This window comes from Pseudomonas typographi (assembly GCF_014694385.1).
Classification (GTDB): Bacteria; Pseudomonadota; Gammaproteobacteria; order Pseudomonadales; family Pseudomonadaceae; genus Aquipseudomonas; species Aquipseudomonas typographi.
This window is the reverse complement of record NZ_JAAOCA010000034.1, coordinates 1-55,792: the sequence shown is the minus strand read 5'-3', so window position 1 is coordinate 55,792 and position 55,792 is coordinate 1. Positions and strand designations below refer to the sequence as shown.

Below are 55,792 nucleotides of genomic sequence, written 5' to 3'. Positions count from 1 at the left end.
ACAGCGGCACATTGGCCAGCGACGGCCCCGGGGTGGTGTGGCTCAACGGCACCGAGGTCACCGGCAACATCCGCAACAACAGCGCTGGCCTGGTCCAATACACCGGCTATGACAAGACCGCCGCCGCCCTGCGCCTGGACGACAGCATTCTGCATGGCAGCATCGTCAACGCCGGGCGCATCGAAGGCGGCGGCACCACGGCCTTGGGGGTGGCGCTGGCCGGTAGCCACGTGACCGGTGACATCCGCAACAGCGGCACCCTCACTGGCAGGCCCGCGCTGTCCCTGAGCGAAAGCCAGGTCGATGGCAGCGTGATCAACACCGGCACCATCACGGGCGACACGGTCGCGGCGCTGCTCAGCGACCACAGCACCATCGGCGGCGACGTCATCAACCGCGGCCTGATCCAAGGCACCGAGTTCACGCAAAACGTTGCGCGCCTGACGTACACGCAGCTCGACGGCGACTTCATCAACCGCGGGGAAATCGACGGCGGCACCAGGGGCAGTGGCACGGGCCTGGTGATCAGCTTCGGGCAAATCAACGGCAACTTCGTCAACGACAACCTGATCCGCGACAACAACGGCCTTGCCATGGGTACCCAAACAATCCTGGGCGATTTCATCAACCGCGGGATCATCACCGGCACGTTCAACCCAGACGGTGGCGGCCAGGGTTTGAGCCTGAACAACGCGCATATCGGCGCAGACTTGAAAAACACCGGGACCATCGAAGGTTCGGCTGGCGGGCTGCGCTTGAACAACACCGTCATCGATGGCCGGCTAAACAACAGCGGGCGTATCAATGGCGCAAGCGGCGGGCAGGGCGCCTCCGCAGAGGTGATCGGCGTGGACCTCACCGGTAATACCGTCGTCACCGGCGGGTTGGTCAACAGTGGGCTGATCCAAGGCACTGATTACGCCTTGCGGGTGGGCGACGACGCGCAATTGGACGCCCTCAATATCGCTGGCAACGACACGGCGATTTTTGCCGGTGACGTATACGCGCCGCGCACCACTGTGTCGGTGAACAGCAACGCCACCTACACCCTGCAAGATGGCAACCTGTTCACGGTGGACCAGTTCATCAACCGCGGCGTGTTGGGCGTGGCGGCCACCAATATCGAGGGTAACGCGGCACAGGCGACCATCGCCGGCGACTACCGGCAAACGGCGGCCGGCACGCTGCGCACCCACGTGCAGGACGCGGACCACTTCGGCAAGCTGGCGGTCACCGGCACCGCCACCTTGCCCAGCCAGGCCAAGATCGACGTGGACGTGAGTGCACCGGCCCAGCCCTTTACCACTGACCGGCTGGCCGGCGTGCTCAGCGCCGGTACGCTGGTATCCGACGGTACGTTCGCGGTCACCAGCAACTCGGCGCTGTTCGACTTCGATGCGCAGAAAAACGCCAACGCCGTGGACCTGACCCTCACCGCCAAGGCTGGCGACAGCCTGCGCGCCGCCGTGGCCAGCGCGGGGCTTAGCCAAGCAGAAGGCGTGGCGCAGGTGCTCGATGGGCAATTCGCCCGCGGCAGCGCCAGCCCGTTGAGCGCGTACTTCGTATCCGCCACCTCGGCCGCCGAAGTCGCCCACGACCTGGCCCAGGTGCTGCCCAGCGGCGATGCCAGCCTGCGCGCCAGCCAAGCCGCGCTGGGGCAAATCAGCGACGCCCTGCAAACGCGCTTGGTGCCCGCCGGCCTACCGGCTACCGACCTGCGCCACAGCCTGGCGCCAAGCTTCTGGAGCCAGCCGTTCAACACCTTGGCCAGCGTCCCGGGCGGCAGCAGCGCCAGCAGCGGCCAAGTGCTGGGCTTCGATACCCGCACCTCGCCCAGCCAACGGGTGGGCATGGCCTTTGCCTATGCCCGCGGCGACAGCCAGGGCGACGCCTTCGGCCCGGCGCAGAACAGCCGCCTCGACCTGTGGCAGTTCACCGGCTACAGCGCCCACACGCTGGCACCCAATACCGAGTTGTTGGTGTATGCCGGCGCCGGCCACAACCGCGTGGCCAACCAGCGCGACCTGGCCCTGGGGGGCGCCAGCGGCGCGGCCAAGGCCCGCTATGGCAGCCTGTTCGCCACCGTCGGCGCCAGCGTCGGGCATGCCTACGCGTTGACCCCCAGCACCCGCCTGACCCCATCGCTGCGCCTGGACTACAGCCATATCCGCGACGATGGCTACCACGAAAACGGCGCTTCGAGCATCGCCCCGCTGTTGCTCGAGGTACAGGCGCGCCAAACCGACCAATTGATCGCCGGCCTGGACGGCCGTTTGGAACACGCCTTCAGTCCGAATGGCGCCACCCTGCGCCTGACACTCGGCGTGGGCTACGACCTGATCGACCAAGACCCGGCGGTAACCGCCAGCTTTGCCGGCGCACCGGGCCAGCGCTTCAACGTTCGCGGTAGCGAAGCCAGCCCCTGGCTGCTGCGCGGCGGCGTGGGCCTGGCGGCGCCGCTGTCACGCACAGCGACGCTCACGGTGAATTACTCGCTGCAGCAGCGCAGCGACTTCACAGACCAGGGCGGCAACGTTGGGGTGCAATGGGCGTTTTGACCGCCCACAGGTGCGTAGAAGATGAGCCGCTGCGCGGCGACTTGGATGAGCCCTTGCAGGCCGCTTAACCTTGCAAAAACGCCTCCAGCGCCTCCCGCCCTGGGCACGTCGCCGGCCCCCGCTGGGTGACCGCCAGGGCCGCGGCCGCGTTGGCGTGGCGGGCGGCCTCATACGGGGCCAGGCCGGCCGCCAAGCCGGCAAGCAGCACACCGGTATGGGCGTCGCCGGCGCCATTGCTGTCTACTGCCTGCACGCTAAAGCCCGGTACCTGCCAGCGTTCGCGTCCACGGGCCAGCCAACAACCGGCCGGACCATCGCGCACGATCACCCAGGCATTGGCGGGCAAGCGCCGCACCAGCTCAGCCAAAGCCGTGGCGAGTTCGGCGGTGGCGGTGAAGCGCAGCGCCTCCTCATAGTTGCTGCTCCACAGCCGCAGCCCAGGCAGCAGTTGGGCCACCTGGGGCGTACCGGGGGTGCTGGCCAGCGGCCCGGGGTCGAATGCCACGGCGCAGCGGCCGGCGTGCAGCGCCAGCCAGCCAAGCAAGCCTTCGGCCTTGCCCGGGTGCAGCAGGCTATAGCCACTGACCATGATCCAGTCGCCAGCGCTGGGCACCACGCCGGCCAGGTCCTCGGTGCTGAGCTGGCCCTCGGCACCCACATAAGAGATGAACGAGCGTTCCGCGCTGGCATCGACCAACGCCACCGACACGCCGGTGTCTTGCCCGGCAGTGGGTGGCAGGCACACCTGGATGCCTTCGGCCAGCATGGCCTGGCGTGCCAAGTCGCCGAAGCGGCCGGTGCCGTGGCGGCCCAGGTACCAGGTGGGTAAACCGTTGCGGGCCGCGGCGGCCATTACGTTGAACCCACCGCCCACCTCGAAGCCCGCGCTGTGCGCAAGCACCTCTTGGCCGGGGGCAGGTAAGGCCTCTACCGGCATGACCAAGTCGACCACCACCTGGCCGGTATAAAGCAACCGGGCAGGCATGCGCCCGAACGGCGGCGGCGCTATCCCCCCGGTTTCTGTTTGCCCCGCGGGGTTGGGCGTACTCATGGCAAAGCTCCGGCGATCACGTGCTGGGGCTAACCGGCACGCAGGTTGTCAGGGCCCGGCTGGCCGCTCAGGCGCTGCGCAGGGCAAGAAGTTGCTCGGTCAACCGGTCCAGGTCCAGGTGGTTCACTGCCTTGACCCGCGCCAGCGGCTCGTTCGGCCAGGCCGACAGGCTATGGGTAGCGCCGAGCATGGCGCCAAGCATGGCGGCGATAGTGTCGGTGTCGCCACCGAGGCTTGCGGCCATGCACAGCGCCGGGTAAGGCTGCAGTTGGCCGCCGGCGACGGCGCGGGCCAAGGCAAAGGCGGCGACCACCGACTCCTGTGAAGCCACCGAAGTGCCGATCACCTCGTAGATCAGGCCGGGCAGGCGCTGGTTGTCACAACCCTCGCAGAGCAACCGCGACCAACCGATGCGCGCCGCAATCGAGCCGCCGGCCACCCAATGGCCACGGCTCTGGCCCCATTGCGCCGCTTCGACGCCCTGCTCCAGCGCGGCTTTGAGGTCGTCGCCGTTGATGCCCGCCGACACCACCGCCGCCACCGCCGCCGCGCTGGCAATGCCAAGGCCGGTATTATGGGTCACCTGGCAGGCTTGCTCCACCTGTGCCATGAAGCGCTGCGGGTCGGCGATATCACTGGCGATGCCGACGGGCGTAATGCGCATCGCCGCACCATTGGTGGTGCCATAGCGCCCCGCCTGGTCCGGGCTGGCACCGGCCAGGATCAGCTCGATGGCGCGTTTGGTCGAAGGGCCGAGCAAGTCTTGCGAGCCCTTGGCACGCATGGCCGCTTCCCAGTCGATCAAGCGTTGAGCCAGGGCCGCCGGCTCGATACGGCCGCCGCCCACCACCAGCAATTCGGCCACCAGCACCGCTTGTTCGGTGTCGTCGGTGATGGAGCCTGCCGGCAGGTTCGGCGCGATCGGCTGGTCGGCATCGGCGGCCAGCAAGCCGGTGACTCGCCCATAGCGCGCATGCACCTGTTCGCGCGACAGCGACTGGGTGGGCATGCCCAGGGCATCGCCCAAGGCCAGGCCGTAGAATGCGCCCAGGGCACGGGCGCGGGTGTGGTCAGAGCTGATCATTGCGGCGCACCAAAACTCAAATGAAGTTGAAAGTGGGCCGGGTCCAACAGGCTCTCGACCTGCTCCATGAACCGCCCACGGCTGTCGAAGGTTTCCCGCACGGCCTTGAGAAACACCGTGCCGGCGGGCCGTTGCAACTGGGCAGCGGCCTGCTCGCCCAGGGGCTCGGCACCCACCCACTGGTTGCCCTGGCCGCCCTGGAAACCATGGGCGGCCAGGGTCGCCGCCAGCGAACCCTGCACCAGGCCCTGCTCGGGCAAGTGTTCAAGGCCGTCACGGGCTGGGACCAAGGCTCGCTCCAGCGACACGAGCGTGCCGTCTGCCGCCCGCCGGCGCCGCTCGACCAACACGAACTGCGCCGTACCGTACCGCACGGCCAATTCTGGCCGCTCGGCCCGGGCCAGGCTGAGCAATTCGGTGCGCACTTGGGTGGCGCCGGCGGCCAATGCCTGAGCCCACCCTGCGCCCTGGGGCAGCGGCACTCCGTCGTAAGTCACGATGGAGCCCACACCCATCTGGGTTGCAATGTAGTGACACCGCTTCAGCTCGGTCAGGGCCTCACGCAGCGTGCCACGGCTGACATCGAACTGCGCTGCCAGCTCATGCTCACCGGGCAGTCGCACGCCGGGGCCCAACTCGCCGCGTTCGATGCGTTGGGCCAAGGCGCGCACCACGCGGGTTTTCTTGTCAAACCGAACCTGTTTAGTCATGTACAGTTTGATACCCCTCAGGGCGGCTGCTTGGCAAGCCATTTTTACATGGCTGTGCATTGGCTATGCTTGGGCCAACCCCCAACGGACGGACCCTTCCATGCCTGCTTCTGTTGCCCGTTATGGCCACCCTGGTGCGGTGCTGTGGCTCACCGGTTTGTCCGGTGCTGGTAAAACCACCCTGGCCGATGCGTTGGCCGAGTGCCTCACGCCGTTGGGCTACGCCTGCTACCGGCTGGACGGTGACCGTTTACGCCAGGGCCTGAACGCCGGCCTGGGTTTCAGCCCCGAAGACCGTATGGAAAATGTGCGGCGCACTGGCGAGGTGGCGGCGCTGATGGCCGACGCTGGCCTTTTGTGTATTGTTTCGCTGATTTCGCCCTACGCCGCTGACCGCGCCCAGGCCCGCGCTGCCACGCCGCGGTTTCATGAAGTGCACGTGGCTGCGGATTTACCCACCTGTGAGCAACGCGACCCCAAGGGCCTGTACCGCCGCGCGCGGGCGGGCGAACTGCCGGGGTTTACCGGCATCGACGCCCCCTATGAAGCGCCACGCCAGCCGGAGTTACGCCTGGACACCGGCCACGAAGGGCTGGCGCAAAGCCTGGCGCGGCTGGTCGACTACGTATGCGTGCAACTGCCGTTGGCGCATACCGCCCAGCAAGCGGCGGCACTGCATGAGCAGGCCCTGGCAGCGCTCGCCGGCGGTGACCGGACCACCGCGCTGGGCACGATGCAGCAGGTGCTGGCGCTGGCCCCGGGCGAGGCGCTTTACCACAGCAATTATGGCGAAATGCAGCGCCAGGGCGGCCAGGCACTGCTGGCACTACACCATGGCCAGCGCGCCGTGGCGTTGGCACCTGAACGCGCGGCGGCACACAGCAACCTGGGCTTGGCCTGGTTCGACTTGCGCCAGTGGGCACAGGCCCGCGCCGCCCATGAACGGGCATTGACCCTGCAACCTCAGCTGTTGCAGTCGCTGAACAACCTCGCCAGCATCGCCCGCGCCGAAGGCGACCTGCCCCGCGCCATCGCCGGCTACCGCCAAGTGCTGCAACTGCAGCCAGGGTATCTGGAAGCGCAGTCCAATTTAGGCGCCGTGTTGGCCGAGGCCGAGCAACTGGCCGAAGCCGAACAGCAACTGCTGGCGGTGCTCGCCCTGCGGCCGCAGGCCCCCGAGGCACTGAGCAACCTCGCCCTGGTGCGGCTGCGCCAGGAGCGCCCCGACCAAGCCCGCGCCCTGCTCGAACAGGCCTTGCAGCGCCAGCCCGAGCATGCCCCCACCTTGCGCTTGCTGGGCCGTTGCCTGTTGGCCCAAGACCTCCCCGAACAAGCGTTGGCACCGTTGCAACGCGCCTGTGCGTTGCAACCTGGGGAGCCAGACAGCTGGTGCGCGCTGGCCGGGCTTTATCAAGACCGCGGCGCCGACACCCAGGCCGAACAGGCCTACCGCCAAGCGCTGGCGCTCAACCCCCAAGGCGCCGACGCCCTGGCGGGGCTGGCCGGCTTGCACCAGGAGCGGGGCCAGTTCGATGAAGCCCGCGGGCTGCTCGATCAGGCCCTGGCCGCGGACCCGAACCACCATGGCGCCTGGTTCCTTCGTAGCCAGGCGCGCAAGGGCAGCCCGGCCGACGCTGCGGCGTTGGCGCAGGCGCTGGCACAGAGCGAGCAGGCTAGCCCCGGGCGGCGTATTGCCCTGCACTATGCGCTGGGCAAGGTCGAAGCCGACCTTGGCCACCCAGCGCAGGCGTTTGCCCACTACAGCGCCGGGGCCACGCTCAAGCGCCAGCATGTGGCCTACGATGAAAGCGCCGAGCAGCAGCGGCTGGCGCGCATGCTCACGGTGTTCGATGAGCGTTGGCGGGCACGCCTGGAAGGGGCTGGCGACCCCAGCGAACAACCGCTGTTCATCCTCGGCATGCCACGCTCGGGCACCACCCTCACCGAACAAATACTGGCTTCGCACCCGGCGGTCAGCGGCGCCGGAGAGCTGCCCTATGCCTTGCACCTGCTGCAACAACCGCTGCCGGGTGTGCCCGAACGGGTGTTCCCGGATAACCTGGCGGGGCTACAGCCAGAACAATTGCGTGGGCTGGCCGGGCAATACCTGGCGCGCCTTCGCCAGCACGGCGGCGGTGCCGCGCGCATCACCGACAAAATGCCTGCCAACTACCTGATGCTCGGCCCCCTGGCGATGATGTTTCCGCGCGCGCGCATCGTGCATGTGAGCCGCGACCCGGTAGACACCTGCGTGTCGTGCTACACCCAGTTGTTCAACCGCCACCAGGAAGCGACCTACGACCTGGCTGAACTCGGCCGCCACTATGGCCGCTATGCGCGCTTGATGGCGCATTGGCAAGGGTTATTGCCCGGAAGGGTCATCGAGGTGCGCTACGAAGACATCGTCGCCGACCTGGAGGGCCAGGCCCGGCGCTTGCTGGCCGCCTGCGGCTTGCCTTGGGACGACGCCTGCCTGGCCTTTCACCACACCCAACGGCCCGTGCGCACCGCCAGCCTTACCCAAGTGCGCCAACCGCTGTACAGCAGCTCCGTGCAGCGCTGGCGCGCCTATGAAGCGTGGCTGGGGCCGCTGCTCGAAGCCCTAGAGCCATACCGCAGCGGCGCTTGAGTGGCCCAGTGACTCGAGCGGCCGGGCTGGGGCGCTGCATGCCCGGCGGGGCCCTCAGGGCTGGCCCTTGCCGCCCGAGGCGCCGAACACTTGCCCGGTCACGTAACTGGCCTCGGCCGAGGCCAACTGCACGTACAACGGCGCGATTTCCACAGGCTGCCCTGGGCGCTTGAGCGGCGTATCACTGCCAAAAGCCTTGAGCTTTTCCATGGTTTGCCCACCGGTGACCTGCAAGGGCGTCCAGAACGGCCCAGGCGCCACGGCATTCACGCGGATGCCGCGGTCGGCCACTTGCTTGGCCAGGCCCTTGCTGAAGTTGGCGATGCCGGCCTTGGTCAGCGCGTAATCAACGATGTTTTCCCCCGGGTCGTAAGCGTTCACCGAGGCGGTGTTGATGATGGCCGCGCCCTCGGGAAGGTGCGGCAACGCCGCCTTGGTGAGCCAAAACAACGCATAGAGGTTGGTTTTAAGTGTCCAATCGAATTGCTCATCGGTGATGTCGAGTATCGATTCATGGCTTTGCTGGCGGGCGGCATTATTGACGAGGATATCCAAGCCGCCCAGCCCGGCCACGGCCCGGGCCACCAGGTCACGGCAAAAGGCAGCTTCGCGCAGGTCGCCGGGAATGGCCAGCGCCTTGCGCCCCGCTTGCTGGATCAGCGCCACCACCTCGCGGGCATCGTCTTCTTCGGCAGGCAAATAGTTGATCGCCACATCGGCCCCTTCGCGGGCAAAGGCGATGGCGACCGCGCGGCCCAGCCCGGAATCACCGCCGGTGATCAATGCCTTGCGCCCCAGCAGCTTATTGCTGCCGCGGTAATGGGTTTCACCATGGTCGGGGCGTGGGTTCATTTTGCTGGCCAAACCGGGCCACGGCTGCGGCTGCGGGTTGAAAGGCGGCTTGGGAAAGCCTTTTTGCGGGCTTTGCAGGGGCGCGGGCATGGCGCCGTCGCTGCCGGCCTGGGCCATGGCCGGGGTGGCCAGGCCGGCGGCCGTGGCCAATGCGGCGCCTTGCAGCAAGCGGCGGCGGGTGGGGTCGTGTTCGTGGTCGGCCATGGCGGGGGCTCCTGGGCAGTAAAGGGGTACCCTCTGGCTGACGGCACGCTCTGCGCCTAGGTTCCACGGCGATGACCGCTGGCGAATCGAACCGAACCGGCACACCACCACGCAGTCAGCCGACTATGTTCGACACGGAGCCAAGCCCATGCCTTCGACCCTGCTTAGCCTGGGCAGCATCAATGCCGATTTCCAGGTGCGCGTGGCGCAGCCCCCCGGCAGCCAGGAAACATTGCTGGCCAGCGACTTCTGCCGGCTATCGGGCGGCAAGGCGGCCAACCGGGCTTACCTGGCCACCCTGTTTGGCCACCACAGCGTGCTGCTGGGCCGCGTGGGCGCCGATGAACTGGCCGACCAGGCCCTGGGCAACCTGCGCCAAGCCGGCGTGCTGCTCGACGGCGTGACCCACGCGCCGGGGCACAGCACGGCGGTGTCGATGATCACGGTGCCGGCCAGCGGCAAGAAGCAGATCATCCTGGCCAACAACGCCAACGACGCCTGGGACGGCATGGCCTGCGACCGCGTGCGCGCCGCGATCGCTGCCGCCCCGCCGCAGGCGGTGTTGGCGCTGGATCACGAAATTCCCGCAGCCGTGGTGCGCATGGCTATCGAGGCTGCGCAGCAGCGCAGCCTGCCGGTGGTGCTCGACCCATCGTTCCCCGAGCGGCTGGAGCCTGGGCTGTGGCCGCTGATCAGCGCCGTGACGCCCAACACCGAAGAAGCCGCGCACTTGCTGGGCCAACCGGTCACCGACAGCCCCAGCGCAGCCCGGGCCGCCGCGGCGTTCCGGCAACGGGGCGTGCCGATGGCTTGCGTCAAGCTTGCCGACGGCGGCTGCCTGCTCGCCTGCGCCGAAGGCGTGTACCACGTGCCCGCCGGCGGCATTGCGGCACGCGATGCCACCGGCGCTGGTGATGCCTTCACCGGCGTGTTCGCCATCGCCCTGCTCGAAGGCCAGCCAGCCTCCGAAGCGGCGCTGTGGGCCACCGCTGCCGCCCACCTTGCCGTCGCCGGGTATGGCTCCCAGCCTGCCTATGCTGGGCGGGAACAGGTACTGGCGATGGCCGAACAACTGCGGCCGCAACTCAGGCGTGTCGATGACTGACACGTTGCTGTTCGACCACTTCGACCCGGCCGACGAACGCCGCCGCGAAGCCTTGATGACCCTGAGTAACGGCGTACTCAGCTTGCGCGCCAGCGCCCCGGAACGGGCCGATGGGCCGGGTTATCCCGGGCTTTACCTGGCCGGTTGGTACGACAGCGCCGAACGGCAGGTCAATGGCAGCCGCTGCCATATTGGTGCATTGGTGAACCTGCCGGCGCCGCTGGGCTTGAGCCTGTCGCTCGACCGCCAGCAATGGCTTGAACCGGCGTACACCCATTACCGCCAATGCTACGACGCCGAGCGCTGCGAAGTGCGCCGCCGCTTCGGCGTTACCCTGGGTGAGCATGCCCTGGACATCGAAGAAACACGGCTGGTCAGCTACGCAGACCCTCGCCTGGTGGTGTTGCGTTGGGCAGTGACCTGTCCCCAGCCGCCGTCCCAACTGTGGCTGCGCAGCACCTTGCAGGCCAGCGGCAATACATTGATCGAGCGCAACCTTGCCTATGAAGGCCAGCGCCTGGCCATCGACCAGCACTGCTGCAGCGAACACGGCCACAGTGCCATTCAGGCCCACTTGGCGGGCGGTGCGCGGGTAGTAATGGCTTGCCACACCAGCCTGAACACCCCGGTGGCCTGGCACGGCCCGGCCGCGCAGCGTGAAGGCCAGTGCCCATGGCCGGCCGGTGGCGTACTGGTGATCGAAAAACGCATACTGGTCGAAGCCGACGACCGCGCAGCGCACGCCTTGGCCGCGGCGATACCCGGCGAACCGTTCGAGCAGCTGCGCGCCGCCCATTACGGGGCCTGGCGCCAGCCCTGGCAGGCGGCGCGTGTACGCCTCACGGGCGCCAGCTTGCAGCGCCCGCTGGATTTCGCCTTGGCCCATGTGCTGCAAACGGTCACCCCGCTGAGCCTGGGCCGCGACCTGGGTTTCCCCGCCAGGGGCTGGCAAGAAGGCTATATGGGGCAGATTTTTTGGGATGAGCTGTTTGCCTTCCCGTTTTTGGCCAGCCATTTTCCTGAGCGGGCCCGCAACCTGCTGGCCTACCGTTACCGGCGCCTCGGTGCGGCCCGCGCGCGGGCCCGGGCTGCCGGCTTCAAGGGCGCGTTGTATCCCTGGCGCAGCACCACAGGTGGCGAGGAGCAAACCCCGCCATGGTTGTACTACCCGCTGTCTGGGCACTGGGTCGAAGACGCCACCTGGCTGCAACGGCACATTGGCGCGGCGATCGCTTACGATGCCTGGTTGCTGTACCTGGCCACCGGTGACCAGGCTCTGCTCACCGGCATGGCCGGCGAAATCATCCTGGAGGTGGCCCGCTGCTGGGCCAGCATGGCGCGGTTCGATGCGAGCCGCGGCCGCTATGTGATCGAGCAGGTGATCGGCCCGGATGAATACCATAGCCGTTACCCCGGGGCCGAGGAACCTGGCGTGAACAACAACGCCTACACCAACCTGATGGCCGCCTGGACACTATGCCGTGCCTTGCAATTGTTGCAGCAATTGCCCGCCGCGGCGGCCGCCGAACTGTGCGGGCGCCTGGCACTGGAGGCCGCTGAGTTGGCCCTGTGGGAGCAGGTAAGCCGGCAGTTGTACCTGCCCTACGACGAGCCCGATGTATTGGGCCAGTTCGAAGGCTTCGACCAGTTGCAAACGCCCCCGCCGCAGTGGCTGCAGAAGCAGCGGCCGCGCCTGGATTGGATGCTCGAAGCCCAAGGCGACAGTACCGACCGTTATCAATTGACCAAGCAACCCGACGTGCTGACGCTGCTGCATTTGTTACCGCCCCACGAAATTCGCGAACTACTCGCCCACCTGGGTTACCCACCGCCCAGCGATGGCGGGCGGCGGGCGGTGCAGTACCACTTGGCGCGCATCACCCACGAATCGAGCTTGTCGTACGCGGTGTGTGCCGGGGCCATGGCCCATATCGACCTGGCGCGCTCATGGTGGTTTTTTGGCCACTGCCTGGGCACGGATATCGACGCCGGCAGCGACAGCGGCACGGTGGAGGGCGTGCACCTGGCGGCCATGGCCGGCACCCTGGACGTGCTACAGCGCCATTACCTGGGGCTGCGCCCGGCGTTGGATGGCTTGCACCTGTACCCCGCCGTGCCGGCCGAACTGGGTGAGGTCATGTTGCGGCTGCAGTACCGTGGGCAATGGCTAGAGGTGCGTTGGCGCAGCGGCGAACTGCGGGTGCAACTGGCCCCTGGCAGCACTGGCGAGGTGATGCTGGTCCACCGCGCCGGCCGGGACCTGCTGGTGCCCGGTGCCACGTGGCGAGGCCTGTACCCCTAGTGTGGTAATGGCCACAGCGCGCGGCGGCCGTTCAACGCCGCGCCAGCAACAGCCGCACGCCCAACCCTACAAAGGCCGTGCCAATCACCCGGTCGACCCAGCCACGCACCCGCGGCCGGCCACTGACAGCCCTCGATGCGCGTGCCGCGACCAAGGCCACCGTGGCATCCACCGCCAACCCCGACGCGACGAACACTAACCCCAACAGCAAGAACGCGGTGGTTTTGTCGGGGCTGCCAGCAGCCACGAACTGCGGGAAGAACGCCACATAGAACAGCAGCACCTTCGGGTTGGTCACGTTGGTAACGAACCCACGAAGCAGCAACGTGGTTTCACGCAGCCGTGGCACTGGCATTACGCTTCCGGCCGCAGGTTTGCGCGCAAAAAGGGTGCGCAGGCCCAGGTACACCAGGTACAGGCCGCCCGCGGTTTTGATCAGGGTAAAGGCAGACGGAGACGCGGCCAGCAGCGCGGTGAGCCCAAGGGCGCAAAACAAGGTGTGCACGCAGCCACCTATCGATACCCCGAGCGCCGACATCACGCCGGCGCGGCGGCCATGGACGATACTCTGCCCGGCGACATAGGCGATATCCGGCCCAGGCGTGACGTTTAGAATGAACACGGCGAGCAAGAACAACGGAAAATCGACGATACCGAACATGGCACGGCCCTTGGCGGCGAAAGCGGCGATTGTAGAGGTGCGCGGGCTTGCGCTGTCAATGGCATTGGTCCGCGCAAAGGCTGCTAACCTAGTCGCGTGTCTCAGAAATTCGCACAAGCAATGACGGCTGACTTTGATTGCCGGGCAAGCCGCCATAACGCGCGATAGCGGGGCCATGGCGAACGGCGGCAACGCCGCCCGGCAGTCAAAGGCACCGGCAACAGGGTGCGGCCAACAGCTGCGGCACCGTACTAAGGTGATGTTTTAAGAGGGAACGCCACATGCGTCGTTTCACCGCCCCAGCCCTGCTGGTGGCCTTGCTCTGCACCGGCCCCTTGGCCCAGGCCGCCGGCAGCCTGGTGTACTGTTCCGAAGCCAGCCCAGCCGGGTTCGACCCGGCCCAATACACCTCCGGCACCGAATTCGACGCCTCGGCCGAAACCGTGTTCAACCGGCTGGTACAGTTCCAACGCGGCGGCACCACCCTGGAGCCGGGGTTGGCCACGGCATGGGATATCAGCCCCGACGGCAAGGTGTACACCTTCCATTTGCGCCAAGGCGTGCACTTTCACACCACCGCATACTTCACCCCCAGCCGCGACTTCAATGCCGATGACGTGCTGTTCACCTTCGAACGCATGCTGGACAACGCGCAGCCGTTCCGTAAAGCGTACCCCGCCGAATTCCCCTATTTCACCGACATGGGGCTGGACCAGAACATCACCTCGGTCAGTAAAACCGACGCCTACACGGTAGTGTTCAGCCTCAAGCAGCCCGACGCGGCCTTCACCGCCGACCTCGCCATGAGCTTCGCCTCGGTGCAATCGGCCGAGTACGCGGCCCAACTGTTGGCGGCCGGGAAGCCCGAACAACTTAACCAGCAACCGGTGGGCACCGGGCCATTCGTGTTCAACCGCTACCAGAAAGACGCGGTCATCCGCTTCGACGGCAACCGCCACTATTGGAAGCCCGAAGACGTGCAACTCGATCACTTGATTTTCGCCATCACCCCAGACCCCGCCACACGCCTGCAAAAGCTGAAAGCCGGCGAGTGCCAGGTCAGCGGTTACGCCCGGCCGGTGGACCTGGCGGAAATCAAAAAGGACCCGGCCCTCAAAGTGCTGGAGCAACCGGGCTTCAACGTGGGCTTTTTGGCCTACAACATCCAGCACCCGCCGCTGGATAACCCGAGTGTGCGCCAGGCGCTGGACATGGCCATCAACAAGCAGGCGATCATCAGCACCGTGTTTCAAGGCGCCGGCCAGGTCGCGCAGAACGTGATCCCGCCGAACCAGTGGTCTTACGACGCGACGATTCAAGGCGCACCCTACGACCCGGAAAAAGCCAAGCAGTTGCTGGAGGCCGCTGGGGTGAAACCGGGCACCGAAATCAACCTGTGGGCGATGACCGTGCAGCGTGCTTCGAACCCCAACGCCAGGCTGTCGGCACAGATGATCCAGCAAGACTGGGCCAAGGTGGGCGTTAAGGCCAATATCGTAAGCTACGAATGGGGCGAATACATCAAACGGGCCAAGGCCGGTGAACACGACGTGCTCACCTATGGCTGGACCGGCGACAACGGCGACCCGGACAACTGGCTGGGCGTGCTCTACAGCTGCGCCTCCATAGGCGGCAGCAACTACGCCCGCTGGTGCGACAAGAACTATGACGCGCTGATCGAAAAAGCCAGGCTCAGCGCCGACCGCGGCGAACGCACCCGCCTCTACCAGCAGGCACAGAAGATCCTGCGCGAGCAAATGCCGGTCAGCCCGATGGCCCATTCAGTGGTGGCCCAGCCCATGCGCAAAAACGTCGAAGGCTTCAAGATCAACCCGTTCGGCGTCACCGGGTTTTATGGCGTGAGCCTGGGCACAAGCGACTGACCTTACGAACCTTCCACTGCCGCTCCGGACGCTTCAATGGCCCAACAACCGCTAAGCTACACCCTGCTGATCCAACTCGAACCGCTGGTGATCAACCCGCCCATTTGGCGGCGCTTGTGGGTCAGCGGCGATATCACCTTGCGCAAGCTGCACCACTACATCCAGGCCGCGATGGGCTGGGAAAGCCGCCACCTGCATGAGTTCAGTAACGGCGTGCGGCGTTACTTGCCACCGGAAGCCGAAATGGACATGGCCGCCGACGTGGTCGACGACCGCAAGGCCCGGCTGAGAGTGGTCGCCAAGCAGGGCGAACGGCTGCGCTATCTCTACGACTTTGGCGACAGTTGGCAACACGTGATCGCGGTGGAGGCGGTAGAGCCTTGCGAGCAAGGCGGTAACTGGTGCCACCTGCTCGACGGCGCCCGCGCCTGCCCGCCAGAAGACGCCGGCGGTGCCGACGGCTACCTGCAAATGCTACACACCCTGGCGCAGCCGCCGTGCGAAGCGCGCGACGAGCTATTGGCCTGGCTGCGTGGCGGCTACGACGCCGAGGCGTTCGACTGCCGCGCGGCGAACGCGGCGGTACAGCGGGTGCAGAATAATTTTTGGGGGTAATGGGTTTAGGCCGTGCTGCACTTAGGCCTCGCGCATCGCCAGCAACGACTGGCGCTGGCGCCCCTGCTCATCGAAATTCTCCGGAGCCAGCCAAGCCTGGAAACCGGCTTTGAGCGCGGGCCATTCCCGGTCGATGATCGAGTACCAGGCCGTATCGCGGCTGCGGCCCTTGTACACCACCGCCTGGCGGAAGATCCCTTCGAAGCTGAAGCCCAAGCGCAATGCGGCCTTGCGCGAGGGTGCATTGAGGCTGTCGCACTTCCACTCGTAGCGGCGGTAGCCGAGCGTATCGAATGCATAGGCCATAAGCAGGTACTGCGCCTCGGTGGAGAGCACCGATTGCTTGAGCTGCGGCGAAAAGGTCACGTTGCCCACTTCGATCACCCCGTGACCGGGGTCGATGCGCATCAGCGACAGCGTGCCGACCGCCCGGCCGCTCACTTGCTCGATGACCGCGTAATGGCGCGGGTCGGTGCTTTGCTCAGCGGCCTCGGCATAGTGGCGGTAGTGCTCGGCGCTGTCGAATGGGCCGACGAACAGGTAGGTCCAGTCGCGGCCATCGGCGGCTTGGCTGTAGGCGGCATACAGGGCATCGGCATGCTGCGCGGCATTGAGCGGCTCGAGCCGGCAGGTGCGGCCGGCCAACGTCACCGCGCCGGGCTGCGGGCGTGGCGACCAGCCGAGCATGGGCTCGCCGACGGGCTGGTCGAACGGGTTGGTGCGGGGCATGGCAGGCTTCCTGGCATTAAGGGTGGGGTTACTTTAACCGCTGGCGAGCCGCTGCGAAGCGCCATTTGAAGAGGTTTTGCCAGCGCCAATGGTCGGCAACCCCCAATCGCGCATGGCCTGCCCTTGCAGCCCACGCCTCAGCAATGTTAGCCTAAGAACATTGAAACATATTATGACAGATGGATAACGATTCAGGCCTAGAGCGCCGCGATGCCCCAGCCCAGTTTTTTCGACGCCCTTGAAGCGACCTTCGCCGACTTGACCCCCACCGGAAAGCGGGTAGCCGGTTACTTGCTGGCCAACCCCGGCAAGCTGCCGTTCGAAACCGCCGACAGCATTGCCCAGCAGGCGGGCACCACCGGTATTTCAGTGGGCCGGCTGCTGCGCTCGCTGGGCTACCGCAACCTTGACGATGTAAAGCACAGCCTGCGCGAGGACAGTTCCGGTGCCTGGCGCATCACCGACCGGCTCGGCGCCTTTCGCCAGCAAAGCGGGCGCGGCGACGCCCTGGACCGTTCGCTGGCGCAAGAGCTCGCCGCCATCGAGGCGGTTTACCAAATGGCCCGTGGGCCGGTGTTCGCCCAGGTGGTGGAGCAACTGTACAGCCGCGAGGCGGTGTTCATCGTTGGTATCCAGAGCACCCGCGGGCTGCTCAACAGCTTCCACAGCCTGCTCGAATACATTCGCCCCAAGGCGTTCTATGTCGATGGCCTGTCGGGCACTTATGCCGACATGCTCAACGCCGGCTTCGAGCGGCCTTATATCCTCTTGGCGGATTTTCGCGCCTATTCGAGCGTCACCCGCAAGCTCTGCGAGGCGGCGACCGATGCCAAGATACCGCTGGCGCTGATTACCGACTACCACTGCCCCTGGGCCCGGGACTTCGCCACCGACCTGCTGCCACTGAAGCTTGAGGTGGGCCAGTTCTGGGATTCGCTGGCACCGCTGGCGGCGTTGCTCAACCTGCTGGTGTCGGCCGTGGCCGACCGTTTGGGCGACCGGCTCGACCAGCGCCTGGCACGCAACCGCGCATTGCAACAGCGCTTTGGCCAGTTCGAGTGAACCGGCCATGCACACCCTGATGGATAAAGAGGTACCTGTGAACCACCCTGACCTGGTCGAGATCGACCCGCACACCGACGGCCTGGCCATCCACCTGGTCTACGCCACCGCCGACAACCTCGCCGGGCGCGTGATTTACCAAGACATGCGCTGCCTGCTGCACCGTGACGCTGCGGCCTGCCTGCTCAAGGCCAACCAACTGGCGCGCTTGGCTGGCTACCGCGTGCAGGTGCTCGATGCCTACCGCCCGCCCTATGCACAGCAGTTGCTGTGGCGCGCGCTGCCCAATGCCGAATACGTGCGCGACCCCGCGCTGGGTTCACACCACAGCCGTGGCGTGGCGGTCGACGTGACCCTGCTGGATGAGCACGATACACCCCTGGACATGGGCACCGGCTTCGACGACATGCGCACGCTGTCGCACCCCTTCAACCCCGACCTGCCAGCGCCGGTGCAACGTAACCGCCTGGTGTTGCTGGGCATCATGATGGGCGCAGGCTTTGCCCCTATCGCTAGCGAGTGGTGGCATTTCGAGCTGCCGGCGGCGGACCGTTATGCGCTGATCGACCATCACCACCTCAGTGCCGAACAGCTCCACGCCCTGCTCGCCTGAAGCTGACGCGCGACCGGGGCAACTGAACCCTGGCGCGAACACCCTTGTTGACTGTACCTGCCGTAGCACCCCACACACGACCCCACATCGAGGAACCGGCATGCTTCAGTTATCGCGCAAACTCACCCGTTCGCCCTACCGCACGCTGCTCTTGGCCAGTGCGCTCAGCCTGGGCGCCTGGCAGGCGGCCAACGCCGCGGTGCCGGCCGACACCCTGATGCTCGGCAAGGCCGCCGACCCGCAAACGCTGGACCCTGGCGTGACCTTCGATAACAACGACTGGACGGTCACCTACCCTGCCTACCAGCGCCTGATGCGCTACAAGGTCGAAAACGGCAAGGGCAGCACCGAGGTCGAAGGCGACCTGGCCGCCAGTTGGAGCGTCTCGCCCGACAACCTGGTGTGGACCTTCACCCTCAAGCCTGGCAACCATTTCGACGATGGCGCCGAGGTGAACGCCGAGGCGGTGAAGTTCTCGATCGAACGGCTGATCAAGCTCAAGCAAGGCCCATCGAGTATCTTCCCGGAAGACATGGTCACTGAAGTGGTGGGCCCGTTGACCGTGCGCTTCACCCTGAAAAAGCCCTTTGCGCCCTTCCTCTTCGCCCTGGCCCATAACGGCGCCAGCATCGTCAACCCGGATGTGAAAGACCCGGACGCCTACCTGGCCAGCCACACCGCCGGCTCCGGGGCCTACCGGCTGGCGGCCTGGCAAAAAGGCCAAGCCCTGACCCTGGAGCCCAACGCCCACTACGCCGGCGCCGCGCCGAGCCTTAAAAAGGTAGTGATCAAGATCATCGCCGAGCCGTCGGTGCGCCGCCTGCAACTGGAGCATGGCGATCTGGACATCATCGAAGACCTCCCCGAAGACCAGGTCCAAGCGCTGGCCAAGGCACCGGGCTTCGTGACTACGGCCTACCCGTCGCTGCGGGTGACCTACCTGTACCTGAACAACAAGCGGCCACCGCTTAACGACCCTAACGTGCGCAAAGCCATCGTCGAGGCACTGGACTACCAGGGCATCGTCGATGGCATCGCCATGGGCAAAGCCCAGTTGATGAACGGCCCGATACCGCAGGGCATGTGGGGCTACGACCCCAGTTTGCCGGTGCCCAAACAGGACATGGCCGCCGCCCAGGCAGCGCTTGCCAAGGCGCCGAAAAAGGTCAGCACGTTGCAGTTTTTGTACTCCGACAAAGACCCAGCCTGGGAGCCCATCGGCTTGACCCTGCAAGCGGGGCTCGCCAGCCTCGGGGTGAACCTGAACATGAATAAACTGGCCAACGCCACCTTCCGCGACCGCCTGGGCAGCGCAGACTTCGACATCGCCATCGGCAACTGGAGCCCGGACTTCGCCGACCCCTACATGTTCATGAACTTCTGGTTCGACACGGCCAATGCCGGGCTCTCGGGCAACCGCTCGTTCTATAGCAACCCCAAGGTCGATGAGTTGGTGCGTGAAGCCGCCAGCATCAGCGATGTGGAAAAACGCAAGGCGCTGTACCAACAGGCGCAAAAGATCGTGGTGGGCGACAGTGCCTACGCTTACCTGTACCAGAAAGCCTACACCGTACCCATGAGCAGCACGGTCAAGGGCTACGTGTTCAACCCGATGCTCGAACAAGTCTTCGACTTCGCCGCGATGTCCAAGTAACGGCACCTGGCGCCCTGCCCATAGGGCGCCCAGCTTTAGAGGTTTGCCATGGCCGTATTGCACCTGCTGCGCAAGCAGCTGCTGGACATTCTGATCGTGGTGGTCGGGGTGTCGCTGATCACTTTCGTGATTTCCCACCTGATACCCGGCGACCCCGCCCGGCTGATCGCCGGCGACCGCGCCAGCGACGACATCGTCGCCAGCATCCGCCACCAGTTGGGGCTGGACTTGCCGCTGTACCAACAATACCTGCACTACATGGGCGATTTGCTGCACGGCGACTTGGGCACGTCGATCCGCACGCACCGGCCGGTACTCGACGACCTGCGCAGGTTCTTTCCCGCCACCGTGGAACTGGCGCTGGCGGCGTTGCTGCTGTCGGTACTGGTGGGGGTGCCCCTGGGGGTTTTGTCCGCGGTATACCCCAACCGGTTGGTCGACCAGGTGGCCCGCACCGTGGCAGTGGCCGGTATCTCCACGCCCGCGTTCTGGCTGGGGCTGGGGCTGATCGTCGTGTTCTACGGGCACCTGGGCTGGCTGCCCGGTGGCGGCCGCTTGGGTGAAGGCACCGAGGCGCCGGCGCCGGTGACCGGGCTGTACCTGGTCGATAGCCTGCTGGCGGGAGATTGGGCGGCCTTTCGCAGTGCCGCCACGCACTTACTGTTGCCGGCAGTGACCCTGGCGTTCGTCAACCTGGGGGTGATCACCCGGCAGATCCGCGCGGCCATGCTCGAACAACTGGGCCAAGACTACATTCGCACCGCCCGGGCCTATGGGCTGTCCCACGCAACCGTGGTGATGCGCCATGCCCTGCCCAATGCGCTGATCCCGTCGATCACCGTGCTGGGCCTGGCCCTGGGCGACTTGCTCTATGGCGCGGTGCTGACCGAAACGGTCTTCGCCTGGCCCGGCATGGGCGCTTATGTGGTCCAGTCGATCCAGGCCCTGGATTTCCCGGCGGTGATGGGCTTCGCCATTTTGGTGTCGTTCATCTATGTGCTGCTCAACCGCTTTATCGACCTGCTGTACCGGCTGGTCGACCCACGCATCGCCAAGGTGAACTAACATGCCCGTGGCCACCATTACCGCCAGCCCCTGGCAGCAGAACCTGGCATGGTTCGCCTACCGGGTACGCCGCAGCCCGCTGATGCTCGCCGGCGTCGGCATCACCGCGCTGGTGCTGTTATGCATGGCCGCCGCCCCTTGGCTGGCGCCCTATGCACCCAATGCGCTAAAGCTCACCGAGCGGCTGCAAGCACCCAGCGCCTTGCACTGGTTCGGCACCGACGAAGTGGGCCGCGACCTGCTCAGCCGGGTGATCTACGGCAGCCGCCAGTCCGTCGGCGTCGGCTTGTTCGTGGCGTTTGCCTCCAGCCTGAGCGGCGGCCTGCTTGGCTGCCTGTCCGGGGTGATCGGCGGGCGCTTCGACCGCCTGACCATGCGGGCGATGGACATCATCCTTTCGGTGCCTTCCCTGGTGCTGATCATGGCCTTGGCCGCCGCCCTCGGGCCCAGCCTGTTCAACGCCATGCTGGCCATCACCCTGGTGCGCATCCCGTTCTACGTGCGCCTGGCCCGCGGCCAGGCCCTGAGTATCCGCCAAATGGCCTATGTGCAAGCGGCGCGAACCTTCGGTGCCGGGCGTTGGCACCTGGTGCAGTGGCACGTGGCGCGCAACGCGGCGCCACCGCTGTTGGTGCAATTCAGCCTCGACATCGGCAACGCCATCCTGATGGCCTCGGCGCTGGGCTTCATCGGCCTGGGCGCCCAGCAGCCCACCGCTGAATGGGGCGCGATGGTCGCCAGCGGGCGCAACTTCATCCTCGACCAGTGGTGGTACTCCACCTTCCCAGGCCTGGCCATTTTGCTCACGGCCATTGGCTTCAACCTGCTGGGCGACGGTGTACACGACCTACTCGACCCACGGCAAAGGGGGAACTGACATGCCCGATGCAGTATTGGCCATCGACAACCTGAGCCTGGAATTCCCGGGCTTTCGCAGCAGTGCCAAAGCGCTCAACGGGGTTACCCTGGCGGTGCGGCCCGGCGAGATCGTCGGGGTGGTGGGCGAGTCGGGCTCCGGCAAGTCGGTGACCGCCATGCTCAGCCTGGGGCTATTGCCCCACGGCCGCTACCGCGTCACCGAGGGCGCGGTACGCTTGCTCGGCCACGACATTCTGGCGCAAAGCGAGCGCCAACTGATGGCGCTGCGCGGGCGCCAGGCGGCGATGATCTTCCAAGAGCCGATGACCGCGCTCAACCCCACCCGGCGCATCGGCCGCCAACTGCTCGACGTGATTCAGCGCCACCAGCGGCTGGGCCATACCCAGGCGAGGGCCAAGGCCGTTGAACTGCTGCGCGACATGCACATCGCGGACCCGGAGCAGGTGCTTGAGCGCTACCCGTTCGAACTCTCCGGCGGCATGCGCCAGCGGATCATGATTGCCCTGGCGTTCTCGTGCGACCCCAAGCTGCTGATCGCCGACGAACCGACCACTGCGCTGGACGTGACCGTGCAGCGCCAGGTGCTGCTGCTGTTGCGCGAAAAGGCGCGGGCACGGGGCACGGCGATCTTGCTGATCACCCACGACATGGCCCTGGTCGGGCAGTTTTGTGACCGGGTGTATGTGATGTACGCCGGCGCCATCGTCGAACAGGGCGCCACCGCGCAGGTGCTGGCCACCCCGTGCCACCCCTATACCCGCGGGCTGCTGGCGTGCCTGCCGGAGCGCGCGCGGCCTGGCAGCGAGTTGCACAGCATCCCCGGCCAGGTCCCAAACCTGGCCGCCCTGCCCACCGGGTGCGCCTTCAAGGCGCGTTGCGCGCAGCGCATGCCCTGCTGTGAAACACGGCCTGGCTTGTTCGCCGCCGGGCCCGCCCACCACCGAAGCGCCTGCTGGCTGCAGGCCGAGGAGACGGTTGCATGAACGCCCTGGCCCCTACCCGCCCGGCCCTGTTAAGCCTTGAGAACATTCACGTTCGTTACCCCGCCGGCCGCGACTGGCTCGGCCGCTCCAAGGGCTACGCCCACGCCCTGAACGGCATCGACCTGGCCCTGGGCGAAGGGGAAACCCTGGGCATCGTGGGTGAATCCGGCTGTGGCAAAAGCACCCTGGCGCAGCTGCTGCTGGGCCTCATCGCGCCGGCCAGCGGCGAGGTGCGCCATGCCTACGAAAGCAACGCCGAACGCCAGCACGCTATCCAGATCGTCTTCCAAGACCCGCAATCTTCGCTGAACCCGCGCTTGCCGGTGTGGAAGATCATCACCGAACCGCTGGTGGTACACCGCCAGGGCCGGCACCGCGACCTTCGCGCGGTGGCCGAGGGCCTGGCGGCCCAGGTGGGTATCCGCGCCGAATACCTGGGGCGCTACCCCCACCAGTTCTCCGGGGGCCAGCGCCAACGCATTGCCATCGCCCGGGCATTATCCTCGGCGCCAGACGTCATCGTGCTGGATGAGCCAACCTCGGCCCTGGACATCTCGGTGCAGGCGCAGATTCTCAACCTGCTCAGCCGGCTGCAACGCGAACGCGGCCTCGCCTATGTGCTGATCTCGCACAACGTGTCGGTGGTGCGGCACTTGGCCGAGCGTGTGGCGGTGATGTACCTTGGGCAGGTTGTCGAAACCGGCGCCACGGCCACCGTGCTGGGCCGCCCGCAACACCCGTATACGCAACTATTGCTCGATGCCGTGCCACAACTGGGCAAGCCGCTGGCGGGCGACACCGCCGCACAGCGCACCGAACTGCCCGGCAACCGCACGCTACCGGCCGGCTGTTATTTTCGTGACCGCTGCCCCAAGGCCGCCGCCGGCTGCGAGCAACCCCAAGCCCTACGCAGGGTCGCGGGCGCCGAGGTGCGCTGCCATCGGGCATAACCGCCGCACAGACGCGGCGGCCGGCAGTCAGGGCGTTCACACCTGCTCATTTCATTCACCCACGAGGCCTGCAAGCATGCCCGACACCTACACCCCCCCTGCCGTTTGGACACCCCCGCAAAGCACCACTGGCCAGTTCGCCAGCATCAACCGGCCGGTGGCCGGTGCTACCCACGACAAAGCGCTGCCAGTGGGCGAGCACCCGTTCCAGTTGTACTCACTGGCCACGCCCAACGGCATCAAGGTGACCATCCTGTTCGAGGAACTGCTCGAACGTGGCCATACCGGCGCCGAGTACGATGCCTGGCCGGTGCGTATCAATGAGGGCGAGCAGTTCGGCAGCGGCTTCGTCGCCATCAACCCCAACTCGAAAATCCCCGCATTGGTCGACCGCCGTGGCAAGGAGCCGGTGCGGGTGTTCGAGTCGGGGGCCATTTTGCTGTACCTGGCCGACGCCTTTGCCGACCTGCTGCCGCAAGACCCCCTGGCCCGCACCGAAGCGCTGAACTGGTTGTTTTGGCAAATGGGCGCGGCGCCGTTCCTGGGCGGCGGCTTTGGCCATTTCTATGCCTATGCGCCAGAAAAACTCCAGTACCCGATCGACCGTTATGCCATGGAAACCAAACGCCAGCTCGACGTGCTCAACCGCCACTTGGAAGCACGCGCCTACATCGCCGGTGCCGAATACAGCATCGCCGACATCGCCATCTGGTCGTGGTACGGCAAGCTGGTGCGGGGCGAGTTGTACAACGCCGGGGAATTCCTGTCGGTGCAGGACTACACCCACGTTAAACGCTGGGCCGACACCATCGCGCAGCGGCCGGCGGTCGAACGTGGGCAACGGGTGAACCGCACCTGGGGCGATGAAGCCACGCAAGTGCCCGAGCGCCATGGCCCGGGGGATTTCGCTTAAGCGCCGGCAGCGGCCCAGCCCCCTCCCCGGGGGCTACTCGCTTGGGCTATAAAACGCTGGCCAGGAACTGCCGAGTCCGCGCCTCGGCTGGCTGGCTGAAAATCTGCGCCGGCGGGCCGGTTTCAACGATGCGCCCGCCGTCGAAGAACACCACCCGGTCCGCCACATCGCGGGCAAAGCCCATTTCATGGGTGACCACGACCATGGTCATGCCTTCGCTGGCCAGTGCCTTCATCACATTCAGGACCTCGTTCACCGTTTCCGGGTCCAGGGCAGACGTGGGCTCGTCGAACAATAACAATTTAGGCTTCATCGCCAGCGCGCGCACGATCGCCACCCGCTGCTGCTGCCCGCCCGAAAGCTGCGCCGGGTAGCCCTCGGCCTTGTGCCGCAGGCCTACGCGCTCGAGCAGCGCCAACGCGGTGTCGCGGGCCTGGGCCTTGTTCATGCGGCCGAGCTTGACCGGCGCGAGCATGATATTGGCCAGTACGCTCATGTGCGGGAACAGCGTGTAATCCTGGAACACCATACCCACCTCTTCGCGCAGTTTGGCCAGGGCCTTGCGGTCGCCAGCATGGGCGGCGCTACCGCCGTGAACCTGCACATCGCCGGCCGAAGGCGCTTCCAAGCTGTTCAGGCAGCGGATGAACGTCGATTTGCCCGAACCGCTCGGGCCGATGATCACCACCACCTCGCCGGCCTCCACATCCAGGTCCACGCCCTTGATCACCTCGTGCTCGCCGAAGTGCTTGCGCAGGCCGCGCACCTGCAACACGCGGCTCACTGCGCAGCCTGTGCTTGGGTGGCGCGCTGCAAACGCTGTTGCGCAGCGGCCAGGCGTTCACGGCGCGCCTGGTTCGCCTGGCGGGCGCTGGCCAGGTGCTGGCCGGCGCGTTGCAAGGCCGGCAGCAACGTGGCCTGGGCCGGGCCGCCGGCCGAGGCGCGGGCTTGCACGTTGGCGGCCGGGTCCAGGCATTGGCGCAGTTGCTGCGGGTCGAGGCCAAGCGGGTGGCCCAACTGCGCCATGGCGCAGGTATCGACCATGGCGCTGTCGATGCGATGGGCTGGCAGGCCAGCGTCCATGGCCATGCGCACGGCCGCACCGACCACATGGTGGGCCTCACGGAATGAAAGGTCCGCCTCGCGTACGATCAAATCAGCCAACCCGGTGGCGGTGGAAAAGTCTTCACCGGCCTTGGCCAGCGCCACGCCGGCGTTCGGCGTGGCGGTACGCAGCACCAGCGCCAGCAGCTTCAGGCAGCGCAGGGTTTCCTCGGCGGCTTCCCAAAAGCCCCGGGTGCCCTCGCGGTTGCCATCGCCGGTATGGGTGAAGTTCGTGCCCTTGACGGTCATGCTGGCGCCCATCAACAACCCTACGATGTGCCCACTGCGGCCCTTGAGGTATTCGAGTACGGTCAGGTTTTTCTTCTGCGGCATGATGCTGGAGGTGGCGGCGACGCTGTCTGGGAAGTCGATCAGCGCGAATTCGTGGGTGCTCCAGACGAAGTAGTCTTGCGCCACGCGGCTCCAGAACACCGCCAACAGGCTCAAGTGCGACAGGCTTTCGAGAATGAAGTCACGTGACCCCACCGCGTCCAGCGCATTGTCGACATAGCCATCGAAGCCCAGCAGCTCGGCGGTGCGCGCGCGGTCGATGGCGAACGGCGTACCGGCGAAAGCCGCCGCGCCCAGCGGGCTCTGGTTCATCGACACCAGGGCCTGCTCCAAGCGCTGGCAGTCCCGTGCCAGCGCTTGCTCCACCGCGGCCAGGTAATAACCGTACGTGATCGGCTGCGCCGGTTGCAGGTGGGTGTAACCGGGCATCACCGTGCTGGCGAAGCGCTCGGCGTTGCCCAGGGCGGCGCCGCGCACCTCATGCAGGGCGTCGAGCACGTCCATCAACACCTCGCGGCAGCGCAGCCGGTCGAGGGTGGCGAGGATGTCGTTGCGGCTACGCCCGGTGTGCAGGCGCCCGCCCACGTCGGCGCCGATCTGGGCGATCAAATGGGCCTCGTAATTGAAGTAGGCGTCTTCACGGGCCGGGTCCAGCGGCACCGCCGCCGGGCCGGCGGCCTCCATGGCGAGTACGCCGCGGGCCAATGTGGCCGCGTGTTCGCCTCGGATCAGGCCACATTCGGCGAGCATGATCAGGTGAGCCTTGTTGATGTCGCCGAGTGCGGCGAACCCGCCGGCAAAGCCTTCCAGCCGAGGGCGGTAGATAAACTCGTTGACCTCCGCGGCGGTGGTTTCCTTCAAGCGACGGCTGACTTTGGACTGTTGCACGATCAAACCCCTTTTGCGCGCATCGCCGGACGACCCAGGCGACGCTCCAGATAACGGCTGAGCCAGCTCAGCGCCGAACAAATTACGAAATACACCAGCAGCACCATGCCGTAGACGCTAAAGGCCGGGCTTACCCCGGTCATCACCGTGGCCCGCTCGATAATGATTTGGCCCACCTTGAGAAACTCCCCGACGCCTACCAGCGCACCCAGCGAGGTGGCCTGCACCAGCATGGTCAGCAAGCCGGTGAAGGCCGGCAGGATGGCCCGCAGCGACTGCGGCACGATCACGTGCAGGTAGATCTGCCAGGGCCGCAGCCCCAGCGCCCAGGCGCTCTTCCACTGGTGGCGCGGCACCGACTCCAGCCCGCCGCGCACAATTTCGATGCCGTTGGCGCTGCCCCATAAGGTCAGCCCGGTGGTGACGGCGGCGAACGGGGTGAAGTCAAGGCCGAGCATCGGCGCCCCGAAAAATATAAAGAACACATTGACGATCAGCGGGATCGAGCGAAACAGCTCCACGTAACCATGAATCGCCCAGCGCAGCGCACGCTGGCGAAAGGTCGCCAGTATTCCGAACAGCGCCGAAATCAAGGTGGTGAACAGCAGGATCACCAGCGCCAAGCGCACGGTCATCCATAGGCCCTTGGCCACGAAACTCCAGTTCTCGATCAAGAAATTCATCGCTACCTCACGGCCGGAACGGGCGTTGCAGGTGGGCCGCCAAGCGCCCGGCGGCCAACGCCAGCAGCGCGACCAACGCCAGGTACAGCACGCAGATGGCGCTGAACATCTCAAGGGCGCGAAAATCCGTGGCGATGCGATCCACCGCGACGAACGTCAACTCGGCCAAACCGATGGCTTGCAAGTACGAGGAGTTCTTCAGCAGTGAGATAGCGGTGTTGAGCATCGCCGGCAGGCTGGTGCGAAAGGCGATGGGCAGGGCGATCAGGCAAAAGTAATGCCATGGGCGCAGGCTGAGGGCAAACGCCGCTTCGTGCATGCCCCACTCCACCGTGGCCAGCCCGCCGCGCACGTTCTCCACCTGGTAGGCGCCGGCCCACAGCGACAGGCACAGCACCCCGGACCAGAACAGCGACAGTTCAAGGCCAATGGCAGGCAGGCCATAGAAGATGAAAAACAACTGCACCAGGATCGGCGTGTTGCGGATCACTTCAACGTACAGCGCCACCGCAGGCCCCAGCAGCGGAACGCGCAGCGCGCGCACGCCACCACCGAGAACGCCGATCAGCAGGGAAAAACCGATGGCCAACAGCGACACCCGCAGGGTCATCAGCAGGCCGGCGAACAACGCCGGCCACTGCGCCAGCAAGTAATTGACGTCGAAATCCATGGCCCGGCCCGCTTACAGTGCTTCAGCCGGTTTGGGCTGCTCGAACACGCTCAGGTAATAGCTTTGGATGTTCTGCGGCACGTAGGCCTGCACCCAACCGCGGAACAGTTTTTCTTCGTGCATGCGTGCCACCGCGGCACTGAGGTAGTCGCGCCAGGCGGCTTCGTTCTTGCGCACGCCGATGGCGGCATCGGAGATCTGAAACGGCTCGCCCAACAGGCGCACGTTGGCATCGTTGGCGGCTACCACCACCAGCGTGGCGGCGTCGTGAGTGTAGGCATCGGCGCGGCCCTGGCGGAACGTTTGCAGGGCATCGGCGGCGCTGTTCATGCGCAGGGTTGTCACATCGGGCATGTGGTCTTCGAACCACTTGGCCTGTACCGAACCCTTGAGCGTGGCCAAGGTTTTGCCCTTGAGGTCGGCGATTTTCTGGATGCTGCTGTCCTTGGCTACCATCACATCGCTGGCCCCCCAGCGGTACGCCGTGGTGAAGTCGATCACCCGTTGCCGCTCCGGGGTCACCCCCAGCGTAGCGATCAGCAGGTCGACCTTGTGGCCCAGCAGTTGCGGCACCCTGTTCTCGGCCGTGACGCAGGTGAAGGCCACCTTGTCTTTGGCGCCCAGCGCCCATTCGGCGATCTGCCGGGCCATCTCCACCTCGACCCCGGCAAATTCGCCGGTATCATCCTGGAAACCATAAGGCGGCTGGTCACAGCGCACACCGGCGCGCAATTGCCCGGCTTGCTTGATGTCGTCCGGCACCGCCGGCAATTCTGCGGCGCAGGCCAAGCCAAAACCCTGGGCGGCCATGGCCAGGGTGAATGCACTTGCGAGGTGTTTGAACGATAACTGCATGGTGCCTCCTGGTTGATTACCTGTGTGCCCCGATAGAAAACGGCGTATCGAACTACGTACGGCAGGCGAAAGGAGGTGAGGCGCGGGCGGCATCTGTGTGCTTTGCGTAGGCACCGTTATAAAGCCTCTGGCCCATGCCAACAAATCACAATACAGTAGCCATGCATACCATTTTGATATGGCCAAACCATGAACTTTAAGCAAGTCGAAGCGTTTCGTGCGGTGATGCTGAGCGGCTCGATGACCGCGGCCGCCGAAGCGCTACACACCTCCCAGCCCAATATCAGCCGGCTGATCGCGCAGTTGGAGCGCGCCAGCGGCTTTAAATTGTTCGAGCGCAGCGGCGGGCGTTTGCAAGCCACCGACGAAGGCGCGGCGTTGTTCGCGGATGTCGAGCGCGCGTTCATCGGGTTGCAAAGCATCGAAGACGCCGCACTGAACATCCGCCGCGGTGGCACCGGCCGGCTGCGTATCGCGGCGGTGCCGTCGCTGTCGCTCACGGTACTGCCGCATGTGATCCAGCGTTTTCGCCAAGAACACCCGGGCGTCGCGATTTCTATTCACACCCACGATTCGCCAGCCGTGGCGCGTTGGGCCGCTTCGCGATTCTGCGATGTGGGGTTGGCGTCCTATGTGGGGGAGCAAACACCGGGAGTGATTGCGAAGGTGCTGTGCGATGTGCCTGGGGTGTGCGTCTTCCCACGCGGGCACCGCCTGCAAACGCTGGCGAGCGTGACCCCCAACGACCTTGAGGGTGAAGAGTTCATCTCCTTGTTGCACAACGACGGCTCCCGCGCCCGCATCGACCGGCTATTCCCGGAAACCAAAGGGTTTCGCCGCATGAACCTGGAAACGCCTTACGCCGCCACCATTTGTTCGTTGGTGGGGCTGGGCTTGGGGGTGGGCATCGTCAGCCCGCTGGTGGCACAGGAATGCCGGCACCTGAGCATCGATACCCGGCCTTTTTTGCCGGATATTCGCTTCACCACCTACCTGCTGTTGCCCAGTGACCGGCCACACAGTGTGCTCGCGCAGCGTTTTGCCCGGTTGATCGGGCAAATGCTCAGCGACGCCACCCAGGCTTGGCGGTAAACCCCGCGGTTACCCGCAAGGGGCCTGCGCCGGCGAAGGCGCCACGAGCCTTGCGCCCTGCCGGCTGGCCCGAGGCTCCCGGGCCGGGGCGGTGCTGGCGCGGATACCCGTGACGGGGGCCTCGATGAACTTTTCAGCCGGTGGGTAGCGCTGGGTATACACCACGTAGAACTCTTGCTGCCCATGATGGCGGTTCTCGTAGATCATCAGCACGTTCATGCAGAACACCAACTCCCGGGCACGCCGGATGCTAGGGTGCTGGACCAACTTGAACCAGAGTTTGGGGCAATGAACGATGATCCTGACAGCAACCCGCCCTTCTTTGCGTGCCAGCGCCAACTCAGCGAATAAACGCTCCATTTTCTTCCATCCTAGGAAGGCATGCTGCGAGCTATCGCTTCGCGCGTGGCCCGGCCGGCACCTTCGGTATGCCCGGCAGTGAGATATCTTCGCCCGTATTCAGCCCTGCGCCGCCGCGGATAACCCTTTGAAAAACCAGCAACGGCTTACTGTTCCAAGGCGTTTGTAGGCCCGCTACGAGGGCCAAGGATCTCTGCGCCTCAGGCAGTAGAGGCCCGCGCCGGCCGTTCGTGCGGCGCATGCGACCAGCGGCCGGGGCCAGGCGCTTATTAAGAAGCGCGCGCCCTGAGTGCGTGCGGCGCAATTACCGCACGCTTGTCGAACGGCGCGTGAAAACAACGCTATGGTAAATAAGTGCGCCCTCAACGAGGCAAGAGCGATGAACGATGAAGTGCTGGCGATCTGCTTGTTTCTGGCCACCCGGCCCGCGTTATTGGCCGACCTTAGAGGCTTTTCGGCGGCCCCTGCCGAGTTCGGCGCCATGACCGTGGAAGATTTACGCTATGACACGGTGATCGATGCGATGCGTAGCGTCGCGTATGGCCAAGGCATAACCCTTGACGACTTGGTGGCGCAATTGCTGGACACCGAGCCGGCCGCCGCGTCGGTGATGCATTAGGCATGCACCTGCCGGCTTAGGGCGCGTTGGCTGCGCCGTAGCGGCTAACGATATGCCGCAGCCGCGCTTCTTCCTTGAGCTCGGCCACCAAGGCGGCGATGGCCCGGCTATTGGTAAGCTGCACGGTGGAGATACCACTGACCACCAGGGCCACCGCGCCGGTGTGCGGGTCGAGCAGTTGCACGTTCATGGTGCCGTCCATGCTCAACTGGCAATCGCAACGGTAGGGCAAAAAAGCGGTTTCCATGATGCGCCGCAGCTCTAACACCATCGCACCCTCCCAACACTGAACCTGTTACGCCAATGTTTAGCCTGCCGCCCTTATGTAAAGGCGCCCATGCAGTGTAGATGACCGCCGCTTCGCTTGCCGAACCTCTATGCCACCGGTCGCATGGGCAACAATAAATCTATCGTTGCAACGGCGGCGTGTTCCAAACAACTGCGGCCACACCCGGTCAATTGCAGGAGGCATCGTGGACACGCTCAAAAGTGCGCTTGCGCAGCTCAACCCGCCCGTGGAGCACCAACTGGAGTTCCGCGACCGCATCATGCATTTGGAGTTACGCGACCCCAGCGTACCGGCCCAGGTAGAGCGTGTGCTCAAGCCGTGGGAATACCAAAGCGCCGACCTGCTGTATGTGATCATCCTGCACGCGATCAACGAACTGCGCGGCAAGGGTTCCAATGCCCCGTTGCGAACCTTCCGGATCAACCACGAGCACCGGATCGACTGGAGCGAATGCTAAGGCGCGGCGGCTTGCGGGGCCGCCCGCTAAGCGCCTGCGCGGTCACTGATCACACGGTGTGAACTCTGCGCGTTTCCCCACCGTCATCCCCTTGAATGGCCGTAGAACGTTCGCCCGGCAAGCCGTGCAGTGTGCCCCGCGTTTATTCAAACAAAGGGAGAATCAGCATGAGCCAGAATGACCACGCAGCCCGGGAGGGTGGGCCTTCGGTGCCATCGCCGGAGCCTCTTCGCCATGTCGCCGAGGAAGCGGCCAGTGCGCTGGACGAGGCCAAAGAGCAAGGTGCAGAGCAGTATGAACGCTACCGTGATGTCGCCGCCCAACACATCGATTCATTGGTCGAAGGCGCCAAGCAAGCGGCGGGGGCACTGCAAGGCAACGATTCGTTGGGGCTTTCCCAGTACCTGACCCAATGGGCCACAGGGCTTAGCACATTCGCCGACCAGGTGCGCGAGCAAAGTGCCGAGGACTTACTGCACAAAGGTGCGCGATTGGCGCGGGATAACCCCGCCCTGTTCGTGGGTGCCAGCGTGGCCGTCGGTTTCGGTTTGTCGCGTTTTCTGCGCGCCAGCGGCACGCAGCCGGCACCGGCCGCTGCCGAGGCGCCCACCTTCAGCGCCGCCCCGGCGGATGAGCCGGCAGTGCCCGCACTGGCCAGCGCACCGGCCGAAACCGCGGGGGCTGCGCCACCGGCGTTGGGCGCCACCCCGGACCCACTGGGTGAACCGGCCAGTTACCCCGGCAGCGCCAGCCCGTACGACGAAAAAGGCAACTTCAAAGGGGACCTGACATGAGCGTTGACCCATTCGAAAAACCTGCGGCGCCCGTTGAACCCAGCCTGGACAGCGCCTCCATCGGCGGCCTGCTGCGCCAACTGGCCCGCGAGGTTCCGCAGCTGCTGAGCAAGGAACTGGCCCTGGCCAAGGCCGAGCTGCAGCAAAGCCTCAACAGTTTGAAGGCCGGTACCGCCGCCGTGGCCGGCGGTGCAGTGGTGGTGTTAGCTGGGTTAATCATCTTATTGCTGGCGGCCGTATATGGCTTAAGCCTTTACCTGGCGCCCTGGTTGGCCGCGCTGATCGTAGGCGCGGTGACGCTGATCGTAGGCGCGGTGATGCTTCAAAGCGGCAAGAAGCAATTCGAACCGTCACATTTCACCCCAGACAAAACCCTGCATGCGATGCAGCAAGACAAGGACACGTTGAAGAGGAAAACCCTATGAGCCCCTCGTTCGAGACCGAATCCCATAAAAGCCCGCAAACCCTGGAGCGGGAGATCGACGCCAAGCGCACCAGCATCAGCCATATCGTCGATTCGTTGGAAAGCCGGTTCACGCCGGGGCAGTTGTTCGACCAGGCGCTGGCCTACACCAAAGGCCATGGCGGCGAATTCTTCCAGAACCTTGGCACCACGGTGAAGAATAACCCCCTGCCCACGGTGTTGGCCGGCGTAGGCTTGGCGTGGCTGGCAATCAACCAGAACAAGCCGTTTCGCCCTGGCCCGCCTGCCACCGGCCCCGGCTTGGGCGAGCAACTGAGCCATGCGGCGCAGCACGTCAGTGATGCCTTGTCACAGGTGGGCGACCGGCTGCACAGTGCCTCGGACACCGCCAGAGACAAGGCTGGGGCCTTCAAAGGCAACGCCGCGCAGCTGTCTGATCGTGCAACCGATTCGCTGAACGCCTCGGCCGGCCAGGTGCGCCAAGCCGCCCACGACACCCGGGAGCGCGCCCACAGCCAAGCCGTTGAGCTAAAAAGCCAGTTCAACCGCTTGGCCCAGGAACAGCCGCTGGTGTTGGCAGCGGTCGGCATCGCCCTGGGCGCGGCCTTGGGCGCGTGCTTGCCCAGCACCGACAAGGAAAACGAGCTGCTGGGCGATGCGCGCGACGACCTGGCCGCCAAGGTCAAAAGCAAAGGCCAGCAAGCCTACGCCGAGGTCAAGGACAGCGTTAACCAGGCTGGCGAAGCCGCGGCCGCAGGGCCGCCCAGCGGTGCCCCCAAAGTGGCGCCGCCGGCCACCGACGGCACAGACTTGTCGGCAGGGTTGGGGATGAACCCCTGAGCGATGCCCGGTGCGCGATCCTGGGTGCCGGGCACCGCCCATTCAAACGCCGCCCGAGCCATTCTGGGTTGGGCCCAGGCGGGTGCCATCGTTTGCCTCGGCTCCCTGCACCGCTCGCACAGGGGGCTAAATAGCACATCTTTACCTGCAAAAAACCTCAAACAGCACTGTCACTTTCCCGCTGTCATTGCACATAGGTGATAACAGGCCGCCATTCGGTCAGCCACTGCAAGAGACTGCGCCATGAGCCGCCTGGATATTCGTTTGGGCAACCCTTTACCGTGCGGCGGCTGGATCGCCGAAACCCGCTGTGCTGCAGCCGAACCCCTCAGCCGGGACCGCGGCTGGCTTATTGGCGGTGCAGTGCTGGCGATTCATGTGCTGTTACTGCTGGGGCTGCTGCTCAAAGGCGCACCCAAGCAGCTCAGCGTGGTCAGCGCCCCCGCCGCGCCAGCGAGCGTTCGGGTAACCATGGTTGCCGCGCCCGCCATCGTGCCCGCCGAAGCGAACAGCCCCACACCAGTTGCGCCCGCCACGCCGGCGCCAGCGGTGATGACCAGCGCCAGCGCCGAGCGCACGGTGGTATCGCCACCACCAACATTACCCGCGCCGGCCAGGCCGCAACCGGCCAAACCGCGCACCCCACCGGTGCGGCGCCCGGTGCAGGCAACGCCGCCCATTAGCACCGAGCAGCCCCAGGACGCGCCGCCGGCGGCGGTTTCGGCGCCCCCGGCCGAGCATGTAGAGCCGGCCCTGCAACTGCCCGCTGCAGGCCCCAAAGACATCAATACGGTGGGTTGCCGCGTGCCCGCTCCCGAATATCCGCGCCAGGCCAAGCGGCTGAAAATTGAAGGCGAGGCCGTGATCCGCTTGGTGGTGAACGCGCAAGGCCGGGTCGACCAAGCCGACATCGCACACAGCTCTGGCGATGCCGCCCTGGACGCCGCCGCGCGCCAGGCCGTACTGGGCGCCGTCTGTACTCCTTACCTAGAGAACGGCCTGGCGGTGGCGGTACGCGCTCTGCAACCGATCAGTTTCCGTCTCACCCGTTAGGCCACTGTTTTTTTGAGGTAAGCGAACATGCAGGAATTAGCTATGAATGATGCCTGGGCCCAGGCTGACGTGGTGTCACGCAGCATTGCCGTGGCCTTGCTGACCATGTCGGTGCTGTCATGGAGTGTGATAGTAGCCAAGGCCTTGCAACTGCTGCGCTTGCGCAGCATGACCCTGCGGGCCAGAACACGTTTTTGGCACGCCAACAGCTTCCAGGAGGACGTCCAAGCGCTGGGCGCGGCGCGCGATAACCCCTATGTAGCGCTGTCGATCGCCGGCCATGCCGCCGACGCCCATCGCTACCAACGTAGCAGCGAGTTACACACGCAGTTCGACCTCAGCGACTGGCTGGCCCGTTGCCTGAAGGATGTGCTGGATGACCGAGTCGCCCACATGCAGCCTGGCTTGGCCATTCTCGCCTCGATCGGTAGCACCGCGCCCTTCGTAGGGCTGTTCGGTACGGTGTGGGGGATTTATCACGCGCTACAGGTGATCGGTATCAGCGGCGATGCCTCCCTGGCCCAGGTCGCCGGCCCCGTGGGTGAATCGCTGATCATGACCGCTTTTGGGCTGTTCGTGGCTATCCCCGCGGTGCTGGGCTATAACGCCGTGGCCCGGCGCAATAAAGCCGCGGTCCACCAGCTGAACCGCTTCGCGCACGACTTGCACGCCTTCTTCCTTACCGGTGCCCGGGTGAGCAGCGACCCTGCCCCGCTGGCCAAGCCCGCGGGCCAGCACAGCACGCCGTTTGGCGCAGTGGCCGCCGCCGGGGCAGGCAAGCCATGAGTATGTCCAACTCCTTATTCGAGGGCGGTGACGACTTGGTCACCGACATCAACATGACCCCGTTGATCGACGTGATGTTGGTGCTGCTGATCATTTTCATCATTACCCTGCCGGTGATGACCCACGCGGTAAAAGTGGACCTGCCACGAGGCGATGCCCCCGGCAGCGTGCAGGAAGACCACCCGGTGGACATTTCTATCACGGCCGATGGCGGCATCCTGTGGAACAAGCAAGCGGTAGACGATGGGCAACTGCAGCAGAAAGTCGCCGAAAGCGCCGCACAGGTGCCCGCGCCGACGCTGCGCGTATTCGCCGATGGGCAGGCGCGTTATGAACGCGTCGCTCACCTGCTGGCCGCCGCACAGAGCGGTGGTTTGTCTAAAATCGATTTTGTGACCCAGGCCACCACCGCCCCCTGAGCCCCCTGGCCACCCCGTACAGGTGGCAGGTCGCCAGCCCCGCCTGTGTCGGCGGCGTGCGCCATGCTATGCTTTTGCGCTGCCGCCCGCAGGCAATGCCCAGCCACCCGACATAACGACCGGTCATTACACGACGGAGTTTCCATGGCCGACGCCGCCGATTCCTACTACCCGCCCAGCGTGCCGTGGAGCCTGTTCCATGGTGACCCGCAACTGGCCGATTTTTTCTTCAAGCGTTGGCGTTGGCACGCCAAGGCAGGCCACATCGAAGTGTCCCGCCGGCCATTCTGGCGGGGCGGCAAAGGCACCGCCAGCGCCGCATTGGTGCACAATGCCGCCCCGCAGGTGTTCTGCGCGGTAGCTTCAACACCGGCCCGCTCAAGCACGATGTGCTGCTGGGCGTCGACTACTTGCACAGCAACAACACCCAATACGAATTGGGCGACGGGCAGTTGATCACCACCGGCAATGTGCTGGATTCAGATACGCTGGATTTCCCGCACATCCCCCGTGCCAGGGATAAAAGCTACGACAGCCGTAACATCCAGCGCGGGCTGATCCTGCAGGATCAAATAACCGTGCTGGAGAAGCTGCACTTGCTGTTTGCCGGCAAGGAATCTGTGTGGGAAAGCCAGACCAACATAGTGGGTGGCGCGTCCACGCCCTATCGCGAGACCAAATGGGTGCCCAACTACGGGATCGCTTATGACCTCACGCCGGAAATCACCGCGTACGCCAACGTACTGCATGGTTTTTCAGGCAGTGCCAACATCGACCGCAGCGGCAACGCACTGCCGCCGAGCAGCAGCACCGCCAAGGAAGTCGGCCTGAAATTCAGCCTGCTCGATGATCGTTTCACCCTGACCACCGCGCTGTTCGACATCAAGCAGACCAACGTGCCATTGGAGGACCAGATGGGCCAGTATATCGGTGCCGAAGGCCGCCACAGCAAAGGGTTCGACCTCGACCTCAACGGCCAGATCGTGCCGGGCTGGAACCTTACCGCCAGCTACACCTATTCGAAGTTCGAAGACCCCGGCGAGGTCAATGGCGAGGTGAACAAGGTCACCGGGCAACCCAAGCACTCCGCCAACGTGTGGACCACCTATGAGCTCCAGGACGGGCCGCTCAAAGGGTTCGGTGCTGGTATCGGTGTGACGGCCGCCAGCGATATGCTCAGCGGCTATCGCACCAGTACCTACTTCAATGTGGCAGGTTATGCCCAAACGGATATGTCGGTGTTCTACCATCAGAAGAATTGGTCGTTGAATCTGGGGGTCAAGAACCTCTTCGACCGGGATATTTATTCCTACAGCACCTCGGTTTATTATCTAGGTGTTAAAGATGGCCGCACAACACGCTTAACCGCAGAGTACCGCTTCTAACTATTATTGCTTGGCGACGGGCCATTATAGTAAATACTCTGCCCCCTGGGACGTCGCTTCGGCTTCAATGCTTTTATTGTAAGCGGATAGCGAAGTTAGCGTTTACGCATGCCTTAATTAGGACTACCTGTGAGCCAAACGGTATTATTGGCGGCCTTCGAGCCTTTTAATGGCGAGGCCCTCAATCCTTCTTGGGAGGCGATTAAAACGCTGCAGGGTTACACGGCCATACCCGGGCTGCGTATTGCCTGCCAGCCACTACCGTGCGTGTTTGAGCGCGCGTTGCAGGTGCTGGAACACGCCCTCGCCGCGCTGCGGCCCAGCGTGGTCATCGTTGTGGGCCAGGCGGGGGGCCGGCCAGATATCACCTTGGAACGGGTGGCAATTAACCTGGACGACGCACCCATGGTGGATAACGCCGGCCAACAACCGATCGACACGCCGGTGATCGACGGTGCACCGGCAGCGTATTTCACCACGCTACCGGTGAAAGCCATCGCCCAGGCACTGCACGAAAATGGCATCCCGGCCAGCCTCTCTTACAGCGCCGGCAGCTACGTTTGCAACCATGTTTTCTACGGCTTGATGCATGTGCTGCGCCACCGACCCAGGGTTCGCGCGGGCTTTGTGCACGTTCCTTATACGCCGGCGCAAGCGGCGTATTACCCCGGCGCACCGAGCATGGCCACCACGCAGGTGGCGGATGCCATGGTCATCACGGTGAAAGCTGCGCTGGATGACCTGCAGCACCTGCCCCTCCCAACCGGCGCTTCACATTGAGCGGCCTACCCGCTCGAACCTAAAGCCAACCCGCTGGATATCACTACTGCCCGCCTTCACCTCGAAACGTCGGCCGTTGCCGGCTGGTGATCGCGTTGTAAACCAGCGGTTTGCCGTCGCCGCCGGGGATGGCGAGACATTGCCCGCCACGCTGCACGGTTTGCAATTGCCCCCAGGCGGTGCCAGGCGCCAACCCCATGGCCGCCACATCGGCGCTGGCCTGCAACAGGCTTTGCCCCAGGCGCTCGGCCACCTTCGGCTTCTCCCAGGCGATGCCACGCGGGGCGTTTGGGGCGAAGGGCTGGCGCCAGGCGCCCCCGGCTTTTTGCAGCCACTGGATCCAAGCGCCATCCCGCGCGCCAGTACAGTGCGCACACTCCAAAAACGCGAATGATACGCACCAGCATAAGGCGAGACATCTTGAATATAACCTTTTCGTATTTGACAATGATAATCAACAACCATAATGTCGTCGCCGTCTTAAGGTTATCGCCACCTTGTCAACCTCGGCCGCAAAGGTATCGCCATGCAGGAATCAGGCACTACAGCCCACGCCGTCAATGAATTCGCTCCGCTGCTCCAAACCTTGATCGACCACCGCGCCGGCTTGGTCAAGACCGCCGCCAGAATCACCGGTTGCCCCAGCCGGGCTGAAGACGTGGTACAGGATGCATTTCTCAGGGTGTCGGGCATGACGCTCGATACCCTGCCCTTCAACACGCAACTCAATTATGTATTCCGGATCGTGCGTAATCTGGCGATCGACCACTATCGCAAGCAGTCAATGGAACAAAAGTACTTCGTCAACGATGAAAACGACTTGAACTCGGCGCCGCAGTTGGCCAACCCAGAGTCGATCAATGTCGACCGCCAAACATTGGGCAAGGTCGACAGCGCGCTGGCGCAACTGCCAGCGCGAACGCGCTATGCGTTCATCATGTATCGCGTGTACGGCGAGCAGCAAAAAGACATCGCTGCAGAGCTGGGCGTGTCGCCCACGCTGGTGAACTTCATGATTCGCGACGCGCTGGTGCACTGCAAAAATTCCGTGGTGCAAGCCCAAGGCCGCTGAGGTCGCCCCCCCCGGCCCGGCATTGGCCCCCGGCGTTTCACCCGGCGCGCCGCCGGGCAAAGCCGGCCGCTATGCGCCGGGGTATTTAGCTGTATAATTCGCGGACCATTCGGTACAAGAACTACCCCGCCCGGTAGCCCGCGATGTCCAGCCACGCCTCCCCCGACCCTTCCAGCGACCGCATCAGCGATGAAGCGGCGCGCTGGTGCATGCGCTTGCATGAGCAGGACTTGCCCGCGCAGGAGCGCGAGCGCTTCGAGCAATGGCTGAACAGCGACCCGGCCCATCGGCGTGAATTCGACGCCATGATGGAAATCTGGACCATCAGCGAATTCCTGCCCACGCCGCACCCAGCCGTCGGCACGCCCGCGCCACGGGCCAGGCGCGCGATTAAGCGGCCCTGGGTGGCGGCCGCGGTGCTGCTTGCCGGGCTACCGATATTAGGCCTGGTCGGCTGGGAGCAAGGCTGGGTACCCAACGATTATCAGCGTTATCAAAGCGGCGCGGCCACTCGCGACGTCACCCTGGCGGATGGCTCACATGTACAGTTGAACCTGGGCACGCAGCTGGCCTATGCCAACTACAAGGACCGGCGCAGCGTGACCTTGGGCAAAGGGGAAGCCTATTTCGAGGTGAAGCACGACGCCAGCCACCCCTTTATGGTGGATGCCGGGCCGGGGCAGGTGCGCGTCACGGGTACTAAATTCAATGTGTGGAGCTACCAGGACGAAGTGGTCGTGACCCTGACAGAAGGGTCGGTGAAAGTCCTCAGCGACCGGCGCAAGCCCGCGCAAGTGGCCTACCTTTCGCCCGACATGCAGGCGCGTTATAACCTGCACACCTTCAGCCCTGAGGTCAGTGCCGCATCGCCCAGCGATGCGCTGGCCTGGCGCGAGGGCAAGCTGGTGCTGCGCGATGTCCCCCTCGACCAAGCGCTGGCGCAGATCAATCGTTACTTGCCCACCCCTATTCACCTGGCCGACCGACCGACCGGGCAATTGCGCATTGGAGGTATCTACAACACCGCCAATATAGCCAGCCTTGTCGAGGCGCTGCCGAAGGTGTTGCCGGTGTACCTGAGCCATAATGATGAAGGTGAAACCGTGGTTCAGCGCAAGGGTGGGCTATAGCGGTTAACGCCCGTTCGCCAAGGGCACGGCCAGCCCAACCGTTCTACCGCTGCGCCGGCGCGGGCCCGCTAACGTTGCGCGCAGGGCCGGGAAGGTCAGCGTTGTTCCCACTCGCGCATTCTCACGCGGCAGTGCTTCATGGCATTGACGATGTGCTTTTCAACCATGGCCTTGGACAAGCCGAGGCGCTCGGCGATTTCCGGGTGCGACAGGCCATTGAGCTTGCGCAACAAAAAGCATTGCCGGCACGGCGCATTCAGTTCACCCAGCGCACGTTGGAGCAACGCCAGGCGTTCGTCGTGGGCCATGCTCGCCAGCGGGGGCGCCACCCAGGCGCCCTCTTCGGCCTCCAGCACCTCCAGCGGTTCGGCGCGGCGCACACTGTTACGGCGGTGGCCATCGATAATGAGGTTCTGCGCGGTGCGATACAAAAATGCCCGCGGGTGCTCGATCTGGACAGCGTCGCAGCGCTCGAGGATCCGCACGTAGGCGTCATGGGCAATATCCTCGGCCAAATGCCGGCTGCCGATGCGCAAGCTGACGTAGTTCACCAGCTCGCGGTAATAGTGTTCTAGCAGGGCACCGGGGCGGGACATCGACAACGCCTTCCTGGGCTGTTCATCTAGGGAAACCGGCATAAAGGCCAATGAGCGGCATGCCGAGGGCGTAAATTATAATAATTCTCATCAACTTAAAAGCCGCTTTTACAATTTAGACCACCGCTTGGCTAACATTGCTGGGCCGGGGCCGTCCATTCAGCGCCAGGCTGGCGTACATCTATTAGCGCGTGGCGCCCAAGGCAAACCACCCTGATCACATTGCTGCTAGGGCCGTACCCGCCACGGCAGGGGGAAATACGCCCAACCGGCGACGCCCATCGGCAGGTGTTCACCACCGCATTTGCTGACCAGTACCTGTTCGATGACCCGCACATGGGCGCCCAGCAGATTCTGGAAATGCCGAAATTTACCTGCAATGGCTGGACATCGCGCACAAAGCCAGCATCCACGACGGCGTATTCACCACCACAGGCCTCTCCACCGGGCAACACAAGCGCCGCGCCTTGATCAATGCCTGGCTCGAAGCGCGGCCGGTGCTGGTGTTCGACGAATGGGCCGCGGACCTGGCCCCCACCTTCCGCCGTGTGTTCTATCCCGAACGGCTCCCCGAACTTAAACGCTTGGGCAAAACCCTCATCGCCATCAGCCATGACGAACGCTATCCCGCGGGGCCGCCCAATAGGTACGCCTGGAAGCCGGGTGAGCGCGTGTGAAGCCGTACGCCGAATGAAAAATAGGGATAGGAATGATTTGTAATTCTGGTTTTTCACACATGGTGCGTCACAAGGTAGCCAGCATCGGGCGCGTGTTTTGGGCTACCTCAACACACCGCAGCACACCTATAAGCCACGAGCATCGAAATGCCAACACACTACACGCTGAATCACCTGACCAAAGCGTTTCGCATCCGCCATGTGTTCAACGCCCGCCTTCCGGCGCTGGGCCTGTTGATAGCACTGCCGCTCGCCGCTCAAGCGCAGCAGTGGACGCTGAATATCCCGGCACAATCGCTAGGCTCGGCCCTGCAGGCGCTTGCCCAACAAACCGGCGCCCAGGTGCTGTACAACTCGGCCGACGCCGACAACCTACAGACCCACGCCGTGAGTGGGCGCTATGGGCTGGGGGAGTCGGTGCGCCAATTGCTGCAGGGCACGGGGCTCAATTACCAGTTGGACGGCAATACCGTCACCGTGGTGAGGGCGAACGACGGCGCGCTGCAACTGGGCCCGATCAATGTCAATACCACCGGGCTGGGGGCTACGACTGAGGGGACGGGGTCTTACACCACAGGTTCGACCAATACCGCCACCAAGATGAACCTGTCATTGCGCGAGACGCCACAGTCGGTCAGCGTGATGACCCGCCAGCGAATCGACGACCAAAAGCTCAACCGCCTCACCGACGTATTGGAGCAAACCCCAGGCCTCAACGTCACCTACAGTGGCATGGAACGCTTCGATATTTATTCCCGTGGCAGCGCGATCACCAACTATCAAATCGACGGTATCACGACGATCACCGAAAGCCAGACCCGCACCATCCCGCAGACGTCCATGGACATGGCACTGTACGACCGGGTAGAAGTGCTGCGCGGCGCCAGCGGCCTGATGGTCGGCTCCGGCGACCCGGGCGGGCTGATCAACCTGGTGCGCAAACGCCCCACCAAGGATTTCCAGGCCTATGTTCAGGCCGGTGCCGGTTCCTGGGACCTATACCGTACCGAAGCCGATGTGTCCGGCCCCTTGACCGAAGATGGGCGCATTCGTGGGCGCCTGGTAGGCGCCAAACAGACGCAAAACAGCTTCATGGATTGGTACGGCACCCAGCGGGACATCCTCTATGGAGTCGTCGAAACCGACCTGAGCGACACCACTGTATTGAGAACAGGCATCGACTATCAAAAAATGGAAATCGACGGGGCCGCCGGGGTGCCGTTGATCTATAGCAACGGCCAGCGGGCCTATTATTCGCGCTCCACCAGTGTCGGCGCGCGCTGGGCCAAAGACGAGATCGAAACCTATAACTACATCGTCAACCTGGAACAACAGTTGCCCTATGACTGGTCGCTGAACGTTGCCGCCAATTACATGGACATCGACCGTTCGACGTTGATCGGCAACTACCTGTTCAAAGACGTGGGCACCCTGCCCTCGCTGAACCAACAAACCGGCAGCGCCCGGGCAGACCGGGGCAAGTCCAGCGCCGACCAGACGCAAAAAGGCCTGAACGTTACCCTGCAAGGGCCATACGACCTGTTCAACCGAACCCATCAACTGGTGCTGGGCTTCAACTACGGCAGCTACAAGAACGACCACATCGCTTACAGTGACGGGATATCCAACCTTTTCAATTTCAACACTTGGGACAATTACCTGCCGCGTGGCACTACGTTCACGCCCAGCTTCACCATGCAAACCAAGTACCTGCAACGCGGGGCCTTCGTCGCCAACCAATTCAAAGTCACAGACGCGGTCAGCGTTATCCTCGGTGCCCGCACCTCGGATTTCAGCTACGACTACAACCTGACGTACTTCTCCTCCGTCGCGCCCTCATCGTCGAAAAAGCGCGAGCATGGCCAGGTTTCGCCGTATGCAGCCGTGGTGTACGACCTCACACCCGAGCAGTCGGTGTATGTCAGTTACACTGACATCTTCCAACCCCAGAGTTATCAGGATCGCACCGGCGCGGTGCTTGAGCCTGTCACCGGCAGCAACTATGAGGCGGGCTGGAAAGGCGAGTTCCTCGACGGAAGGTTGAACGCCGCCGTTGCCGTTTACCGGGTCGAGCGCGACAACCTGGCCGACGTCGACACCGGCTACTACGTCCCCGGTACCACCACACAGGCCTACAAAAACATCGATGGGGCGACCACCAAGGGTTATGACGTCGAGGTAACAGGCCAAGTCGCGCCCGGCTGGAACGTGACCGGTAGCTTTACCCACTCCGTCACCAAAGATCAAGACGGTGATCGCGCGATGACCTCGCTGCCGGCCGACATGCTCAAGCTGTGGAGCACCTACAAACTGCGCGGTGACTGGGACAAACTGACTGTCGGCGGCGGCCTGAACTGGAATGGCCCGACCTACGCCAAGTTTGGCCAATACAAGGTGGGCGAAGGTGACTATACGGTGTTCAACAGCATGGCTCGCTATCAGGTCAGCAAACACCTGGCCACCACGCTTAACTTCAACAACATCTTCGATAAGAACTACCTGGCCAGCGTCAAGGGCGCCCAGGGGTTGTATGGGGAACCGCGCAATTTCATGGTGAACGTGCGGTACGACTTCTAACGCTCCCCAGCAAAGGCCAGGCGGTTCTCACTCACCGTGCTCGCTGTGGCTGTCCAGAAACCACAGGGCCGGTTCATCCGCCCGTAACGCGGCATGGCGCATCAAGGCGTGCGCCAGGGAAGTCGGGCGTTCGAAGAAATTGGCCAGCGCTGTAGCCGTCCTCATGTGCTGGCTGGGGAACGCCGCGCTGCGATCAGGCGGCCTCGTTTCATACAAGCGAAGACGGCTGGCGCCCAGTGGAAATGAGTGTTGGGCCCACGCTGCGCCGGCCCCCCTTCAACCCTATGCGCGGCAGCGGGCGGAACTCCCTCGCGCCGGTGCACCTCGAAACAACCAGTCAAGGCGGGTTTCGACCTTTCGCCATCAAGGCAATGGAGCCTTCGCCAGTGAAGCCACTGACACCCTTAAACGGCAGCACCGTGCTGGTGCGCCATGGCGTACTGTTAGCCCTGCTGCTGGCCAACAGCGGCTGTGGCATAGCCGGCCATGGGTTCGCCGCTGCCGCCGGAGCCAATGCGGCCAGTGAGTACCTGCTATGGCGGGCGATGGTCGCGCTGTGCTTGATCGTGGTGGTGCCGGTGATCGTGCTTACGCCATGGCTGCTGCGGCGCTACCGGCACGGCCGTGGCGCGGAGGTGGCCTACCGCCCGCGCTGGGAGCGCTCCTGGGCGCTGGAGGCACTGTGCTGGGGTGTGCCACTGTTGGTGGTGGCCGCCATGGCGATGATCACTGCCCGGCAAACGTTTCAACTCGACCCCTATCGCGCGCCCGACAGCTCGGCCGCCCTCGACATACAGGTGATCGCCCTGGATTGGAAATGGCTGTTCATCTACCCCGAGGCGCACCTGGCCACGCTCAACCAACTGGTGATTCCCCAGGGGCGCAGCGTGCACCTGCAACTGACCAGTGCGGCGGTGATGCAGTCGTTTCACGTGCCGCAACTGAGCGGGCAAATCTACGCGATGGCCGGCATGGCGACGCAGCTCTATGTTCGCGCCAGCCAGCCGGGCACCTACCAGGGCCGCAACAATCAATTCAACGGCGAGGGCTTTCAAGACCAGCGCTTTACGGTGCAAGTGCTGGATGAGCCGGCTTTTACTGCCTGGGCCAGCGCTGCCGGCCAACGACCGGCGCTGCTGGACTGCGCCGAGCTGGCCCGGCTACGCCTGCCAGGCGTCGAGCCGATGGCGCAGGTGTATGGGCGCAGTACACCAAGCCTGTTCGGCTGGTTGCTGGCCCAATATGGCCCACAACCGCCGGGCTGCCCCGGCCTGCCAGAGGCTGCACGCCCATGAGCGATCTACACGGCTGGCTACTGGGCAGGCTCAGTTGGGATGCGCTGCCGTTCTACAGCGCGATTGCCACCGTGGCCGCCGGCGTACTGGTAGCCGGTGTGCTGGCAGCGGTGCTGTTCATCGCCGCCACCCGGCGTTGGGGCTACTTATGGCGGGAATGGTTGACCAGCCTGGACCACAAGCGTATTGGCGTGATGTACGTGGTGCTGGCCCTGGTAATGCTGGTACGTGGGGTGATCGAAGGGGTGCTGCTGCGCACCCAACAAGCGGTGGCGATCAACAACCCAGGGTTCCTGCCGCCGGAGCATTTCAGCCAACTGTTCACCACCCACGGCACCATCATGATCTTCTTCATGGCCATGCCGTTCTTGACCGGGTTGATCAACATCGTCGTGCCGCTGCAAATCGGCGCCCGTGATGTACGCTTTGCACTGCTCAATGCGATCAGCCTGTGGCTGACCGTAGCCGGTGCGGGGCTGGTGATGATTTCGCTGGTGCTGGGGCGTTTTTCCACCGGCGGCTGGAGCGGCTACCCGCCCTACACCGAGCCGCCCTACCAAACCGGCGTGGGTCCGGATTACTGGATTTGGGCGCTGACCTTGAGTTCGATCGGCGCGACCCTCACTGGGATTAACTTTGCCACCACCCTCTACAAGGAACGGGCGCCGGGCATGGCCTTCATGCGCTTGCCGCTGTTCGCCTGGACGGCGCTGTGCACCAGCATCCTGATGATCTTCGCGATGCCGCCGCTCACGGTAGCCACCCTGTTGCTGGCCTTGGACCGTTACCTGGGCTTTCACTTTTTCAGCAATACCGACGGCGGCAACCTGATGAACTACATTAATTTGTTCTGGCTGTTCGGCCACCCAGAGGTATACATCCTGGTGTTGCCGTCGTTCGGGATTTTCTCGGAGGTGTTTCCGACCTTTTCCGCCAAAAGGCTGTACGGTTACACCTCGCTGGTGTTGGCGACACTGGCGATTACCGTGCTGTCGTTCACGGTGTGGCTGCACCATTTCTTTACCATGGGCCAATCGGCCGGGGTCAATGCGGCCTTCGGTATCGCCACCATGCTGATCGCCATTCCCACCGGGGTGAAAATCTACGATTGGATGCTCACGATGTTTCGCGGGCGGGTGCGCCTGACCGTGCCGCTTATTTACGCCAGCCTGTTTTTGATGCTGTTCGTGGTAGGTGGCCTGACCGGCATGACCCTGGCCACACCGCCGGTCGACTTCCAACTGCACAACACCACCTACCTGGTCGCGCACTTTCACAACATGCTGATCCCCGGCACGTTGTTCGGCCTGCTGGCCGGCTATACCTATTGGTTTCCCAAGGTGTTCGGCTTTCGCCTTAACGAGCATTGGGGGCGTGTGGCGGCCGTGTGCTTCGGCCTGGGCTTCCTGCTGGCGTTCATGCCGCTGTACCTGTTGGGCGCGGCAGGCATGCCCCGGCGCCTGAGCGTGATCCACCAAAGCGCCTTCGCACCGGCGTTGTGGGTGGCCGAAGCCGGTGCGGTACTGCTGTTCGCGGCAGTGGCGAGCTTGGTCGTGCAATTGATCGTGAGCATACGCCAGCGCGACCATACGCGTGCCCCCTTGGGCGACCCATGGAATGGCCGCACCCTGGAATGGGCAAGCCCTTCCCCGCCGCCGGCCTACAACTTTGCCGTGCTGCCCGCGGTTCACGACCGTGATGCATTCATGTGGCTGAAGGAGCAAGGCCAAGCCTATCGCGCGGTGGTTCAGCCGGCGCCGATCAACATGCCGCGCAACACGCCCGTGGCGCTGTTCATCGGTGCGGCCAGCTTCGTGGCGGCGTTTGGCCTGGTGTGGCACATCGGCTGGGCGGCACTCGGCGGCGTGCTGGCGGCCGTGGCCTGCGTGGTGGTGCGCAGTTTCAACCGGCACACCCATCAGACCGTCAGCAGCGCCGAGCTCGCCGCCGAGCATAACCGTTGGGTGGCCGCCGTGCAGGCCGCCGAAGCGGTGAACCGCGACCTTGAGCTCGACCCGCGCAACCGCGGCCGCGCGGAGCCCACACTATGAGCCCGCGGCATTTGCACCCCGGGCTGAACCACCCGCGCAGCCCGGAGGCAGAACAGGCCGAGGTGGGCAGCAGCGTGTTCGGCTTCTGGATTTTCTTGATGAGCGACGCGTTGGTGTTCGCCTTGCTGTTCGCCGTTTACGGCACCCAGGTCCACGCCACTGGCAGCGGGCCGCACCCGGCGCAGGTGGTAAACCTACCCAGCGCCTTGCTGCAGACCGGCTTGCTGCTGGCGAGCAGTTATACCTTTGGGTTAGCCTCGCTCGCGCTGAAGTTCAAGGCCGAGCGCCCCGGCCTGGCCAGTGCCTGGCTGTGCGTGACATTGCTGCTGGGCCTGGCCTTTCTCGGTGCCGAAGTCCACGACCTGGTGGACCTTTACCAACGCGGCGCGGCCCCCCAGCGCAGCGGATTCCTGTCGGCACTGCACACGCTGGTGTGCATGCATGGGCTGCATGTGGCCACCGGCTGCCTTTGGCTGCTGGTGATGCTGGTACAAATCCGGGTAATGGGCCTGGCGAGCGAGGTGACCTCCCGGCTGATGCGGCTAGCGTTGTTCTGGCACTTTCTCGACATCATCTGGGTCGGCATCTTTACCGTGGTGTACCTACAGGGGGCCAGGCTGTGAACGACGTTGCCGCTTACCGCCGCACGTTGCGGCTGTACACCCTCGGGCTGGTGCTTGCGGTGCTGTTGACCGCCGTGTCGTTCGCCGTGGTGGGCCTGACCGCGCTGAACGGCCCCGGGCTGTGGTGGGTGCTTTACGGCTGCGGGGCCTTGCAGGTGATGGTGCACTTTCGCTGTTTTTTACACATCAGCCTGGCCCGCTCGCACCGCCACGACTTGTGGCTGCTGCTGTTTTCGGGGTTGATCATAGCGCTGATGGTCGGTGGGACGTTTTGGGTGTTGCTCAGCCAGATGGCGCGGATGGGCGGGTAAGATGCGGCGGCCGGTGCCTACGGCGCCTCGCGCGACGTGCGAATTTCCACCAACTTGCCTTCGATGAAGCGCAAGTACCGATACGCGCCATTGCGTGGCCCATACACCCAACGGGTCACCTGAACCGCCTGGTAACGCGGCACCCCGTCAGCACGCAGGGCGGGGTATTCGGTGTGTTGGTATTGCGGCATGCCACATTTGGCCTGCACCTCGCCGATGGGCGCGCCCTCGGCGATCAGCTCAGTACCGCAGCGTAGGGTCGCCTGCGCGTGCGCGGCCGCCAGCAGTATCAGCAAGGGCAGTGATAACCCACAACGAGCCATAGGCACCCGAGGCGAAGGCAATAAGGTACGCCCAGTTTAGCGATACGCTGCTGGCCCCTACAACTAAGCCTCCATCTGCCGCTTCAACTGCTCGCGCGCGCGCGACAACCGCGAACGCACGGTGCCGATCGGTACGCCCAAGCACGAGGCGGTGTCTTGATAATTGCCGTCCATCTCCAGGCTGACCTCTATCACCTGCTGCATATGGCTGGATAACTGGCCGATGGCCTGGACGGCGCGCGCCAACTGCCGATGGCCATCGACCTCGTGGCCGATGTCGCCGCCCGGCACCACATTGGAATGCATCTGGTCCTCCCAGCTTTCCTGATAGGGCTGGTTGTATAAGCGCCGGAAGTGGTTGCGAATCAAGTTCACGGCGATACCACACAGCCAAGTCTGTGGTTTGCAGGTGCCTTGAAACTTGTGCTCGTTACGGATCGCTTCGAGAAACGTGCATTGGAGGATGTCATCGACGTCGTCCGGGTTCATCACGCGCTTCTGGATAAACGCTCGCAACATCTGTACCTGGTCGCTAGTGAGTTGGCGAATACCAGCAGATACATGGGGGGTGATGGACACGCTCGTAGGCATTGGGCTTACCTTTTAGGGGGTGTGGTAAGGGATGCTTAGCGATAGCCGTGCCATGTTAATAATCGGCTTCAACCCACTGTTATAAAACGATATTCATACTTACCTCAATCTCACCTAGCGCAAGTTTTTGCGCAACTGCCGCGGCGCGGCGACGGTGTTTTGCACAACCGGCCAGTGACCCTGCAAGCACTGGCAAGCCGATGGAACCGGCGCCCCTGGCAAGCCACTCAGGGCCCAAGACTTAGCCCAGAGGCGCGCCATGAAAATCGCCCCGCCGATCACACCGCAGCACATGCCACCAGTGGTACCGCCCAAGCCCCATGCTGCGCCGCTATCGCCGTTGCACCCGGGGCCGGTTACGCCTGAAGAAACCACCCAGGCATTGGCGCACCTCGATGCCGCCCTGGCGGAGCGGGGCCAGGTAAGCAACCAGCGTGATCAAGCGGCGGTCATCAACGGCTTGCAGTCCCAGGCGACGCGGTCACTGGAACGCACCCACCAGTTGATCGCCCACTATTACAAAGGCTTGGATGCCGCCACGCGTTCTTTGCGCAGGCAGTTGCAGGGCCGCCAATTGCGAAACCCCAAGGAAACACTCGCACACATCCTCGACAGTTGTGGCGATAACCCCGCCGTAGCGCACCGGTTGATGCAGGCGGCAGCCCGCCAGGCGAAAGACGAAGGGGATGACGGTGAACACCTGTTCTTCAGGCGGCAGCTCAAGCTTCTGTGCAAGGAGCACGGCAAACCGGGGCGCAACCGCCCCAACCCACTAAAAGCGCGGGAGCGGGCCCGCGGCAAAACACTGCGTAAAACCGCCCCCGACGCGCTGTACAGCGCCGCGGTCAATGGCCCGTTGAACGTGGTGGGGCTGGTCGATGCCCTGCTCGGCGAAATGCGCGAACACGGCCAGTTCGAAACCTCGCTCCGGGAAATACGTTCGGACATGGCGGCAGACGTCGCCTCGGCCGCCGCCGCCAATGCACTGCAGCAAGCGCGGCCGCTGATGAATGGCCTTGCCACCGCGCGGCATGTGGCCGCCCTACTGCGTGAATGCGAACACCTGCTCGGCCGCATGCGCAGCAAGAACCCAGACATGCAGGTAGAAGGCATCGCCCTGCTGCGGCACCTGCTCACGCTGATCGGCAAGCTGATGGAACCAGAGCAAACACGCACCCTGGTCGAACTGCTCGGGGGCAGCCGCCTGCGCAACCAGTTGGCCTGCCTGAACGAGCTTAAACGCATCTTGAACCAGCGGTTGCCGGTACGGCTGTGGCGGACCACGAACGACTATACAAACGTCCAGAAAAACCTGCTGATCCTCAGCACCGTGCTCACCAACGAGGAACAACGGCTCGCCCAGGAGAACAGCGCCTTATGGAACGCGTAATCAACCTGCTGAACGGCATCGCGCTCGCAACCATGCGCCGCTCGGAAATCGTCGGCGCCTTCGCGGTGATCGCGATTGTGTTCATGATGATCACGCCCATGCCCACTGCCTTGGTGGATGTGTTGATCGCTATCAATATTTGTATTTCCTGCCTGTTGATCATGCTGGCCATGCACCTGCCTCGGCCGTTGGCGTTTTCGACCTTTCCGGCGGTGCTGCTGCTCACCACCATGTTCCGCCTGGCCCTGTCGATTTCGACCACCCGGCTGATTTTGCTGAACCAGGACGCCGGGCATATCGTCGAGGCGTTCGGGCAATTCGTGGTGGGTGGCAACCTGGCCGTAGGCATGGTGATTTTTCTTATTCTCACCGTGGTGAATTTTTTGGTGATCACCAAAGGCTCGGAGCGGGTGGCGGAAGTGGGCGCACGTTTTACCCTCGATGCGATGCCGGGCAAGCAGATGTCGATCGACAGCGACCTGCGCGCCAACCTGATCACCGTGCACGAGGCACGTACCCGGCGCTCCGAACTGGGTAAAGAAAGCCAATTGTTCGGCGCGATGGATGGGGCGATGAAGTTCGTCAATGGCGATGCCATCGCCAGCCTGATCATCGTGGCCATCAACATGATCGGCGGTATCGCCATCGGCGTAGTGCAGCACAACATGGCCGCCAGCGAGGCCTTGCAGCTGTATACCGTGCTCACCATCGGCGACGGCTTGATTGCGCAGATCCCGGCACTGTTGATCTCGGTAACCTGCGGCATCGTGATCACCCGGGTGCCCAATGGCGACCCGACGGTGCAAAGCAACATCGGCCGTGAAATCGCCGAGCAAATCACCAGCCAACCCAAGGCCTGGATCATCGCCTCGGTGGCCATGCTTGGTTTCGCGGCCTTGCCTGGCATGCCCACCGCAGTGTTCATCGTGATCGCTATCGTGTGCGGCTGTGGCGGCACACTGCAGTTGTACCGGGCGCGCCCGCCCGCGCAGCAAGATGAGGCCGAAGCCGTGGCGCCGGAACTGAACGGCAATGAAGACCTGCGTACGTTCTCCCCCAGCCGCCAGTTCGTATTGCAGTTTCACCCAGACCAAGACCCGGCACAGATAGAGGCGCTGGTCAGCGAGATCCGCCAACGGCGTAACCGGCTGGTGGTGCAGTACGGGCTGACCTTGCCCTCGTTCATCATTGAACATTCGCCGTCGCTGGCGCCCGATGAGTTCAGGTTTTCCGTGTATGAAGTGCCGCTGCTCAGGGCCACCTTCACCCAAAGCCAGGTGGCGGTAGAGGCCCGCGCATTCGAGCAGCAAGCCCCGCTACACGCGGTGGGCGGGCATGTCGACCGGCAGGAAGAGGACTGGCTGTGGATGCCGGCCGACACCGCGCAGGGGCAAGGCGAGGCGTTCGAAGTGGTCAGCGCCCATACGCTGATCGTCGAGCGCATGGAGCGCGCCCTACACGCCTGCGGCCCGAGGTTCATCGGCCTACAGGAAGCCAAGGCGATCCTCGGTTGGCTGGAGTCCGAACAGCCCGAGGTCGCTCAAGAAATGCAGCGGGCGGTGCCGCTGGCCCGCTTTGCCGCCGTGTTGCAACGGCTGGCCTCGGAGTGCGTGCCATTACGCTCGGTGCGGGTGATCGCCGAAACCCTCATCGAGCATGGCCAGTACGAACGTGAAATCACCGCGTTGACCGATTACGTGCGCATCGCCCTGAAGTCGCAGCTGTATCACCAATATGCTGGCGCCGAGGGCTTGCTGGTGTGGCTGTTGACCCCGGAAAGCGAAGGCGTGCTGCGTGATGGGCTGCGCCAAACGCAAACCGAGACGTTCTTCGCGCTGGACAACGAAACCAGCCAGTTGCTGGTGCAGCAACTGCACTTGGCGTTTCCGCTCAGGGCCCAGGAAAAAGCCGTGCTGTTGGTGGCCCAAGACCTGCGCAGCCCGCTACGGACGTTGCTGCAGGAAGAGTTCCATCACGTGCCGGTGATGTCGTTCGCGGAAATCAGCGCCACCGCCCAGGTGAAGGTGATGGGCCGCTTCGAACTCGAAGAAGAAACCGCGGCCCTGGACAACCACTATGCTGCCTGAAGAGAGGGCACCTGACATGTTCGAGTTGCGGGTGTTGACCGGGTTGCATCAGGGCGCCGCATTGCCCCTGGTGGGTGAGCAATGGCTGATCGGCTCGCACGATGAACTGGACCTGGCGCTGCATGACCCTGGCGTGGAGCAGCGCCACTGCCGCCTGCGACGCGACGGTGAGCGCTGGACCCTGAATGCCGAAGACGGCGCGGTGCTCGATGACGAAGGGCACGCCCTGGCTACGCTACAGCCAGGCAGCCCCTTTGTATTGGGTTCGGTGTGGTTGGCGGTGGCCGCAGCCGACACCGCCTGGCCGACGCTGCCGGTGCCCGCCCCGGGCGCCGCCGCGCAGGGCGCTGGCGACCCACCGACGCAACCCTCGGCCGGGCATTCGGCGGCCAGGCGGCGCCCGTCGCTGTTCAACCGGGTCACGCTCATCACCGTGGGCATTCTGGTGGGAGTGGTCGGTAGCGCCTGGAGCCTGTCCCACAGCGACGCCCCCAGCGAGGCAGCGCTGGTGGGCACCGGGGTAGACAGCGCCGCCGGCCAATCGGCGCCGCCCGCGGCCGGCGATCACCGCACCCGCCTGAGCGCCGAGCAAGCCCAACTCAGGCTTAAAACCATGCTCAGCGACCGCCTGCTGAACGATGTGACGGTCGAACAAACGGCCAAGGGCTTGGTGTTGCGGGGTAACCTTCAAGAAGAGGCGCGGCCGGTGTACCAGCGGATGCTGGAACGGTTCGAAGGCAGCTATCAAATTCCGGTAGCCTTGGTCGATGAGGTTTCGGCCGGGGGCTCGGCGCTGCCGTTCGTGATCGTGCAGATCATGTCGGGGCCGCAGGCACACCTGGTGACCGCAGATGGCAAGCGCTTGTACGTCGGCGACGAGTTGGCTGGGCTGCGCCTGACCCGTATCGACGATGGCCGCGTAGAGTTCGAGGGCGAACGCCACTACGAGGTGCGTTGGTGAACGCCGCCCTGCAGCAGTGGGCCGCTGGGCAGGCCGCACGTCTGGCGCGTTATTCGGCGGTGCGCGCCAGCGGCCGTGTGAGCGCCGTGAGCGGTATCTTGTTGCAGTGCCAGGTGCCGGCGGCAAAGGTCGGTGAACTGTGCGAGGTGAGTAAAGCCGACGGCAGCAGCATCCTGGCCGAGATCGTCGGGTTTACCCGCGACTGTACCTTGCTCAGCGCCTTGGGCACGCCTGATGGCATCCAGGTCGATGCGCCCATCCGGCCCTTGGGCATTGCCCACCGCATTGGCGTGGACGAACGCTTGCTGGGCAGTGTGCTCGATGGCTTCGGCCGGCCCCTGTTGGCAGGCGCCGAGGGCGCCTTTGCCGGGCCCAACGACACCCGCCAGACCGTGCCGGTGATCGCCGACGCCCTGCCGCCGACCCAACGGCCGCGCATCACCACCGCCCTGCCTACCGGCGTGCGTGCCATCGACAGTGCCATCTTGCTCGGCGAGGGGCAGCGCGTGGGGCTGTTCGCCGGCGCTGGCTGCGGCAAGACCACGCTGATGGCGGAATTGGCCCGCAACATGGGGTGCGATGTGATCGTTTTCGGGCTGATCGGCGAACGCGGGCGGGAACTGCGCGAGTTCCTCGACCACGAACTGGACGATACCTTGCGCCAGCGCTCGGTACTGGTGTGCGCCACCTCAGACCGCTCCAGCATGGAACGCGCCCGCGCCGCTTTCACCGCCACGGCCATCGCCGAGGCTTACCGGGCCAAAGGCCTTAAGGTGTTGCTGTTGCTCGATTCGCTGACCCGCTTCGCCCGCGCCCAACGAGAAATCGGCATCGCCGCTGGCGAACCGTTGGGCCGGGGCGGCTTGCCGCCCTCGGTGTATACCTTGCTGCCTCAACTGGTGGAGCGCGCCGGCATGAGCGAGGCCGGTTCGATCACCGCGTTGTACACGGTGCTGATCGAGCAAGACTCGATGAACGACCCGGTGGCCGACGAGGTTCGCTCGTTGCTCGATGGCCACATCGTGCTCTCGCGCAAGCTGGCCGAGCGCGGGCATTACCCGGCCATCGACGTACAGGCCAGCATCAGCCGGATCCTGAGCAACGTGAGCGGCCGTGAGCACCAACAGGCGAACAACCGCCTGCGCCGGTTGATGGCGGCCTACCGCCAAGTAGAGATGCTGCTGCGCCTGGGCGAATACCAACCCGGCGGTGACCCGGTCACCGACTGCGCGGTGGCGCTGAACGAACCGATCAATGCCTTTTTGCGCCAAGACCTGCGCGAGCCGGTGCCATTGCAAGACACCCTCGCCGCACTGATGCAACTGACAGCGCAACTACCGGAGTGAACATGGACGAAGAATTGGAAGCCGACCCACAGCGCGCCGCCCTCGAAGAGGTGATTCGCATCTTGGCGCCGCTGCGCCAACATCGCCAGGCCAGCGCGGAACGCCAGCAACGCCAGGCCGAACGTGAACTTGACAGCGGGCGCGAACGCCTGGCCCAAACGCGCAGTGCCTTCGCCGATGAGCGCAGCCGCCAGGTGGAACAACGCCAAGCGCTTGCCCTGGAGCACGTCAACCAAGCCTTGACACTCAACGATGTGGACCGCTGGCATGACCAAGAACGCAGCCTGCTCGACGACTTGTCACGGCTGCGCCAGGGCATCGACCAGCAAACCCGAGCGGTGCAGGCGCAACAACAAACGCTGAAAAACGCCCAACGAGACGCCAAGGCCGCCCAGCGCGCCGTGGAAAAACTCGCCTGCCTGGCCGAGGCTATCAACGATGAAAACTGAACCGCGACTGCCCAACCCACCC

General features: G+C 64.5%; 56 protein-coding genes and 1 pseudogene (1 of these 57 cut by a window edge). 39 read left to right on the top strand and 18 right to left on the bottom strand.

Going from position 1 to position 55,792, the window contains the following annotated elements:
• A protein-coding gene (locus tag HAQ05_RS22280) for an autotransporter family protein (protein WP_190424670.1) crosses the window boundary here: on the top strand, positions 1-2,558 show its 3' portion. Its footprint begins 250 nt before the window's first position; only the last 2,558 of its 2,808 coding nucleotides appear in the window; its start codon lies beyond the left edge, outside the window; it ends in the stop codon at positions 2,556-2,558.
• Positions 2,559-2,622: 64 nt separating this feature from the next.
• On the opposite strand, the gene HAQ05_RS22275 is transcribed toward HAQ05_RS22280, so the two are convergent.
• The 3 genes from HAQ05_RS22275 to HAQ05_RS22265 form a co-directional block, all read right to left on the bottom strand.
• A complete protein-coding gene (locus HAQ05_RS22275; protein ID WP_190424682.1) occupies positions 2,623-3,543 on the bottom strand; it encodes a PfkB family carbohydrate kinase in 921 nt (306 codons plus the stop codon).
• Between the two features lie 133 nt (positions 3,544-3,676).
• Positions 3,677-4,693: an ADP-ribosylglycohydrolase family protein gene (locus HAQ05_RS22270; RefSeq protein WP_190424668.1), complete on the bottom strand. Its 1,017-nt coding sequence runs from the start codon at positions 4,691-4,693 to the stop codon at positions 3,677-3,679.
• Positions 4,690-5,403: a GntR family transcriptional regulator gene (locus tag HAQ05_RS22265; protein ID WP_190424666.1), complete on the bottom strand. Its 714-nt coding sequence runs from the start codon at positions 5,401-5,403 to the stop codon at positions 4,690-4,692. Before HAQ05_RS22265 ends, HAQ05_RS22270 begins: the two co-directional genes overlap by 4 nt.
• Positions 5,404-5,503: 100 nt before the next feature.
• Here HAQ05_RS22265 and cysC point away from each other — a divergent pair, with 100 nt between their 5' ends.
• Complete coding sequence (gene cysC / locus HAQ05_RS22260) at positions 5,504-8,032, top strand: adenylyl-sulfate kinase (protein WP_190424664.1); 2,529 nt, start codon at positions 5,504-5,506, stop codon at positions 8,030-8,032.
• A 54-nt stretch (positions 8,033-8,086) separates the two neighbouring features.
• Here the strand turns inward: cysC and HAQ05_RS22255 are convergent, their stop codons facing one another.
• Positions 8,087-9,088, bottom strand: a complete 1,002-nt coding sequence (locus tag HAQ05_RS22255) for an SDR family oxidoreductase (RefSeq protein WP_190424662.1) — start codon at positions 9,086-9,088, stop codon at positions 8,087-8,089.
• 148 nt (positions 9,089-9,236) lie between these two features.
• Between HAQ05_RS22255 and HAQ05_RS22250 the strand changes: the two genes are divergently transcribed.
• On the top strand, positions 9,237-10,193 hold the full coding sequence (locus tag HAQ05_RS22250) for a PfkB family carbohydrate kinase (protein WP_190424660.1): 957 nt from the start codon (positions 9,237-9,239) through the stop codon (positions 10,191-10,193).
• Complete coding sequence (locus HAQ05_RS22245; RefSeq protein WP_190424657.1) at positions 10,186-12,495, top strand: glycoside hydrolase family 65 protein; 2,310 nt, start codon at positions 10,186-10,188, stop codon at positions 12,493-12,495. The genes HAQ05_RS22250 and HAQ05_RS22245 overlap by 8 nt, the downstream gene beginning before the upstream one ends.
• A gap of 31 nt (positions 12,496-12,526) precedes the next feature.
• On the opposite strand, the gene HAQ05_RS22240 is transcribed toward HAQ05_RS22245, so the two are convergent.
• Entirely contained in the window at positions 12,527-13,156 is a 630-nt protein-coding gene (locus HAQ05_RS22240; RefSeq protein ID WP_190424655.1) for a LysE family translocator, read from the bottom strand.
• Positions 13,157-13,437: 281 nt separating this feature from the next.
• Between HAQ05_RS22240 and HAQ05_RS22235 the strand changes: the two genes are divergently transcribed.
• Both HAQ05_RS22235 and HAQ05_RS22230 read left to right on the top strand, forming a co-directional pair.
• Complete coding sequence (locus HAQ05_RS22235; protein WP_190424654.1) at positions 13,438-15,039, top strand: ABC transporter substrate-binding protein; 1,602 nt, start codon at positions 13,438-13,440, stop codon at positions 15,037-15,039.
• 36 nt (positions 15,040-15,075) lie between these two features.
• Positions 15,076-15,654: a plasmid pRiA4b ORF-3 family protein gene (locus HAQ05_RS22230; protein ID WP_190424652.1), complete on the top strand. Its 579-nt coding sequence runs from the start codon at positions 15,076-15,078 to the stop codon at positions 15,652-15,654.
• A 21-nt stretch (positions 15,655-15,675) separates the two neighbouring features.
• On the opposite strand, the gene HAQ05_RS22225 is transcribed toward HAQ05_RS22230, so the two are convergent.
• Positions 15,676-16,383: a GNAT family N-acetyltransferase gene (locus HAQ05_RS22225; protein ID WP_190424650.1), complete on the bottom strand. Its 708-nt coding sequence runs from the start codon at positions 16,381-16,383 to the stop codon at positions 15,676-15,678.
• A gap of 210 nt (positions 16,384-16,593) precedes the next feature.
• Between HAQ05_RS22225 and HAQ05_RS22220 the strand changes: the two genes are divergently transcribed.
• The 8 genes from HAQ05_RS22220 (at position 16,594) to yghU (ending at position 24,502) form a co-directional block, all read left to right on the top strand.
• Positions 16,594-17,445, top strand: a complete 852-nt coding sequence (locus HAQ05_RS22220; protein WP_190424648.1) for a MurR/RpiR family transcriptional regulator — start codon at positions 16,594-16,596, stop codon at positions 17,443-17,445.
• A 37-nt stretch (positions 17,446-17,482) separates the two neighbouring features.
• The gene (gene ddpX, locus HAQ05_RS22215) at positions 17,483-18,058 is read left to right on the top strand and encodes a D-alanyl-D-alanine dipeptidase (protein ID WP_190424680.1); all 576 of its coding nucleotides are present in this window, start codon (positions 17,483-17,485) and stop codon (positions 18,056-18,058) included.
• Positions 18,059-18,158: 100 nt separating this feature from the next.
• Positions 18,159-19,712, top strand: a complete 1,554-nt coding sequence (locus HAQ05_RS22210; protein ID WP_190424646.1) for an ABC transporter substrate-binding protein — start codon at positions 18,159-18,161, stop codon at positions 19,710-19,712.
• A gap of 48 nt (positions 19,713-19,760) precedes the next feature.
• Entirely contained in the window at positions 19,761-20,777 is a 1,017-nt protein-coding gene (locus HAQ05_RS22205) for an ABC transporter permease (protein ID WP_190424644.1), read from the top strand.
• Position 20,778: 1 nt separating this feature from the next.
• Positions 20,779-21,654 (top strand): D,D-dipeptide ABC transporter permease, encoded by an 876-nt coding sequence (gene ddpC / locus HAQ05_RS22200; RefSeq protein ID WP_190424642.1) that lies wholly within the window; start codon positions 20,779-20,781, stop codon positions 21,652-21,654.
• A gap of 1 nt (position 21,655) precedes the next feature.
• Positions 21,656-22,639, top strand: coding sequence for an ABC transporter ATP-binding protein (locus HAQ05_RS22195; protein ID WP_190424640.1), 984 nt, complete (start codon positions 21,656-21,658; stop codon positions 22,637-22,639).
• On the top strand, positions 22,636-23,589 hold the full coding sequence (locus tag HAQ05_RS22190) for an oligopeptide/dipeptide ABC transporter ATP-binding protein (protein WP_190424638.1): 954 nt from the start codon (positions 22,636-22,638) through the stop codon (positions 23,587-23,589). Before HAQ05_RS22195 ends, HAQ05_RS22190 begins: the two co-directional genes overlap by 4 nt.
• Positions 23,590-23,665: 76 nt before the next feature.
• Positions 23,666-24,502, top strand: a complete 837-nt coding sequence (yghU, locus tag HAQ05_RS22185; protein WP_190424636.1) for a glutathione-dependent disulfide-bond oxidoreductase — start codon at positions 23,666-23,668, stop codon at positions 24,500-24,502.
• 46 nt (positions 24,503-24,548) lie between these two features.
• On the opposite strand, the gene HAQ05_RS22180 is transcribed toward yghU, so the two are convergent.
• From HAQ05_RS22180 to HAQ05_RS22160, 5 genes are read right to left on the bottom strand one after another with little or no spacing between them, the layout of a single operon-like run.
• Entirely contained in the window at positions 24,549-25,286 is a 738-nt protein-coding gene (locus HAQ05_RS22180; protein ID WP_338050275.1) for an amino acid ABC transporter ATP-binding protein, read from the bottom strand.
• Complete coding sequence (gene argH / locus HAQ05_RS22175) at positions 25,283-26,785, bottom strand: argininosuccinate lyase (protein WP_190424634.1); 1,503 nt, start codon at positions 26,783-26,785, stop codon at positions 25,283-25,285. Before argH ends, HAQ05_RS22180 begins: the two co-directional genes overlap by 4 nt.
• A 2-nt stretch (positions 26,786-26,787) precedes the next feature.
• Complete coding sequence (locus HAQ05_RS22170) at positions 26,788-27,468, bottom strand: amino acid ABC transporter permease (protein WP_190424632.1); 681 nt, start codon at positions 27,466-27,468, stop codon at positions 26,788-26,790.
• A 7-nt stretch (positions 27,469-27,475) separates the two neighbouring features.
• Positions 27,476-28,138 (bottom strand): amino acid ABC transporter permease, encoded by a 663-nt coding sequence (locus HAQ05_RS22165; RefSeq protein ID WP_190424630.1) that lies wholly within the window; start codon positions 28,136-28,138, stop codon positions 27,476-27,478.
• Positions 28,139-28,150: 12 nt separating this feature from the next.
• A complete protein-coding gene (locus tag HAQ05_RS22160) occupies positions 28,151-28,993 on the bottom strand; it encodes a transporter substrate-binding domain-containing protein (protein ID WP_190424628.1) in 843 nt (280 codons plus the stop codon).
• Positions 28,994-29,182: 189 nt separating this feature from the next.
• Between HAQ05_RS22160 and HAQ05_RS22155 the strand changes: the two genes are divergently transcribed.
• A complete protein-coding gene (locus HAQ05_RS22155; protein WP_190424625.1) occupies positions 29,183-30,085 on the top strand; it encodes a LysR substrate-binding domain-containing protein in 903 nt (300 codons plus the stop codon).
• Positions 30,086-30,094: 9 nt separating this feature from the next.
• On the opposite strand, the gene HAQ05_RS22150 is transcribed toward HAQ05_RS22155, so the two are convergent.
• Positions 30,095-30,445: a hypothetical protein gene (locus tag HAQ05_RS22150; RefSeq protein ID WP_190424624.1), complete on the bottom strand. Its 351-nt coding sequence runs from the start codon at positions 30,443-30,445 to the stop codon at positions 30,095-30,097.
• Between the two features lie 379 nt (positions 30,446-30,824).
• On the opposite strand from HAQ05_RS22150, the gene HAQ05_RS22145 reads away from it, so the two are divergent.
• Positions 30,825-31,064: a hypothetical protein gene (locus HAQ05_RS22145; RefSeq protein WP_190424621.1), complete on the top strand. Its 240-nt coding sequence runs from the start codon at positions 30,825-30,827 to the stop codon at positions 31,062-31,064.
• Between the two features lie 16 nt (positions 31,065-31,080).
• Here HAQ05_RS22145 and HAQ05_RS22140 read toward each other — a convergent pair whose 3' ends face one another.
• Positions 31,081-31,335, bottom strand: coding sequence for a DUF1652 domain-containing protein (locus HAQ05_RS22140; protein ID WP_190424619.1), 255 nt, complete (start codon positions 31,333-31,335; stop codon positions 31,081-31,083).
• 202 nt (positions 31,336-31,537) lie between these two features.
• Here HAQ05_RS22140 and HAQ05_RS22135 point away from each other — a divergent pair, with 202 nt between their 5' ends.
• From HAQ05_RS22135 to pcp, 10 genes are all read left to right on the top strand, one after another.
• A complete protein-coding gene (locus HAQ05_RS22135; RefSeq protein ID WP_190424618.1) occupies positions 31,538-31,810 on the top strand; it encodes a hypothetical protein in 273 nt (90 codons plus the stop codon).
• 167 nt (positions 31,811-31,977) lie between these two features.
• On the top strand, positions 31,978-32,604 hold the full coding sequence (locus HAQ05_RS22130; RefSeq protein ID WP_238936566.1) for a hypothetical protein: 627 nt from the start codon (positions 31,978-31,980) through the stop codon (positions 32,602-32,604).
• Positions 32,601-33,029, top strand: a complete 429-nt coding sequence (locus HAQ05_RS22125) for a phage holin family protein (protein ID WP_190424616.1) — start codon at positions 32,601-32,603, stop codon at positions 33,027-33,029. The genes HAQ05_RS22130 and HAQ05_RS22125 overlap by 4 nt, the downstream gene beginning before the upstream one ends.
• A complete protein-coding gene (locus tag HAQ05_RS22120) occupies positions 33,026-33,868 on the top strand; it encodes a DUF3618 domain-containing protein (protein ID WP_190424614.1) in 843 nt (280 codons plus the stop codon). Before HAQ05_RS22125 ends, HAQ05_RS22120 begins: the two co-directional genes overlap by 4 nt.
• A 243-nt stretch (positions 33,869-34,111) precedes the next feature.
• Entirely contained in the window at positions 34,112-34,921 is an 810-nt protein-coding gene (locus tag HAQ05_RS22115; RefSeq protein ID WP_190424611.1) for an energy transducer TonB, read from the top strand.
• Positions 34,922-34,963: 42 nt separating this feature from the next.
• Positions 34,964-35,707, top strand: a complete 744-nt coding sequence (locus HAQ05_RS22110; protein ID WP_238936565.1) for a MotA/TolQ/ExbB proton channel family protein — start codon at positions 34,964-34,966, stop codon at positions 35,705-35,707.
• Between the two features lie 2 nt (positions 35,708-35,709).
• Positions 35,710-36,126 carry an ExbD/TolR family protein gene (locus HAQ05_RS22105; RefSeq protein ID WP_238936564.1) on the top strand — a complete coding sequence of 139 codons (417 nt, stop codon included), beginning with the start codon at positions 35,710-35,712 and terminating at the stop codon, positions 36,124-36,126.
• A gap of 144 nt (positions 36,127-36,270) precedes the next feature.
• Positions 36,271-36,582, top strand: coding sequence for a hypothetical protein (locus HAQ05_RS22100; protein ID WP_190424605.1), 312 nt, complete (start codon positions 36,271-36,273; stop codon positions 36,580-36,582).
• The gene (locus HAQ05_RS22095) at positions 36,516-37,511 is read left to right on the top strand and encodes a TonB-dependent receptor domain-containing protein (protein WP_190424603.1); all 996 of its coding nucleotides are present in this window, start codon (positions 36,516-36,518) and stop codon (positions 37,509-37,511) included. Before HAQ05_RS22100 ends, HAQ05_RS22095 begins: the two co-directional genes overlap by 67 nt.
• Before the next feature lie 129 nt (positions 37,512-37,640).
• Complete coding sequence (gene pcp, locus HAQ05_RS22090) at positions 37,641-38,291, top strand: pyroglutamyl-peptidase I (RefSeq protein WP_190424601.1); 651 nt, start codon at positions 37,641-37,643, stop codon at positions 38,289-38,291.
• Positions 38,292-38,334: 43 nt separating this feature from the next.
• Here the strand turns inward: pcp and HAQ05_RS22085 are convergent, their stop codons facing one another.
• On the bottom strand, positions 38,335-38,544 hold the full coding sequence (locus tag HAQ05_RS22085; protein WP_190424599.1) for a hypothetical protein: 210 nt from the start codon (positions 38,542-38,544) through the stop codon (positions 38,335-38,337).
• Positions 38,545-38,817: 273 nt separating this feature from the next.
• Between HAQ05_RS22085 and HAQ05_RS22080 the strand changes: the two genes are divergently transcribed.
• On the top strand, positions 38,818-39,363 hold the full coding sequence (locus HAQ05_RS22080) for an RNA polymerase factor sigma-70 (protein WP_190424597.1): 546 nt from the start codon (positions 38,818-38,820) through the stop codon (positions 39,361-39,363).
• A 143-nt stretch (positions 39,364-39,506) separates the two neighbouring features.
• Entirely contained in the window at positions 39,507-40,493 is a 987-nt protein-coding gene (locus HAQ05_RS22075; RefSeq protein WP_190424595.1) for a FecR family protein, read from the top strand.
• Positions 40,494-40,588: 95 nt separating this feature from the next.
• Here the strand turns inward: HAQ05_RS22075 and HAQ05_RS22070 are convergent, their stop codons facing one another.
• Positions 40,589-41,089 (bottom strand): sigma-70 family RNA polymerase sigma factor, encoded by a 501-nt coding sequence (locus HAQ05_RS22070; RefSeq protein ID WP_190424593.1) that lies wholly within the window; start codon positions 41,087-41,089, stop codon positions 40,589-40,591.
• A gap of 204 nt (positions 41,090-41,293) precedes the next feature.
• On the opposite strand from HAQ05_RS22070, the pseudogene HAQ05_RS22065 reads away from it, so the two are divergent.
• Positions 41,294-41,715, top strand: a pseudogene (locus tag HAQ05_RS22065) (ATP-binding cassette domain-containing protein); the annotation flags it as partial.
• Between the two features lie 198 nt (positions 41,716-41,913).
• Positions 41,914-44,343 (top strand): TonB-dependent siderophore receptor, encoded by a 2,430-nt coding sequence (locus HAQ05_RS22060; protein ID WP_190424591.1) that lies wholly within the window; start codon positions 41,914-41,916, stop codon positions 44,341-44,343.
• Positions 44,344-44,370: 27 nt separating this feature from the next.
• Here HAQ05_RS22060 and HAQ05_RS22055 read toward each other — a convergent pair whose 3' ends face one another.
• Positions 44,371-44,508, bottom strand: coding sequence for a hypothetical protein (locus HAQ05_RS22055; protein ID WP_190424589.1), 138 nt, complete (start codon positions 44,506-44,508; stop codon positions 44,371-44,373).
• Positions 44,509-44,729: 221 nt separating this feature from the next.
• On the opposite strand from HAQ05_RS22055, the gene HAQ05_RS22050 reads away from it, so the two are divergent.
• Genes HAQ05_RS22050 through HAQ05_RS22035 form a run of 4 tightly spaced genes read left to right on the top strand, consistent with a single transcriptional unit; the run spans position 44,730 to position 48,623 of the window.
• Positions 44,730-45,638 (top strand): cytochrome c oxidase subunit II, encoded by a 909-nt coding sequence (locus HAQ05_RS22050; protein ID WP_190424587.1) that lies wholly within the window; start codon positions 44,730-44,732, stop codon positions 45,636-45,638.
• Positions 45,635-47,689 carry a cbb3-type cytochrome c oxidase subunit I gene (locus HAQ05_RS22045; protein ID WP_190424585.1) on the top strand — a complete coding sequence of 685 codons (2,055 nt, stop codon included), beginning with the start codon at positions 45,635-45,637 and terminating at the stop codon, positions 47,687-47,689. The genes HAQ05_RS22050 and HAQ05_RS22045 overlap by 4 nt, the downstream gene beginning before the upstream one ends.
• The gene (locus HAQ05_RS22040; protein ID WP_190424582.1) at positions 47,686-48,312 is read left to right on the top strand and encodes a cytochrome c oxidase subunit 3; all 627 of its coding nucleotides are present in this window, start codon (positions 47,686-47,688) and stop codon (positions 48,310-48,312) included. Before HAQ05_RS22045 ends, HAQ05_RS22040 begins: the two co-directional genes overlap by 4 nt.
• Positions 48,309-48,623 carry a cytochrome C oxidase subunit IV family protein gene (locus HAQ05_RS22035; protein ID WP_190424580.1) on the top strand — a complete coding sequence of 105 codons (315 nt, stop codon included), beginning with the start codon at positions 48,309-48,311 and terminating at the stop codon, positions 48,621-48,623. The genes HAQ05_RS22040 and HAQ05_RS22035 overlap by 4 nt, the downstream gene beginning before the upstream one ends.
• A 17-nt stretch (positions 48,624-48,640) precedes the next feature.
• On the opposite strand, the gene HAQ05_RS22030 is transcribed toward HAQ05_RS22035, so the two are convergent.
• A complete protein-coding gene (locus HAQ05_RS22030; RefSeq protein WP_238935283.1) occupies positions 48,641-48,919 on the bottom strand; it encodes a DUF2845 domain-containing protein in 279 nt (92 codons plus the stop codon).
• 90 nt (positions 48,920-49,009) lie between these two features.
• Positions 49,010-49,537 (bottom strand): RNA polymerase sigma factor, encoded by a 528-nt coding sequence (locus HAQ05_RS22025; protein ID WP_190424576.1) that lies wholly within the window; start codon positions 49,535-49,537, stop codon positions 49,010-49,012.
• Between the two features lie 259 nt (positions 49,538-49,796).
• Between HAQ05_RS22025 and HAQ05_RS22020 the strand changes: the two genes are divergently transcribed.
• Genes HAQ05_RS22020 through sctO form a run of 5 tightly spaced genes read left to right on the top strand, consistent with a single transcriptional unit; the run spans position 49,797 to position 55,770 of the window.
• Complete coding sequence (locus tag HAQ05_RS22020) at positions 49,797-50,927, top strand: TyeA family type III secretion system gatekeeper subunit (RefSeq protein WP_190424574.1); 1,131 nt, start codon at positions 49,797-49,799, stop codon at positions 50,925-50,927.
• The gene (gene sctV, locus HAQ05_RS22015) at positions 50,915-53,014 is read left to right on the top strand and encodes a type III secretion system export apparatus subunit SctV (protein WP_190424572.1); all 2,100 of its coding nucleotides are present in this window, start codon (positions 50,915-50,917) and stop codon (positions 53,012-53,014) included. The genes HAQ05_RS22020 and sctV overlap by 13 nt, the downstream gene beginning before the upstream one ends.
• A gap of 16 nt (positions 53,015-53,030) precedes the next feature.
• Positions 53,031-53,975 carry an FHA domain-containing protein gene (locus HAQ05_RS22010; protein ID WP_190424569.1) on the top strand — a complete coding sequence of 315 codons (945 nt, stop codon included), beginning with the start codon at positions 53,031-53,033 and terminating at the stop codon, positions 53,973-53,975.
• Entirely contained in the window at positions 53,972-55,321 is a 1,350-nt protein-coding gene (locus HAQ05_RS22005) for a FliI/YscN family ATPase (protein WP_190424567.1), read from the top strand. Before HAQ05_RS22010 ends, HAQ05_RS22005 begins: the two co-directional genes overlap by 4 nt.
• Before the next feature lie 2 nt (positions 55,322-55,323).
• Positions 55,324-55,770 (top strand): type III secretion system stalk subunit SctO, encoded by a 447-nt coding sequence (gene sctO / locus HAQ05_RS22000; RefSeq protein WP_190424565.1) that lies wholly within the window; start codon positions 55,324-55,326, stop codon positions 55,768-55,770.
• Positions 55,771-55,792: the final 22 nt, after the last annotated feature.

What these genes read in the sequence shown, in the direction of transcription:
- HAQ05_RS22275 (WP_190424682.1), bottom strand. Translation starts at nt 3,543, where the DNA reads ATGCCTGCCCGGTTGCTTTATACCGGCCAGGTGGTGGTCGACTTGGTC.
- HAQ05_RS22270 (WP_190424668.1), bottom strand. Translation starts at nt 4,693, where the DNA reads ATGATCAGCTCTGACCACACCCGCGCCCGTGCCCTGGGCGCATTCTAC.
- HAQ05_RS22265 (WP_190424666.1), bottom strand. Translation starts at nt 5,403, where the DNA reads ATGACTAAACAGGTTCGGTTTGACAAGAAAACCCGCGTGGTGCGCGCC.
- cysC (WP_190424664.1), top strand. Translation starts at nt 5,504, where the DNA reads ATGCCTGCTTCTGTTGCCCGTTATGGCCACCCTGGTGCGGTGCTGTGG.
- HAQ05_RS22255 (WP_190424662.1), bottom strand. Translation starts at nt 9,088, where the DNA reads ATGGCCGACCACGAACACGACCCCACCCGCCGCCGCTTGCTGCAAGGC.
- HAQ05_RS22250 (WP_190424660.1), top strand. Translation starts at nt 9,237, where the DNA reads ATGCCTTCGACCCTGCTTAGCCTGGGCAGCATCAATGCCGATTTCCAG.
- HAQ05_RS22245 (WP_190424657.1), top strand. Translation starts at nt 10,186, where the DNA reads ATGACTGACACGTTGCTGTTCGACCACTTCGACCCGGCCGACGAACGC.
- HAQ05_RS22240 (WP_190424655.1), bottom strand. Translation starts at nt 13,156, where the DNA reads ATGTTCGGTATCGTCGATTTTCCGTTGTTCTTGCTCGCCGTGTTCATT.
- HAQ05_RS22235 (WP_190424654.1), top strand. Translation starts at nt 13,438, where the DNA reads ATGCGTCGTTTCACCGCCCCAGCCCTGCTGGTGGCCTTGCTCTGCACC.
- HAQ05_RS22230 (WP_190424652.1), top strand. Translation starts at nt 15,076, where the DNA reads ATGGCCCAACAACCGCTAAGCTACACCCTGCTGATCCAACTCGAACCG.
- HAQ05_RS22225 (WP_190424650.1), bottom strand. Translation starts at nt 16,383, where the DNA reads ATGCCCCGCACCAACCCGTTCGACCAGCCCGTCGGCGAGCCCATGCTC.
- HAQ05_RS22220 (WP_190424648.1), top strand. Translation starts at nt 16,594, where the DNA reads ATGCCCCAGCCCAGTTTTTTCGACGCCCTTGAAGCGACCTTCGCCGAC.
- HAQ05_RS22210 (WP_190424646.1), top strand. Translation starts at nt 18,159, where the DNA reads ATGCTTCAGTTATCGCGCAAACTCACCCGTTCGCCCTACCGCACGCTG.
- HAQ05_RS22205 (WP_190424644.1), top strand. Translation starts at nt 19,761, where the DNA reads ATGGCCGTATTGCACCTGCTGCGCAAGCAGCTGCTGGACATTCTGATC.
- ddpC (WP_190424642.1), top strand. Translation starts at nt 20,779, where the DNA reads ATGCCCGTGGCCACCATTACCGCCAGCCCCTGGCAGCAGAACCTGGCA.
- HAQ05_RS22195 (WP_190424640.1), top strand. Translation starts at nt 21,656, where the DNA reads ATGCCCGATGCAGTATTGGCCATCGACAACCTGAGCCTGGAATTCCCG.
- HAQ05_RS22190 (WP_190424638.1), top strand. Translation starts at nt 22,636, where the DNA reads ATGAACGCCCTGGCCCCTACCCGCCCGGCCCTGTTAAGCCTTGAGAAC.
- yghU (WP_190424636.1), top strand. Translation starts at nt 23,666, where the DNA reads ATGCCCGACACCTACACCCCCCCTGCCGTTTGGACACCCCCGCAAAGC.
- HAQ05_RS22170 (WP_190424632.1), bottom strand. Translation starts at nt 27,468, where the DNA reads ATGAATTTCTTGATCGAGAACTGGAGTTTCGTGGCCAAGGGCCTATGG.
- HAQ05_RS22165 (WP_190424630.1), bottom strand. Translation starts at nt 28,138, where the DNA reads ATGGATTTCGACGTCAATTACTTGCTGGCGCAGTGGCCGGCGTTGTTC.
- HAQ05_RS22160 (WP_190424628.1), bottom strand. Translation starts at nt 28,993, where the DNA reads ATGCAGTTATCGTTCAAACACCTCGCAAGTGCATTCACCCTGGCCATG.
- HAQ05_RS22155 (WP_190424625.1), top strand. Translation starts at nt 29,183, where the DNA reads ATGAACTTTAAGCAAGTCGAAGCGTTTCGTGCGGTGATGCTGAGCGGC.
- HAQ05_RS22150 (WP_190424624.1), bottom strand. Translation starts at nt 30,445, where the DNA reads ATGGAGCGTTTATTCGCTGAGTTGGCGCTGGCACGCAAAGAAGGGCGG.
- HAQ05_RS22145 (WP_190424621.1), top strand. Translation starts at nt 30,825, where the DNA reads ATGAACGATGAAGTGCTGGCGATCTGCTTGTTTCTGGCCACCCGGCCC.
- HAQ05_RS22140 (WP_190424619.1), bottom strand. Translation starts at nt 31,335, where the DNA reads ATGGTGTTAGAGCTGCGGCGCATCATGGAAACCGCTTTTTTGCCCTAC.
- HAQ05_RS22130 (WP_238936566.1), top strand. Translation starts at nt 31,978, where the DNA reads ATGAGCCAGAATGACCACGCAGCCCGGGAGGGTGGGCCTTCGGTGCCA.
- HAQ05_RS22125 (WP_190424616.1), top strand. Translation starts at nt 32,601, where the DNA reads ATGAGCGTTGACCCATTCGAAAAACCTGCGGCGCCCGTTGAACCCAGC.
- HAQ05_RS22120 (WP_190424614.1), top strand. Translation starts at nt 33,026, where the DNA reads ATGAGCCCCTCGTTCGAGACCGAATCCCATAAAAGCCCGCAAACCCTG.
- HAQ05_RS22115 (WP_190424611.1), top strand. Translation starts at nt 34,112, where the DNA reads ATGAGCCGCCTGGATATTCGTTTGGGCAACCCTTTACCGTGCGGCGGC.
- HAQ05_RS22110 (WP_238936565.1), top strand. Translation starts at nt 34,964, where the DNA reads ATGAATGATGCCTGGGCCCAGGCTGACGTGGTGTCACGCAGCATTGCC.
- HAQ05_RS22105 (WP_238936564.1), top strand. Translation starts at nt 35,710, where the DNA reads ATGTCCAACTCCTTATTCGAGGGCGGTGACGACTTGGTCACCGACATC.
- HAQ05_RS22100 (WP_190424605.1), top strand. Translation starts at nt 36,271, where the DNA reads ATGGCCGACGCCGCCGATTCCTACTACCCGCCCAGCGTGCCGTGGAGC.
- HAQ05_RS22080 (WP_190424597.1), top strand. Translation starts at nt 38,818, where the DNA reads ATGCAGGAATCAGGCACTACAGCCCACGCCGTCAATGAATTCGCTCCG.
- HAQ05_RS22075 (WP_190424595.1), top strand. Translation starts at nt 39,507, where the DNA reads ATGTCCAGCCACGCCTCCCCCGACCCTTCCAGCGACCGCATCAGCGAT.
- HAQ05_RS22070 (WP_190424593.1), bottom strand. Translation starts at nt 41,089, where the DNA reads ATGTCCCGCCCCGGTGCCCTGCTAGAACACTATTACCGCGAGCTGGTG.
- HAQ05_RS22060 (WP_190424591.1), top strand. Translation starts at nt 41,914, where the DNA reads ATGCCAACACACTACACGCTGAATCACCTGACCAAAGCGTTTCGCATC.
- HAQ05_RS22055 (WP_190424589.1), bottom strand. Translation starts at nt 44,508, where the DNA reads ATGAGGACGGCTACAGCGCTGGCCAATTTCTTCGAACGCCCGACTTCC.
- HAQ05_RS22045 (WP_190424585.1), top strand. Translation starts at nt 45,635, where the DNA reads ATGAGCGATCTACACGGCTGGCTACTGGGCAGGCTCAGTTGGGATGCG.
- HAQ05_RS22040 (WP_190424582.1), top strand. Translation starts at nt 47,686, where the DNA reads ATGAGCCCGCGGCATTTGCACCCCGGGCTGAACCACCCGCGCAGCCCG.
- HAQ05_RS22025 (WP_190424576.1), bottom strand. Translation starts at nt 49,537, where the DNA reads ATGCCTACGAGCGTGTCCATCACCCCCCATGTATCTGCTGGTATTCGC.
- HAQ05_RS22020 (WP_190424574.1), top strand. Translation starts at nt 49,797, where the DNA reads ATGAAAATCGCCCCGCCGATCACACCGCAGCACATGCCACCAGTGGTA.
- sctV (WP_190424572.1), top strand. Translation starts at nt 50,915, where the DNA reads ATGGAACGCGTAATCAACCTGCTGAACGGCATCGCGCTCGCAACCATG.
- HAQ05_RS22010 (WP_190424569.1), top strand. Translation starts at nt 53,031, where the DNA reads ATGTTCGAGTTGCGGGTGTTGACCGGGTTGCATCAGGGCGCCGCATTG.
- sctO (WP_190424565.1), top strand. Translation starts at nt 55,324, where the DNA reads ATGGACGAAGAATTGGAAGCCGACCCACAGCGCGCCGCCCTCGAAGAG.